The organism is Streptomyces sp. NPDC059010 (assembly GCF_042740355.1).
Classification (GTDB): domain Bacteria; phylum Actinomycetota; class Actinomycetes; order Streptomycetales; family Streptomycetaceae; genus Streptomyces.
Genome location: NZ_JBHYJA010000058.1, coordinates 1 through 57,121, shown reverse-complemented (window position 1 = coordinate 57,121; position 57,121 = coordinate 1). Strand labels below are relative to the sequence as shown.

The 57,121-nt window shown below is 69.4% G+C and carries 49 protein-coding genes and 2 pseudogenes; 38 read left to right on the top strand and 13 right to left on the bottom strand.

The window, feature by feature from the left end; translation table 11 throughout:
* Window positions 1-125: 125 nt before the first annotated feature.
* The 3 genes from ACFWYS_RS41065 to ACFWYS_RS41055 all read left to right on the top strand — a co-directional run bounded on the left by ACFWYS_RS41065 (window position 126) and on the right by ACFWYS_RS41055 (window position 4,529).
* Window positions 126-821, top strand: coding sequence for an HAD family hydrolase (locus ACFWYS_RS41065; protein WP_384781055.1), 696 nt, complete (start codon window positions 126-128; stop codon window positions 819-821).
* A 424-nt stretch (window positions 822-1,245) separates the two neighbouring features.
* Window positions 1,246-2,850: an ABC transporter substrate-binding protein gene (locus ACFWYS_RS41060; protein WP_384781052.1), complete on the top strand. Its 1,605-nt coding sequence runs from the start codon at window positions 1,246-1,248 to the stop codon at window positions 2,848-2,850.
* Between the two features lie 98 nt (window positions 2,851-2,948).
* Complete coding sequence (locus ACFWYS_RS41055; RefSeq protein WP_384781048.1) at window positions 2,949-4,529, top strand: ABC transporter substrate-binding protein; 1,581 nt, start codon at window positions 2,949-2,951, stop codon at window positions 4,527-4,529.
* Window positions 4,530-4,630: 101 nt separating this feature from the next.
* On the opposite strand, the gene ACFWYS_RS41050 is transcribed toward ACFWYS_RS41055, so the two are convergent.
* Both ACFWYS_RS41050 and ACFWYS_RS41045 read right to left on the bottom strand, forming a co-directional pair.
* Window positions 4,631-5,302 (bottom strand): response regulator transcription factor, encoded by a 672-nt coding sequence (locus tag ACFWYS_RS41050; RefSeq protein WP_030946450.1) that lies wholly within the window; start codon window positions 5,300-5,302, stop codon window positions 4,631-4,633.
* Window positions 5,303-5,379: 77 nt separating this feature from the next.
* Window positions 5,380-6,429, bottom strand: coding sequence for a RecB family exonuclease (locus ACFWYS_RS41045; protein WP_384781044.1), 1,050 nt, complete (start codon window positions 6,427-6,429; stop codon window positions 5,380-5,382).
* Between the two features lie 175 nt (window positions 6,430-6,604).
* Between ACFWYS_RS41045 and ACFWYS_RS41040 the strand changes: the two genes are divergently transcribed.
* From ACFWYS_RS41040 to ACFWYS_RS41030, 3 genes are all read left to right on the top strand, one after another.
* Complete coding sequence (locus ACFWYS_RS41040) at window positions 6,605-8,239, top strand: site-2 protease family protein (RefSeq protein ID WP_384781041.1); 1,635 nt, start codon at window positions 6,605-6,607, stop codon at window positions 8,237-8,239.
* Between the two features lie 50 nt (window positions 8,240-8,289).
* Window positions 8,290-9,192: a tRNA (adenine-N1)-methyltransferase gene (locus tag ACFWYS_RS41035; protein WP_272114801.1), complete on the top strand. Its 903-nt coding sequence runs from the start codon at window positions 8,290-8,292 to the stop codon at window positions 9,190-9,192.
* Window positions 9,193-9,452: 260 nt separating this feature from the next.
* Entirely contained in the window at window positions 9,453-10,031 is a 579-nt protein-coding gene (locus tag ACFWYS_RS41030) for a hypothetical protein (protein ID WP_384781038.1), read from the top strand.
* Between the two features lie 58 nt (window positions 10,032-10,089).
* Here ACFWYS_RS41030 and ACFWYS_RS41025 read toward each other — a convergent pair whose 3' ends face one another.
* Window positions 10,090-10,395: a ferredoxin gene (locus ACFWYS_RS41025; protein WP_384781035.1), complete on the bottom strand. Its 306-nt coding sequence runs from the start codon at window positions 10,393-10,395 to the stop codon at window positions 10,090-10,092.
* Window positions 10,396-10,640: 245 nt separating this feature from the next.
* On the opposite strand from ACFWYS_RS41025, the gene arc reads away from it, so the two are divergent.
* The 6 genes from arc to prcA all read left to right on the top strand — a co-directional run bounded on the left by arc (window position 10,641) and on the right by prcA (window position 16,841).
* Complete coding sequence (gene arc, locus ACFWYS_RS41020) at window positions 10,641-12,407, top strand: proteasome ATPase (protein ID WP_384781032.1); 1,767 nt, start codon at window positions 10,641-10,643, stop codon at window positions 12,405-12,407.
* A gap of 245 nt (window positions 12,408-12,652) precedes the next feature.
* On the top strand, window positions 12,653-14,164 hold the full coding sequence (gene dop, locus ACFWYS_RS41015; RefSeq protein WP_384781029.1) for a depupylase/deamidase Dop: 1,512 nt from the start codon (window positions 12,653-12,655) through the stop codon (window positions 14,162-14,164).
* A gap of 189 nt (window positions 14,165-14,353) precedes the next feature.
* Complete coding sequence (locus ACFWYS_RS41010; RefSeq protein ID WP_019757212.1) at window positions 14,354-14,572, top strand: ubiquitin-like protein Pup; 219 nt, start codon at window positions 14,354-14,356, stop codon at window positions 14,570-14,572.
* Between the two features lie 129 nt (window positions 14,573-14,701).
* Window positions 14,702-15,214 (top strand): endonuclease VII domain-containing protein, encoded by a 513-nt coding sequence (locus ACFWYS_RS41005; RefSeq protein WP_384781026.1) that lies wholly within the window; start codon window positions 14,702-14,704, stop codon window positions 15,212-15,214.
* Window positions 15,166-16,011, top strand: a complete 846-nt coding sequence (prcB, locus tag ACFWYS_RS41000; RefSeq protein WP_384781023.1) for a proteasome subunit beta — start codon at window positions 15,166-15,168, stop codon at window positions 16,009-16,011. The genes ACFWYS_RS41005 and prcB overlap by 49 nt, the downstream gene beginning before the upstream one ends.
* A 59-nt stretch (window positions 16,012-16,070) precedes the next feature.
* Window positions 16,071-16,841, top strand: coding sequence for a proteasome subunit alpha (gene prcA / locus ACFWYS_RS40995; protein ID WP_384781020.1), 771 nt, complete (start codon window positions 16,071-16,073; stop codon window positions 16,839-16,841).
* An 80-nt stretch (window positions 16,842-16,921) separates the two neighbouring features.
* Here prcA and ACFWYS_RS40990 read toward each other — a convergent pair whose 3' ends face one another.
* Window positions 16,922-17,938 carry a LacI family DNA-binding transcriptional regulator gene (locus tag ACFWYS_RS40990; RefSeq protein WP_384781017.1) on the bottom strand — a complete coding sequence of 339 codons (1,017 nt, stop codon included), beginning with the start codon at window positions 17,936-17,938 and terminating at the stop codon, window positions 16,922-16,924.
* Window positions 17,939-18,037: 99 nt separating this feature from the next.
* Here ACFWYS_RS40990 and ACFWYS_RS40985 point away from each other — a divergent pair, with 99 nt between their 5' ends.
* From ACFWYS_RS40985 to ACFWYS_RS40935, 11 genes are all read left to right on the top strand, one after another.
* On the top strand, window positions 18,038-19,297 hold the full coding sequence (locus ACFWYS_RS40985) for an MFS transporter (protein ID WP_384781013.1): 1,260 nt from the start codon (window positions 18,038-18,040) through the stop codon (window positions 19,295-19,297).
* Between the two features lie 9 nt (window positions 19,298-19,306).
* A complete protein-coding gene (gene pafA / locus ACFWYS_RS40980) occupies window positions 19,307-20,668 on the top strand; it encodes a Pup--protein ligase (protein WP_053192758.1) in 1,362 nt (453 codons plus the stop codon).
* Window positions 20,669-20,823: 155 nt separating this feature from the next.
* Window positions 20,824-21,825 (top strand): FKBP-type peptidyl-prolyl cis-trans isomerase, encoded by a 1,002-nt coding sequence (locus ACFWYS_RS40975; RefSeq protein WP_384781009.1) that lies wholly within the window; start codon window positions 20,824-20,826, stop codon window positions 21,823-21,825.
* 64 nt (window positions 21,826-21,889) lie between these two features.
* Window positions 21,890-22,261, top strand: a complete 372-nt coding sequence (locus tag ACFWYS_RS40970; RefSeq protein WP_384781006.1) for an FKBP-type peptidyl-prolyl cis-trans isomerase — start codon at window positions 21,890-21,892, stop codon at window positions 22,259-22,261.
* A 166-nt stretch (window positions 22,262-22,427) separates the two neighbouring features.
* Window positions 22,428-23,381 carry a helix-turn-helix transcriptional regulator gene (locus tag ACFWYS_RS40965; protein WP_384781003.1) on the top strand — a complete coding sequence of 318 codons (954 nt, stop codon included), beginning with the start codon at window positions 22,428-22,430 and terminating at the stop codon, window positions 23,379-23,381.
* A 19-nt stretch (window positions 23,382-23,400) separates the two neighbouring features.
* The gene (locus ACFWYS_RS40960; RefSeq protein ID WP_384781000.1) at window positions 23,401-24,429 is read left to right on the top strand and encodes a helix-turn-helix transcriptional regulator; all 1,029 of its coding nucleotides are present in this window, start codon (window positions 23,401-23,403) and stop codon (window positions 24,427-24,429) included.
* A 57-nt stretch (window positions 24,430-24,486) separates the two neighbouring features.
* Complete coding sequence (locus tag ACFWYS_RS40955) at window positions 24,487-24,780, top strand: hypothetical protein (RefSeq protein ID WP_384780997.1); 294 nt, start codon at window positions 24,487-24,489, stop codon at window positions 24,778-24,780.
* A 20-nt stretch (window positions 24,781-24,800) separates the two neighbouring features.
* On the top strand, window positions 24,801-24,995 hold the full coding sequence (locus tag ACFWYS_RS40950; RefSeq protein WP_384780994.1) for a hypothetical protein: 195 nt from the start codon (window positions 24,801-24,803) through the stop codon (window positions 24,993-24,995).
* A 258-nt stretch (window positions 24,996-25,253) separates the two neighbouring features.
* Window positions 25,254-25,541: a Sec-independent protein translocase subunit TatA gene (tatA, locus tag ACFWYS_RS40945; RefSeq protein WP_384780991.1), complete on the top strand. Its 288-nt coding sequence runs from the start codon at window positions 25,254-25,256 to the stop codon at window positions 25,539-25,541.
* A 46-nt stretch (window positions 25,542-25,587) separates the two neighbouring features.
* On the top strand, window positions 25,588-26,541 hold the full coding sequence (tatC, locus tag ACFWYS_RS40940; RefSeq protein WP_384780988.1) for a twin-arginine translocase subunit TatC: 954 nt from the start codon (window positions 25,588-25,590) through the stop codon (window positions 26,539-26,541).
* A gap of 129 nt (window positions 26,542-26,670) precedes the next feature.
* Entirely contained in the window at window positions 26,671-29,523 is a 2,853-nt protein-coding gene (locus ACFWYS_RS40935; protein WP_384780985.1) for a DEAD/DEAH box helicase, read from the top strand.
* Window positions 29,524-29,534: 11 nt separating this feature from the next.
* Here ACFWYS_RS40935 and helR read toward each other — a convergent pair whose 3' ends face one another.
* From helR to ACFWYS_RS40910, 5 genes and pseudogenes are all read right to left on the bottom strand, one after another.
* Window positions 29,535-31,718, bottom strand: a complete 2,184-nt coding sequence (helR, locus tag ACFWYS_RS40930; protein ID WP_384780982.1) for an RNA polymerase recycling motor ATPase HelR — start codon at window positions 31,716-31,718, stop codon at window positions 29,535-29,537.
* Window positions 31,715-32,971 carry a glycosyltransferase gene (locus ACFWYS_RS40925; RefSeq protein ID WP_384780979.1) on the bottom strand — a complete coding sequence of 419 codons (1,257 nt, stop codon included), beginning with the start codon at window positions 32,969-32,971 and terminating at the stop codon, window positions 31,715-31,717. The genes helR and ACFWYS_RS40925 overlap by 4 nt, the downstream gene beginning before the upstream one ends.
* Before the next feature lie 152 nt (window positions 32,972-33,123).
* A complete protein-coding gene (gene atzF, locus ACFWYS_RS40920) occupies window positions 33,124-34,788 on the bottom strand; it encodes an allophanate hydrolase (protein WP_384780976.1) in 1,665 nt (554 codons plus the stop codon).
* Between the two features lie 17 nt (window positions 34,789-34,805).
* Window positions 34,806-36,464, bottom strand: a pseudogene (locus ACFWYS_RS40915) (carboxyltransferase domain-containing protein); the annotation flags it as partial.
* Window positions 36,453-36,736: pseudogene (locus tag ACFWYS_RS40910) on the bottom strand (DUF1989 domain-containing protein); the annotation flags it as partial. The pseudogenes ACFWYS_RS40910 and ACFWYS_RS40915, both read right to left, overlap by 12 nt.
* 64 nt (window positions 36,737-36,800) lie before the next feature.
* On the opposite strand from ACFWYS_RS40910, the gene ACFWYS_RS40905 reads away from it, so the two are divergent.
* From ACFWYS_RS40905 to ACFWYS_RS40880, 6 genes are all read left to right on the top strand, one after another.
* The gene (locus ACFWYS_RS40905) at window positions 36,801-37,364 is read left to right on the top strand and encodes a TetR/AcrR family transcriptional regulator (RefSeq protein ID WP_384781073.1); all 564 of its coding nucleotides are present in this window, start codon (window positions 36,801-36,803) and stop codon (window positions 37,362-37,364) included.
* A gap of 298 nt (window positions 37,365-37,662) precedes the next feature.
* On the top strand, window positions 37,663-39,255 hold the full coding sequence (locus ACFWYS_RS40900) for a sensor histidine kinase (protein ID WP_384780973.1): 1,593 nt from the start codon (window positions 37,663-37,665) through the stop codon (window positions 39,253-39,255).
* Complete coding sequence (locus ACFWYS_RS40895; protein ID WP_030946521.1) at window positions 39,252-39,659, top strand: roadblock/LC7 domain-containing protein; 408 nt, start codon at window positions 39,252-39,254, stop codon at window positions 39,657-39,659. Before ACFWYS_RS40900 ends, ACFWYS_RS40895 begins: the two co-directional genes overlap by 4 nt.
* Entirely contained in the window at window positions 39,656-40,063 is a 408-nt protein-coding gene (locus tag ACFWYS_RS40890) for a DUF742 domain-containing protein (RefSeq protein WP_384780970.1), read from the top strand. Before ACFWYS_RS40895 ends, ACFWYS_RS40890 begins: the two co-directional genes overlap by 4 nt.
* Window positions 40,044-40,664: an ATP/GTP-binding protein gene (locus tag ACFWYS_RS40885; protein ID WP_272114773.1), complete on the top strand. Its 621-nt coding sequence runs from the start codon at window positions 40,044-40,046 to the stop codon at window positions 40,662-40,664. The genes ACFWYS_RS40890 and ACFWYS_RS40885 overlap by 20 nt, the downstream gene beginning before the upstream one ends.
* A 76-nt stretch (window positions 40,665-40,740) precedes the next feature.
* Window positions 40,741-42,210 (top strand): cytochrome P450, encoded by a 1,470-nt coding sequence (locus ACFWYS_RS40880; RefSeq protein ID WP_384780967.1) that lies wholly within the window; start codon window positions 40,741-40,743, stop codon window positions 42,208-42,210.
* Window positions 42,211-42,229: 19 nt separating this feature from the next.
* On the opposite strand, the gene ACFWYS_RS40875 is transcribed toward ACFWYS_RS40880, so the two are convergent.
* Complete coding sequence (locus ACFWYS_RS40875) at window positions 42,230-43,174, bottom strand: RluA family pseudouridine synthase (RefSeq protein WP_384780964.1); 945 nt, start codon at window positions 43,172-43,174, stop codon at window positions 42,230-42,232.
* Between the two features lie 963 nt (window positions 43,175-44,137).
* Here ACFWYS_RS40875 and uppS point away from each other — a divergent pair.
* The 4 genes from uppS to ACFWYS_RS40855 all read left to right on the top strand — a co-directional run bounded on the left by uppS (window position 44,138) and on the right by ACFWYS_RS40855 (window position 47,763).
* Window positions 44,138-45,019, top strand: coding sequence for a polyprenyl diphosphate synthase (gene uppS, locus ACFWYS_RS40870; protein ID WP_384780961.1), 882 nt, complete (start codon window positions 44,138-44,140; stop codon window positions 45,017-45,019).
* 19 nt (window positions 45,020-45,038) lie between these two features.
* Window positions 45,039-46,085, top strand: a complete 1,047-nt coding sequence (locus ACFWYS_RS40865) for a terpene synthase family protein (protein ID WP_384780958.1) — start codon at window positions 45,039-45,041, stop codon at window positions 46,083-46,085.
* The gene (locus ACFWYS_RS40860; RefSeq protein WP_384781070.1) at window positions 46,082-47,461 is read left to right on the top strand and encodes a cytochrome P450; all 1,380 of its coding nucleotides are present in this window, start codon (window positions 46,082-46,084) and stop codon (window positions 47,459-47,461) included. Before ACFWYS_RS40865 ends, ACFWYS_RS40860 begins: the two co-directional genes overlap by 4 nt.
* A 71-nt stretch (window positions 47,462-47,532) precedes the next feature.
* Window positions 47,533-47,763 carry a hypothetical protein gene (locus ACFWYS_RS40855; RefSeq protein ID WP_384780955.1) on the top strand — a complete coding sequence of 77 codons (231 nt, stop codon included), beginning with the start codon at window positions 47,533-47,535 and terminating at the stop codon, window positions 47,761-47,763.
* A gap of 125 nt (window positions 47,764-47,888) precedes the next feature.
* On the opposite strand, the gene ACFWYS_RS40850 is transcribed toward ACFWYS_RS40855, so the two are convergent.
* Window positions 47,889-48,734, bottom strand: a complete 846-nt coding sequence (locus ACFWYS_RS40850; RefSeq protein ID WP_384780952.1) for a siderophore-interacting protein — start codon at window positions 48,732-48,734, stop codon at window positions 47,889-47,891.
* Window positions 48,735-48,923: 189 nt separating this feature from the next.
* Window positions 48,924-49,853 carry a 5'-3' exonuclease H3TH domain-containing protein gene (locus ACFWYS_RS40845; RefSeq protein ID WP_384781067.1) on the bottom strand — a complete coding sequence of 310 codons (930 nt, stop codon included), beginning with the start codon at window positions 49,851-49,853 and terminating at the stop codon, window positions 48,924-48,926.
* A gap of 234 nt (window positions 49,854-50,087) precedes the next feature.
* On the opposite strand from ACFWYS_RS40845, the gene ACFWYS_RS40840 reads away from it, so the two are divergent.
* The 4 genes from ACFWYS_RS40840 to ACFWYS_RS40825 all read left to right on the top strand — a co-directional run bounded on the left by ACFWYS_RS40840 (window position 50,088) and on the right by ACFWYS_RS40825 (window position 54,864).
* Window positions 50,088-51,164 carry a glycine betaine/L-proline ABC transporter ATP-binding protein gene (locus tag ACFWYS_RS40840; RefSeq protein ID WP_384780950.1) on the top strand — a complete coding sequence of 359 codons (1,077 nt, stop codon included), beginning with the start codon at window positions 50,088-50,090 and terminating at the stop codon, window positions 51,162-51,164.
* Window positions 51,157-52,971 (top strand): ABC transporter permease/substrate binding protein, encoded by a 1,815-nt coding sequence (locus ACFWYS_RS40835; protein WP_384780947.1) that lies wholly within the window; start codon window positions 51,157-51,159, stop codon window positions 52,969-52,971. The genes ACFWYS_RS40840 and ACFWYS_RS40835 overlap by 8 nt, the downstream gene beginning before the upstream one ends.
* 604 nt (window positions 52,972-53,575) lie before the next feature.
* Window positions 53,576-54,145, top strand: coding sequence for a helix-turn-helix domain-containing protein (locus ACFWYS_RS40830; RefSeq protein WP_384780944.1), 570 nt, complete (start codon window positions 53,576-53,578; stop codon window positions 54,143-54,145).
* The gene (locus tag ACFWYS_RS40825; RefSeq protein WP_384780941.1) at window positions 54,145-54,864 is read left to right on the top strand and encodes a helical backbone metal receptor; all 720 of its coding nucleotides are present in this window, start codon (window positions 54,145-54,147) and stop codon (window positions 54,862-54,864) included. Before ACFWYS_RS40830 ends, ACFWYS_RS40825 begins: the two co-directional genes overlap by 1 nt.
* On the opposite strand, the gene ACFWYS_RS40820 is transcribed toward ACFWYS_RS40825, so the two are convergent.
* Window positions 54,776-55,969 carry a TDT family transporter gene (locus ACFWYS_RS40820; RefSeq protein ID WP_384781064.1) on the bottom strand — a complete coding sequence of 398 codons (1,194 nt, stop codon included), beginning with the start codon at window positions 55,967-55,969 and terminating at the stop codon, window positions 54,776-54,778. The genes ACFWYS_RS40825 and ACFWYS_RS40820 overlap by 89 nt on opposite strands.
* Window positions 55,970-56,153: 184 nt before the next feature.
* Between ACFWYS_RS40820 and ACFWYS_RS40815 the strand changes: the two genes are divergently transcribed.
* Complete coding sequence (locus tag ACFWYS_RS40815) at window positions 56,154-57,047, top strand: LysR family transcriptional regulator (RefSeq protein WP_384780938.1); 894 nt, start codon at window positions 56,154-56,156, stop codon at window positions 57,045-57,047.
* Window positions 57,048-57,121: the final 74 nt, after the last annotated feature.

Here is a 57,121-nt window from a genome sequence, read left to right as displayed (position 1 = left end):
GGGCCCCCGCCCCCCACATAAAACCGCACCCACGTGGGGGGGGGCGCCCTCCCCGGGGGGGCCCCCCCCCCGGGGGCCCCCCCCGCCCCCCCCCCCCGCGACCGCCCCTTCAAGGAGGTACGTGGATGACCAGCACGGTCCCCGCACCAGGAACCTGTACGGCCGAGGGCTCCGCCCTGCAAGCCGTGCTGCTCGACATGGACGGAACCCTGGTGGACACGGAGGGCTTCTGGTGGGACGTCGAGGTCGAGATCTTCGCGAGCCTCGGCCACACCCTCGACGACACCTGGCGCCATGTCGTGGTCGGCGGCCCCATGACCCGCAGCGCGGGATTCCTCATCGAGGCCACCGGCGCCGACATCGGCCTCGCCGAGCTCACGGTGCTGCTCAACCAGGGCTTCGAGGACCGCATCGACCGGACCCTGCCGCTGATGCCGGGAGCCGCCCGGCTGCTGGCCGAGCTCGCCGCGTACGAGATCCCGACGGCCCTGGTCTCCGCCTCCCACCGGCGCATCATCGACCGGGTGCTCACCTCGCTCGGCCCCCAGCACTTCGCGCTGACCGTCGCCGGTGACGAGGTGCCGCGCACCAAGCCCCACCCGGACCCGTATCTGCTGGCCGCGGCCGGCCTCGGCGCCGACCCGGCCAGATGCGCGGTCGTCGAGGACACCGCGACCGGCGTCGCCGCGGCCGAGGCCGCCGGCTGCCATGTGGTGGCCGTACCATCGGTGGCACCGATCACCCCGGCCGCCCGGCGCACCGTCGTGACCTCCCTGGAAGAGGTCGATCTGGCATTTCTGCGCGGACTCATGGCGGCGTGACAACGGAAATGCGCGCGGCGTTCACGCAGCGTGCAACATCGTTAAGCGCAGAAATTCCGCAACGAAATTCGAACGCCCGGGGCGGCCGAATTCCGGCACCTGCCAAGACTGTTCAGTTTGTGATGTTCACCACTCCAAATGGGTCCGACGGGCGTCCCGCACAAGCCGCCTCGCCCTCCGTGAAGGGCTTTCGGGGCGCCTTTGTGTCCCGATTGATGGAACGGTGCACGAATCCTTCCACCCTCGGGGATCCGGTCCGTCCGCACCCGATTCCGCTCCGTGAGGGGGCCTCAACTCCGGTGGCCGTGAACCGTCCTGCGGGCGCGGACTAATCTCGTCGCGAGAACATCGCACTTACCCCGTGATCCGCCGCGACACCCCTGCATGCCGGGTACACGGAGTCGACAGCTGGAGAAACCCGAGCATGAACCGCAAGACTTTGGTGCTGCCGGCCGTCATCGGCCTGCTCGCGCCGGTTCTCGCCGCCTGCGGCGGAACCGACAGCGGCAGCGACAACGGCGACGCGATCGTCGTCGGCACCACGGACGCGTTCACTGCCTCGAAAGACGCCCCCGCCCCGCTCGACCCGGCCTTCGCCTACGACGTCGGCACCTGGAACATCCTCCGCCAGACCGTGCAGACCCTGATGATCCAGCCCCGCGGCGAGGGCGACCCGGTGCCCGAGGCCGCCCAGAGCTGCGGCTTCACCGACAGCGGCAACGAACGCTACGCCTGCACCCTGCGCGAGGACCTCAAGTTCGCGAACGGCGACCCCGTCACCGCGGACGACGTGAAGTACTCCATCGACCGCGCCCGCTCCCTGAAGGCCGACAGCGGCGTCTTCGCGCTGCTGTCCACCATCGACACCGTCGAGACCCAGGGCGACCGCGAGGTCATCTTCCACCTCAAGACCGCCGACGCCACCTTCCCGTTCAAGCTGTCCACCCCGGTCGCCGGCATCGTCGACCCGGACATCTACGCCAAGGACAAGCTGCGCGACGGCTTCGAGGTCGACGGCTCCGGCCCGTACACCCTCCAGGCCGAGGTCGACAACGACGAGCTGGTCTCCGCCGTGTTCACCAAGAACCCCGACTACAAGGGGAGTCTGAAGGTGAGCAACGACAAGGTCGAGCTGCGCAACTTCACCGACGCCGACGCGATGGGCACCGCCCTCTCCGACGGCGACATCGACCTGATGACCCGCACCATGTCGCCCGAGCAGATCCAGAAGCTGTCGGCCGACTCCGACGACACCACCGACCTCGTCGACATGGCCGGCCTGGAAATCCGCTACCTGGCCTTCAACACCGACGACCCGGCCGTCAAGAGCAAGGCCGTCCGCCAGGCGATGGCCCAGGTCATCGACCGCGGCGAACTCGTCTCCAAGGTCTACGGCTCCCAGGCCGAACCGCTGTACTCGCTGGTCCCCGCCAGCATCACCGGCCACTCCAACTCGTTCTTCAACAAGTACGGCGACCCGGACGTCGGCAAGGCCAAGTCCCTACTGGAGAAGGCCGGCATCACCACCCCGGTGAAGCTGACCCTGCACTACACCACCGACCACTACGGCCCGGCCACCAAGAAGGAGTTCGAGCTGCTGCGCAAGCAGCTGAACGACAGCGGGCTGTTCGACGTCGACATCAAGGGCGCGCCCTGGGCGACCTTCCGGCCCGCCGAGCAGAAGGGCACCTACGAGGTCTACGGCATGGGCTGGTTCCCGGACTTCCCCGACGCCGACAACTACCTCGCGCCGTTCCTCGACAAGGACAACTTCCTCGGCTCGCCGTACGCCAACAGCACGATCCGGAACACCCTGATCCCGGAGTCCCGGCGCGCCGCCGACCGCCTCGCCGCGGCCGGCAGCCTGACGGAGATCCAGGACATCGTCGCCAACGACGTGCCGGTGATCCCGCTGTGGCAGGGCAAGCAGTACGTCGCCGCGGGGGACGACGTCACGGGTACGGCGTATGCGCTCAACTCCTCCTCGACCCTTCAGCTGTGGGAGCTCGGCCGTGGCGTGAGCGGCTGACGTCTCTCCGCCCGGCGCCCACGACCCACGGCGCCGGGCCAGGCCCGGGCACCAGGACGAGACCCGGGTTCCTCACAACGACGACAAGGCACTCGTACGTGAACATACGCACCCAGTGGCCGGTCCTGCCCGTCGTGGCAGGGCTGGCCTCCGGCCTGCTGACCGGCTGCGGAACCGAGACGGGCGACTCCGGGGGGACCGGCACCTCGGTGGTCATGGGGATGTCCGACGACATCCTGGCCACCGACCCCGCGTCCGGCTACGACCCCGGCTCCTGGCTGTTGTTCAACAACGTCTTCCAGTCGCTGCTCAGCTTCCCCAAGGGCGCCACCGAGCCGCAGCCGGAAGCCGCCGAGCAGTGCACCTTCGCCGACACCAGGGCCACGGTCTACAAGTGCACCCTCCGGGACGGCCTTAAGTTCAGCAACGGTGACGCGCTCACCTCGGCCGACGTCAAGTTCTCCTTCGACCGCATGCTGAAGATCAACGACCCCGACGGCCCCGCGGTCATGTTCCCCACCCTCGACAAGGTGGAGACCCCGGACGACAAGACGGTCGTCTTCCGCCTCAACACCCCCGACGCCACCTTCCCGAGCAAGATCGCCTCCGGCGCAGGCTCCATCGTGGACGAGGACCAGTACGACGCGAAGGGCCTGCGCAAGGACGGCGCCGCCGTCGGCTCCGGGCCCTACCAGCTCGACACCTTCGACGACGACGAGGCCGTGTTCTCCGTCAACGAGAACTACAAGGGCAACGCCCATGTGCAGAACTCCGGCGTCACGCTGAAGTTCTTCCACGGCGACCAGGACGCCCTGAAGAAGGCCCTGACCGACAACGACGTCGACATCGCCTACCGCGGCCTCACCTCGGGCGACATAGCCGGCATCGAGAAGTCCGGCGAGGACTCCGGTGTCGAGGTCGTCGAGGGCAGCAGCGCCGAGGTCCAGCACCTCGTCTTCAACATGGACGACCCGGTCGCCGGAAAGCTCGGCGTCCGCAAGGCCATGGCCTACCTGATCGACCGTGACGCCCTCATCAAGGACGTCTACCAGGGCACCGCCCAGCCGCTGTACTCGATCATCCCGGCGGGCATCGGCGGCCACAACACGGCGTTCTTCGACACCTACGGCGCCCGCCCCTCCAAGGCCAAGGCCACCGCCGCACTGCGGGACGAGGGCATCAACGGCAAGGTCAAGCTGACCCTGTGGTCCACCCCCTCGCGCTACGGCCCCGCCACCGACCAGGAGCTCAAGGCGATCGCCCAGCAGCTCAACGACAGCGGCCTGTTCGACGCCGACGTACAGTCCGTCGCGTTCGACCAGTACGAGAAGGACGTCGCCGCCGGCAAGTACGGCGTGTACGTGAAGGGCTGGATCCCGGACTACCCGGACGCCGACAACTTCACGTCCCCCTTCTTCGGCAAGGGCAACGTGCTGAGCAACAACTACCGCAACAACGCGATCACCGGCTCGCTCATCCCCCGCACCGCCGCCGAGAGCGACCGCTCCGCGACGGACGACGAGTTCGGCCAGCTCCAGGACATCGTCGCCAAGGAACTCCCCGTCCTGCCGGTCTGGCAGGCCAAGCAGTACGCCGTCGTCCGCGACGACGTGTACGGCCTGGAGTACTGCCTCGACGCCTCCACCGTCTTCCGCTTCTGGGAGCTCAACAAGGGCTGACGCACGGCCGTACCGCGCGTCCACACGCGCAGGGCGCCCCCTTCTCCGGAAGGGGGCGCCCTCTTCGCCGTAGCGCGGACTCCTGGCGCGGACGCCTGGCTCTACTGTGCGCCGGGACGCACCAGCCCGCTCTCGTACGCGTACACCGCGGCCTGCACCCGGTCACGCAGCCCCAGCTTGGTCAGCACGTGACCCACATGCGTCTTCACGGTGGTCTCGCTGACGAACAGATCCGCCGCGATCTCCGCGTTGGACAGGCCCCGCGCCACCAGCTTCAGCACCTCCACCTCGCGCTCGGTGAGCGTGTGCAGGGTGTCCGGGACCGGCTCGTCGCCGGACGGCAGATGCGTGGCGTACTTGTCGAGCAGCCGGCGCGTGATGCTCGGCGCGAGCATCGCCTCACCGGCGGCCACCACACGGATCGCCTGCACCAGCTCATTGGCCGGGGCGTCCTTCAGCAGGAAGCCACTGGCGCCCGCCTTCAGCGCCTCCACCACATACTCGTCGAGATCGAACGTGGTCAGCACCAGCACCTTCGCCGGGCCGTCCCGCCCGGGCCCGGTGATCTGCCGCGTCGCCTCGACCCCGTCCATCCGGGGCATACGGATATCCATCAGGACCACGTCGGGCTGCAGCGCCCGCACCTGGTCGAGGGCCTGGAGACCGTCACCGGCCTCGCCCACGACCGCGATGTCCTGCTCCGCCTCCAGAATCATCCGGAAGCCGGTACGCAGCAGCGGCTGGTCGTCGACCAGTAGGACACGGATGGCCACGTAAGTCTCCTTCGCTAGTCCGGCCCCATTCTGCCCTGTGCACCGCCACCGGACTCGCCCGCCCTGACCGGCAGCGACTACGCCTCTCTGGGGACGCCGCCCTCGACTGCCGCTGCGCCGCCGGCCGGACCCCCGGCCGACCCCGGGGCCGCCACCCTCACCGGCAACGGATACGGCGGGGGAGTGCCGCCGAATTCCGGGCAGTGCGCCTGATGATCGCACCAGCCGCACAGCTTCGTCGGCCGGGCACGCCAGTCGCCCGTCTCCGTCGCCAGCCGGATCGCCTCCCACAGCGCGAGCAGCTTGCGCTCCACCCGCTCCAGGTCCGCGAGGACAGGGTCGTACGTCCGCACGTCACCGCTGCCCAGATAGACCAGCTGGAGCCGGCGCGGGATCACCTTCTTCAGCCGCCACACCACGAGCGCGTAGAACTTCATCTGGAACAGCGCACCCTCGGCGTACTCGGGCCGGGGCGCCTTGCCCGTCTTGTAGTCGACGATCCGCACCTCACCCGTCGGCGCCACGTCGACCCGGTCGATGATGCCGCGCAACCGCAGCCCCGATTCCAGCTCCGCCTCGACGAACAGCTCCCGCTCGGCCGGCTCCAGCCGGGTCGGATCCTCCAGCCCGAACCAGCGCTCGACGAGCTGCTCCGCCTCCCCGAGCCACGTCGCCAGCCGCTCGCCCTCGGGATCGTCCGCGAACAGCTCCACGACCTCCGGCCTGCTCTCCCGCAGCCGCTCCCACTGACCGGGGACGAGGGACCTGGCACGCGGAGCGGTCCGCTCGGCGGCCGGGGCGTCGAAGAGCCGCTCCAGCACCGCATGCACCAGCGTGCCCTTCGTCGCCGCCGCACTCGGCTTCTCGGGCAGCCGGTCGATCACCCGGAACCGGTACAGCAGCGGGCACTGCATGAAGTCACTCGCACGCGAGGGCGACAGCGAGGCCGGCGCTATGGCCACCCGCGTGGCACCGTCGGCCGCCGTGGCCGTGGCCACGCCTGTTCCCACCTCGACCGGCGCCTCAGCGCCCTGCGCCCCCGCCGGGAACTCCTCCGCCACCGGACCCGTCCCCGGCGCGTCGTCACTGCCGCAGCCCGCCGCGGCACCCTCCGTGCTCGTCTCCATGACCACAGACCCTACGGCCCACCACTGACAGTGACCCAGCCGCCGCCGTCACGGCCGTGCCCACAGGGAAAACAGAGGGGGTGCCGGGGAGAAACGCGTCACCACGCCCGCATACCATCGACCAGAGACCCTTCCGCCCGGCTGGAGCGGAAGACGCTTCGAACGAGGGGACACCGTGGACGAGAGCGGCAGCGGGCAGCCGCGGTCCGGCAACGAGGAATCGGCCGAGCGCCACGCACCACCTACGACCCCGGCCACGGGCCCCGCACGCCCCGGCACGCCCCGGCGCGCCACGGGCACCGACGATCCCCCGACACCTCCGGCCGACGAACCGACCATGGTGGTACGGCGGTTGGACCTTCCCCCCGACGGCAGCGACGGAGCCGCGCCGCAGGGGGAGGGGCCCGAGGACCGGCCGACTCCGCGGCCCGAAGACGCTGCCGGTGCCGGTGCCGATGGCGATGGCGCTGCCGACGGGAGTACGACGGAGGACACCTCGCCCGAGTCCCCCCGCCCCGTCCCGACCACGAAGAGCACCCCCCAGGAAACCCCCCAGCACACCGACGGCCCCACCGCCGACCAGCCGCCCGGCCACACCGTCGACGCCCACCGCACGCTCGCCCACACGGGAACCAAAGGGCAGCCGCCCCGGACACCCGAGCCACGCGGCGGACTGCTCATGGGACGCCCCTTCGGAGTCCCCGTCTACGTCGCCCCCAGCTGGTTCCTCGTCGCCGCCCTCATCACCTGGGTCTTCGGCGGACAGCTCGACCGCGTGCTGCCCGAGCTCGGCGCCGCCCGCTACCTCGTCTCCCTCTTCTTCGCGGTCGCCTTCTACGCCTCCGTCCTCGTCCACGAACTGGCGCACACCGTCGCCGCCCTCCGCTTCAAGCTCCCGGTCCGCCGCATCCAGCTCCAGTTCTTCGGCGGCGTCTCCGAGATCGAGAAGGAGGCCGAGACACCCGGCCGCGAGTTCGTCCTCGCCTTCGTCGGCCCCCTGCTCTCCCTCGTCCTCGCCGGCGTCTTCTACGCCGCCATGCAGCCCGTCGAACCCGGCACCGTCCCCGGCGTCCTGCTGGCCGGCCTGATGATCTCCAACCTCATCGTCGCCGCCTTCAACCTGCTCCCCGGCCTGCCCCTCGACGGCGGCCGCATGCTCCGCGCCGTCGTCTGGAAAATCACCGGCAAACCGATGCACGGCACCATCGCCGCCGCCTGGGTCGGCCGCGCCCTCGCCGTCTCCGTCCTCGTCGGACTCCCGTGGCTCACCCAGTCCGGCGCCCTCGGCTCCGACGCCGTCGACAACGTCGGCATGGACACCGTCATGGACGCCCTGCTTGCCGCCATCCTCGCCGCGATCATCTGGACCGGCGCCGGCAACAGCCTGCGCATGGCCCGCCTGCGCGAACACCTCCCCGAACTGCGCGCCCGCACCCTCACCCGGCGTGCCGTACCCGTCGAGACCGACACCCCCCTCTCCGAGGCCCTGCGCCGCGCCAACACCGCCGGCGCCCGCGCCCTGGTCGTCGTCGACGCCGACGGCAACCCCCTCTCCCTCGTCCGCGAGGCCGCCATCGTCGGCGTACCCGAACACCGCCGTCCCTGGGTCGCCGTCAGCGGCCTCGCCCAGGAACTGACCGACGGCATGCGCGTCTCCGCCGAGCTCTCCGGAGAGGCACTCCTCGACGCCCTGCGGGCCACCCCGGCCACCGAGTACCTGGTGGTCGAGGAGACCGGCGAGATCTACGGCGTGCTGTCCGCGGCCGACGTGGAACGCGCCTTCGTGAAGGCCATGGCCCGCCCCTCCTAGCACCGGACACGGTGGTCGGCGGCCCCCGCAAACCCCGGTAGGCTGTTCACATGTCCGAACCGACCGGTGCCGCCCGCAGGCGCGGGCCCTTCAAGGTCGGGGACCAGGTTCAGCTGACCGACCCCAAGGGCCGCCACTACACGTTCACGCTCGAAGCCGGGAAGAACTTCCACACCCACAAGGGTTCCTTCCCGCACGACGAACTGATCGGTGCTCCCGAGGGCAGCGTTGTCCGCACCACCGGGAACGTCGCCTACCTCGCGCTGCGCCCCCTGCTCCCCGACTACGTCCTGTCCATGCCCCGCGGGGCAGCCGTCGTCTACCCGAAGGACGCGGGGCAGATCCTCGCCTTCGCCGACATCTTCCCCGGCGCCCGCGTCGTCGAGGCCGGCGTCGGCTCCGGCTCGCTCAGCAGCTTCCTGCTGCGCGCCATCGGCGACCAGGGCATGCTGCACTCCTACGAGCGCCGCGAGGACTTCGCCGACATCGCCAAGCAGAACGTGGAGCGCTACTTCGGCGGCCCCCACCCCGCCTGGCAGCTCACCGTCGGCGACCTCCAGGACAACCTGTCCGACACCGACGTCGACCGCGTCATCCTCGACATGCTCGCCCCCTGGGAATGCCTGGAGGCCGTCTCCAAGGCCCTCGTCCCCGGCGGCATCGTCTGCTGCTACGTCGCCACCACCACCCAGCTCGCCCGGACCGTCGAGTCCATCCGCGAGATCGGCTGCTTCAACGAGCCGACCGCCTGGGAGACGATGATCCGCAACTGGCACATCGAGGGCCTCGCAGTCCGCCCCGACCACCGGATGATCGGCCACACCGGCTTCCTGCTCACCGCCCGCCGCCTCGCCGACGGAGTCGAGCCGCCCATGCGCCGTCGCCGCCCCGCCAAGGGCGCCTACGGCGAGGACTACGAAGGCCCCAACGCCGACGGAGGCACCGGCCGCTGAGACGGCCCCGTGCCGCAACCAACGTACAAGCGCTGTGGTCGAGTTCCCGGAACCCCTCCGGAACTCGACCACAGCGTCTTTCCGTTGGCGTAAGGGCATACAAGCGACACCCGCGAGCCCCACACGCCCCCCGTGCACCCCCGACCGCCAGACATCCGGCACCGTAACTACACACCCCCGCCGTTCCCCCGCACTGTGACGTATGGCACCATGCTGGCCACCCCCCCCCACCGGCACAGCCCTCACAGGAGACGCTCCTAGTGCAGCAATCCGCCGTCCCGGAACTGGCACACACCCACACCCGACCGATCCACTGGCTCGCCACCGCCACAGCGGTCGCCGCAGTCGTGGCCCTCTCCTCGGTCCTGCAGCCCAACTCGGCGACAGCGGCCCAGACAGCCGGCCCGGACGCGAAGAAACCCACCACGGTCACCACACCCCCCGACCCGGCGCACGTCGACTTCCCGCTCGAATGCGGCCCCGTGAAGGCGGTCGTGGTCAAGAAGGCCACCGGAGACCTCGACGGCGACGGCAGCCCCGAAACCGTGGCCGTCGTGCACTGCGACTCCCCCATGGGCACCCCGCCCGACGGCGTCTACGTCCTCACCCAGGGCGCCGAGACGAACGCACCCCGCGTCGTCGCGACCCTCGTGAACCCCAAAGAGGGCATCACCGTCAGTGACATCGCCGTGCGTGACGAAGCCGTCGTCACCGACCTCCTCGGCTACTCCACCGAGGACGTGCCGCGCTGCTGCCCCGACGTGAAGAACAGCGCGAAGTGGCAGTGGAAAAATGGCGCGTTCGTCCGCTCGACACCCTCCGGTGCACACAGCGTCTGACCCACGCCACCCACCGTTGTGAGAAATCAGACAGTCGTAACAGCCCGTACAGGCAAGGTCACTCGGCGTCGGGGCCGAACACCTCGACCTTGTCCGAAACCCGACGCACATGGATACAGTCGCCCGGACACTCCTTCGCCGAGTCCACCACATCCGTGAGAAGCGGCAGCGGTACGGGCGTTGTGGCCCCCCTGGCCTGCAAAAGCTCGTCCTGCGCGCCCTTCACGTAGGCCAGACCGTCGATGTCCAGCTCGAACACCTCAGGGGCGTACTGGGCACAGATCCCGTCACCGGTACAGAGATCCTGATCGATCCAGACCTCCAGCGCCTCACCCTCGACCCCGGCCGCCTGCTCCACGCTCATCTCTCCTACCGCTTCCTGCCCCGAGCCGTACGGGAATCCGGCCAGCTCTGACGGGTGTTGAACGCTTTGACCCTACCTCTGCCTGGGTTCCAATCATGTGCGGTGGGTATTCCCCTGGCGTGAGGGAGAGCGCAAGGGTGAAGATCGGACACACCCCGACCGTCTTTGTGATCTAGGGGTTTCAATCGACACCCACCCAGGTAGGGTCTGGAAGCGTCCAGCTCCCCTTGGAGGAGGTGAGGACCGTGGCAGCCCACGACGACGACATGAACCGCGGCATCCGCCCGGGACGAGGGTCCGAGGACCCGGCCGGGCAGATCGCCTACCTTGAGCAGGAGATCGCCGTCCTGCGACGCAAGCTCGCCGACTCTCCGCGGCACACGAGGATTCTCGAAGAGCGGATCGTCGAGCTGCAGACAAACCTGGCCGGCGTATCCGCACAGAACGAGCGACTCGCGAACACGCTCCGTGAGGCCCGCGACCAGATCGTGGCCCTCAAGGAAGAAGTCGACCGGCTCGCACAGCCGCCGGCCGGCTTCGGTGTCTTCCTGCAAGCCAACGAGGACGGCACCGCCGACATCTTCACCGGAGGCCGCAAACTCCGCGTGAACGTCAGCCCGAGCGTCGAACTCGACGACCTCCGGCGCGGCCAGGAAGTAATGCTCAACGAAGCGCTCAACGTGGTCGAGGCCATGGAGTTCGAGAGCGTCGGCGACATCGTCACCCTCAAGGAGATCCTTGAGGACGGCGAGCGCGCCCTGGTCCTCGGGCACACCGACGAGGAACGGGTCGTACGGCTCGCCGAGCCGCTGCGCGGCGTGAACATCCGCCCCGGCGACGCCCTGCTGCTCGAACCCCGCTCCGGCTACGTCTACGAGATCGTCCCCAAGAGCGAGGTCGAGGAACTCGTCCTCGAAGAAGTCCCCGACATCGGCTACGAGCAGATCGGCGGCCTCGGCGGCCAGATCGAGGCCATCCGCGACGCGGTCGAGCTGCCCTACCTCTACCCGGACCTGTTCAAGGAGCACGAACTGCGCCCGCCCAAGGGCGTCCTGCTCTACGGGCCGCCCGGATGCGGCAAGACACTCATCGCCAAGGCCGTCGCCAACTCACTGGCCAAGAAGGTCGCCGAAGTGACCGGAGTGGCCGCCGGCAAGAGCTTCTTCCTCAACATCAAGGGCCCCGAGCTCCTCAACAAGTACGTCGGTGAGACCGAGCGGCAAATCCGCCTCGTCTTCCAGCGCGCACGTGAGAAGGCCAGCGAGGGCACCCCCGTCATCGTCTTCTTCGACGAGATGGAATCCCTCTTCCGCACCCGTGGCTCCGGCGTCAGCTCGGACGTGGAGAACACCATCGTCCCCCAGCTGCTCGCCGAGATCGACGGTGTCGAAGGCCTGCAGAACGTGGTCGTGATCGGCGCCTCCAACCGCGAGGACATGATCGACCCCGCCATCCTGCGCCCCGGCCGCCTGGACGTGAAGATCAAGATCGAACGTCCCGACGCCGAAGCCGCCAAGGACATCTTCGGCAAGTACCTCACAGAACGCCTCCCGCTGCACTCCGAAGACCTCGGCGAGCACGGCGGCAGCAAGACGACCACGGTCCAGAGCATGATCCAGACCGCCGTCGAGCAGATGTACGCCGAATCCGAGGAGAATCGCTTCCTGGAAGTCACCTACGCCAACGGCGACAAGGAAGTCCTCTACTTCAAGGACTTCAACTCCGGAGCCATGATCGAAAACATCGTGGGCCGCGCCAAGAAAATGGCGATCAAGGACTTCCTCGAACACAACCAGAAGGGCCTGCGCGTCTCCCACCTCCTCCAGGCATGCGTGGACGAGTTCAAGGAGAACGAAGACCTGCCCAACACCACCAACCCCGACGACTGGGCCCGGATCTCCGGAAAGAAGGGCGAGCGGATCGTCTACATCCGCACCCTCATCACCGGAAAGCAGGGCGCGGACACCGGACGCTCCATCGACACGGTGGCCAACACCGGTCAGTACCTGTAAACGACAGGGCGGCTGCGGGTGCCCTCACCGGGTATCCGCAGCCCACTGTTTTTCCGGCCACCACCGGACCACAAGGCGTGCAAGGCAATGACGCAAATGATCTCCCCACCAGCGCAAAGGCGTTCTAGGCTCTTCCGTACCGCCGAGTCGCGCAGTGCGGGGACGGGCACCGCACACGCAACCGAGCGCCAGCGGTACTTGTGCGGCGCCCATGACCGAGGGTGCCGCCGGGCAAGGAGGGCCGCATGACCGTACGGCGAGTAATGGGCATCGAGACGGAGTACGGCATCTCCGTCCCCGGGCACCCCAACGCCAATGCCATGCTCACCTCATCCCAGATCGTCAACGCCTACGCGGCGGCGATGCACCGGGCCCGCCGGGCCCGCTGGGACTTCGAGGAGGAGAACCCGCTGCGGGACGCGCGAGGCTTCGACCTCGCCCGCGAGGCCGCCGACGCCAGCCAGCTCACCGACGAGGACATCGGCCTGGCCAACGTCATCCTCACCAACGGCGCAAGGCTCTACGTCGACCACGCACACCCCGAATACAGCGCCCCCGAGGTCACCAACCCCCGCGACGCCGTCCTCTGGGACAAGGCCGGCGAACGCATCATGGCCGAGGCCGCCGAACGCGCAGCCCAGCTGCCCGGCGCCCAGCCCATCCACCTCTACAAGAACAACACCGACAACAAGGGCGCCTCCTACGGCACGCACGAGAACTACCTCATGAAGCGGGAAACCCCCTTCTCCGACATCGTGCGCCACCTCACCCCCTTCTTCATCTCCCGCCAGGTCTTCGCCGGAGCCGGCCGCGTCGGCATCGGCCAGGACGGCCACGAACACGGCTTCCAGCTCAGCCAGCGCGCCGACTACTTCGAAGTCGAGGTGGGGCTGGAGACCACCCTGAAACGCCCGATCATCAACACCCGCGACGAGCCCCACGCCGACGCCGAGAAGTACCGCCGCCTCCACGTGATCATCGGCGACGCCAACCTCTCGGAGATCTCCACCTACCTCAAGCTCGGCACCACAGCCCTCGTCCTGTCCATGATCGAAGACAGCTTCATCGCCGTCGACCTCGCCGTCGACCAGCCCGTACGCACCCTCCACCAGGTCTCGCACGACCCGTCCCTGCAGCGCCTGGTCACGCTGCGCAGCGGCCGCACACTCACCGCCGTCCAGCTCCAGATGGAGTACTACGAGCTGTCGCGCAAATACGTGGAGGAGCGCTTCGGCGCCGACGCCGACGAACAGACCAAGGACGTCCTGAGCCGGTGGGAGGACACCCTCAACCGCCTCGAAAGCGACCCGATGAGCCTCGCCGGCGAACTCGACTGGGTCGCCAAGCGAGAGCTCATGGAGGGCTACCGCCGCCGCGACGGCCTCGACTGGGACGCCGCCAAGCTCCACCTCCTCGACCTCCAGTACGCCGACGTACGCCCCGAGAAGGGCCTCTACAACCGCCTCGCGGCACGTGGGCGTATCAAGCGGCTCCTGGACGAGGAAGCCGTCGAGCGGGCCAAGGCGACACCGCCGGAGGACACGCGCGCGTACTTCCGCGGCCGCTGCCTGGAGCAGTACGCCGACGACGTCGCCGCCGCCTCCTGGGACTCGGTCATCTTCGACCTGCCCGGGCGGGACTCGCTGCAGCGCGTTCCAACCCTCGAACCGCTTCGCGGAACGCGAAATCACGTCAAGGAGCTCCTGGACCGCTGCCGCACGGCAGAAGACCTGGTCAGGGTCCTGTCAGGCGGCTGACCTGACACCCGGAAGGTACCGGCCGGACAGGGTGGAAAACCCGGCCGCCGGGAATCATCGAGGTGGTCCCCGTACGTTGGAGAAACTACGGGGCCGATGTCAGACCCGGCTTGTAGGGTCTGATCATCACCGATCGGCAGGAAAGCCGACCTGTCGACCATGTCGGGCGAACTGAGCGGGGTGAGGGATATGGCAACCAAGGACACTGGCGGCGGACAGCAGAAGGCCACGCGCTCTACTGAGGAGGTCGAGGAGCAGGCGGCGGAGACGCAGGCTTCCGAGGACCTCAAGGAGCGCCAGGAGAAGTTGTCGGATGACGTGGACTCTGTCCTCGACGAAATCGATGATGTGCTCGAGGAGAACGCAGAGGATTTCGTTCGCTCCTTCGTGCAAAAAGGTGGGCAGTAAGCCGCATTTTCCTTCGAATCGAAGGTTCGCGGCTAGCGGGGGTATTGAGTGCAAGAAGATCAAGGTGTGAAGCGCTGTCCGCGGTGCGAGGAGGACAAGCCTCGGACAGCCTTCGCAAGGAACAAGGCGATGCGTGATGGGCTGCAGGTCTACTGCCGGGAGTGCGCGTCGGCGTACCACCAGGCACGGCAGGTGGCCAAGGGGCGCAACGTGCGGCCGCGAGTGGACGTGCCCGCAGGCCACAAGTACTGCCGCACGTGCGGCAAGATCAAACCGCACAGTGAGTGGACGCGGAATCGCAGCGCTTCGGACGGCTTCGCGACGCTCTGCAAGTCGTGCAAGGCGATAAAGGGGCGGGCGGGCCATCTCAAGCGGCACTACGGCATCACCGAAGCCGAACGCGACGAGATGATCGCCTCTCAGATGGGGCTCTGCGTGATCTGTCTGAAGGCTCCAGCCGTCCATGTGGATCACTGCCACAAGACGGGTAGGGTCCGTGGCGTACTGTGCTTCAACTGCAATTCGGCCATCGGCAAGTTGGGAGACGATCCCGACGCCGTCCGCCGGGCCGCCGCTTACTTGGAAGGAATCGCGTGGAAGCCAACACTCGTAGCACCGGGCGTCTACCAGCTGCCTTCCTGACGCCTGGGTCGTCCTCGTTCATGGACTTTCTGTCGGAGCATCAGCCGGAGCTGCTGCCCGGGAAGCGTCAACTGCCGCCCACGCAGGGCGTGATCGAGGCGCCGCACGGCACCACGATCGTGGCGGTGACGTTCCCGGGGGGAGTCGTGCTGGCCGGTGACCGGCGGGCGACCATGGGGAATGTGATTGCCCAGCGGGACATCGAGAAGGTGTTTCCCGCCGACGAGTACTCCGCTGTCGGTATCGCCGGCACCGCCGGTCTCGCCGTCGAGATGGTCAAGCTCTTCCAGCTGGAGCTGGAGCACTTCGAGAAGGTCGAGGGTGCGCAGCTGTCGTTGGAGGGCAAGGCGAACCGGTTGTCGACCATGATCCGGTCCAACCTGGGCATGGCGATGCAGGGGCTTGCGGTCGTGCCGTTGTTCGCCGGGTATGACGTCGACCGGGAGAAGGGGCGGATCTTCTCGTACGACGTCACGGGTGGTCGTTCCGAGGAGCAGGGGTACGCCGCCACCGGCTCGGGTTCGATCTTCGCGCGTGGTGCGATGAAGAAGCTGTTCCGTGATGACCTGAGCGAGCCCGAGGCCACGACGTTGGTGGTGCAGGCCCTGTATGACGCGGCTGACGACGACTCGGCGACCGGTGGTCCCGATGTCGCCCGCCGGATCTACCCGATCGTCACGGTGATCACCGATGACGGTTTCCGTCGGCTCGGCGATGACGAGTCCTCCGAGATCGCCCGTTCGATCCTGGAGCGGCGTCTGCAGCAGCCCGACGGCCCGCGGGCCGCGCTGCTGTAGCGGCGGTTCGGTCTTACCAAGGTGATCCTGTGACTTCGACAGAAAGGGACGGATAACCGGTGTCGACGCCGTTCTATGTCTCACCCCAGCAGGCCATGGCCGACCGGGCGGAGTACGCCCGGAAGGGCATCGCCCGTGGTCGCAGCCTGGTCGTGCTGCAGTATGCCGATGGCATCGTGTTCGTCGGCGAGAACCCGTCCCGTGCGCTGCACAAGTTCAGCGAGATCTATGACCGGATCGGCTTCGCGGCGGCCGGTAAGTACAACGAGTACGAGAACCTGCGGATCGGCGGTGTGCGGTATGCCGATCTTCGTGGGTACACCTATGACCGTGATGACGTGACCGCGCGTGGTCTGGCGAATGTCTATGCACAGACGCTGGGCACGATCTTCTCCTCGGCGGCCGAGAAGCCGTATGAGGTGGAGTTGGTCGTGGCCGAGGTGGGTGTGACGCCGGAGGGTGACCAGATCTATCGGTTGCCGCATGACGGGTCGATCGTGGATGAGCACGGTTCGGTCGCTGTCGGTGGTAATGCCGAGCTGATCAGTAATTATCTGGATCAGCGTCATCAGGACGGTATGACTCTCGCGGAGGCTCTGAAGCTCGCTGTGCAGGCGTTGTCCCGTGAGTCGAACGGTTCGCAGCGGGAGATTCCCGCGGAGCGGCTTGAGGTCGCGGTGCTGGACCGTACGCGTCCGCAGTCGCGCAAGTTCAAGCGCATCGTCGGCCGTCAGCTGGATCGGCTGCTGGAGGCCGGTGGGGCGGCCACCGAGGCGGAGAGTGCCGAGAACGGCGAGAGCTCCGAGGATTCGGACAGTTCCGAGGAGTAGCCCCCAGGTCCAGTTTCAGTTCTCAGTCTGTGCCCCGGCCCGATCTTTCGGCCGGGGCACAGGGCTTTTGGTGGTGGCTCTCAGGGGGCGCTGGGCGGCGCTGTGGAGCCTCGTACGACGAGCTCGACGGGAATGTCACCCGCTTCCGGTGCACGGCCTTCCAGGACCGCCAGGAGGGCTTGCATGCCCCGTTCACCGAAGAGTTCGGCGTCGAGGCGGACGGTGGTGAGTTCGGGGTCGATGGCGGTGGCGAGGGCGAGGTCGTCGAGGCCGGTGACGGAGATGTCGTCGGGGATGCGCAGACCGAGGCGGCGTGCGGCTTTGTAGGCGCCGGCGGCGAGTTTGTCGTCGTCGCAGACGATGGCGGTGGGGCGGGGGCCCTTGGCGGACAGCGCGGTCATGGTGGCGGTGAGGGCGCCGTCGATGGAGATGGGGGCGCTGACCGTGAGGAGCGAGGTGCCGGGTACCGCGCCGATCCGTGCGGCCAGCTCACGCGCGCGTGCCTCGAAGGTCCAGGAGGCCACGTCGGCGGCGAGGTGGAGGATGCGGCGGTGGCCGAGGCTCAGCAGGTGTTCGGCGACCTGTCGTACGCCGTCGGCGATGTCCAGGTTGACGGTGGCGGCGCCGAGGCTGCCTTCGGGGTTGCTGTCGAGCATGACGAGGGGAAGCTGGTCGCCGCGGATGGCGGTGAGGGCGTCGGCGGCCATGGAGGAGGCGATGACGCCGTCGAGGGCGGCCTGGGCGGAGGCGAAGGGGTCGCGGGCGGGGCCGATGCCTTCGGGGGAGGGGTAGAGGACGACTCCGAAGCCGTGCTGGGCGGCGACGCGGGCGGCGCCGGTGTAGACGCCGGCGAAGAATTCGGTGGTCAGGGCGGGGACGACGAGGAGTACGGTGCGGGTGCGGCCGAGGCGGAGGTTGCGGGCGGCGAGGTTGGGCCGGTAGCCGAGTTCGCGGGCTGCCTGGCGTACGCGTTCGGCTGTGGCCTCGGAGACGCGGCCGCGCCATTTGTCGCCGAGGACGAGGGAGACCGCGGCCTGGGACACGCCCGCGGCTTGGGCGACGTCCCGGCTGGTGGGGCGTGTGCTGCCGTGTGCCACCGTCGGCGTACTCCTTCGTCTGGACTCGTGAACAGCGCACATGGTACGTATGACGGACGACGTTATACGTAAAACTTCAGCGGAGGGGCGGCGCGGCCGATGACCGGCGCATACGTGGAGATCCTCAGGGCGAGGCATGCCGCCCGGTTGCTCGTGGGCACGCTGGTGGGCCGGCTGCCGAACGCTGTCGCCGCGCTCGCCATCATGCTGTTCGTGCGGGCGGAGGGCGGTTCGTACAGCCTGGCCGGGGGGCTGGCGGCCGTGTACGGGGTCGCCAACGCCGTGGGGCAGCCGCTGCTGGGGCGGCTGGTGGACCTGTTGGGCCAGCCGAGGGTGCAGCTGCCCGCCGCGGTCGCCTCGGCGCTGGCGATGGCCGTGTTCGCGTTCGTGGGCATCGGCCCGCTGCCGCTCGCCTACGTGGCCGTCGCGGCCTCCGGGTTGTTCACGCCGCCTCTGGAGGGCGGCCTGCGGGCGCTGTGGTCGTCGGTGCTCCCCAAGGAGGACCAGGTGCACACGGCGTACGCCATGGACGCGGTGGCGCAGGAGGTCATGTTCACCGTCGGGCCCTTGCTGCTGACGCTGTGCACGTCACTGTGGTCGGCGCAGGCGGCACTGCTCGTGCTGAACGTCGTCGGGGTGCTGGGCGCGCTGTCGGTGGTCGTGTCGGCGCCTTCGCGCGCGTGGCGTTCGGCGCCGCGTGAGGCGCACTGGCTGGGGGCGCTGCGTTCGCCGGGGCTGGTGGCGCTGCTGGGCGCGTTCCTGTTCGTCGGTGTGGCGATGGGGTCGATCGCGGTCGCGGCGGTGTCGTACGCGGACGACAACGGCGGTGACGCGGTGTACGGCTGGCTGATGGCGGGGCTGGGGCTGGGCGCGCTGGTGGGTGGCACGGTGTACGGGGCGCGGCAGTGGGGCGGGGAGCCGGCGCGGCGACTGCGGGTGCTGGTGGCGCTTCTGGCGGTGTGTTACCTGCCGCTGATGCTGATGCCGGGGGTGGTGGCCATGACGTTGCTGAGTGTGCTGGCGGGTGTGTTTCTGGCGCCGTGCATCGCGTGTGCCTTCGTGCTGGTCGACCGGCACGCGCCGCGTGGGACGGTCACCGAGGCTTTCTCGTGGCTTGTGACGACGTTCACCGTGGGCGCGTCGGTCGGAACGGGTCTTGCGGGGCCGGTCGTCGAGGCGGGCGGTGCCCTGTGGGGGTTTGCCGTGCCGGGTGCCGCGGGGGCCGTGTCGTTGCTGGTCCTGCTGGGCACCGGACGGGTCCTCGCAGCTCCCGGCAGGGGTGCGGTCGTTGCGGCTTCATCGGAAAATGATCCAAACCGTGCTGTCGAACCCCGTTTCAGCTCAGGGGATCGGGCGTAATGTTCAGTCATGGACCGCCGCATTTTCGGGCTGGAGAACGAGTACGGCGTCACGTGCACGTTCAGGGGACAGCGCCGCCTGTCGCCTGACGAGGTGGCGCGGTACCTCTTCCGCCGTGTCGTGTCATGGGGCCGCAGCAGCAATGTCTTTCTGCGGAACGGCGCACGCCTCTATCTCGACGTGGGCTCACATCCGGAATACGCGACACCCGAATGTGACAACGTGACCGAACTGGTCACCCACGACAAAGCAGGCGAGCGCATTCTCGAAGGACTCCTGGTGGACGCCGAACGACGCCTGCACGAGGAGGGAATCGCGGGCGACGTCTACCTCTTCAAGAACAACACCGACTCGGCCGGCAACTCCTACGGCTGCCACGAGAACTATCTCGTGGCGCGGCACGGAGAGTTCTCCCGGCTGGCGGACATCCTCATTCCGTTCCTCGTCACGCGCCAGTTGCTGTGCGGGGCGGGCAAGGTTCTGCAGACCCCGCGCGGGGCCGTGTACTGCGTCAGCCAGCGCGCGGAGCACATCTGGGAGGGCGTCTCCTCGGCGACGACCCGCTCCCGGCCGATCATCAACACGCGTGACGAGCCGCACGCGGACGCCGAGCGCTACCGTCGCCTGCATGTCATCGTGGGCGACTCGAACATGTCCGAGACGACGATGCTGCTGAAGGTCGGCGCGACCGATCTGGTGCTGCGCATGATCGAGGCGGGCACGGTGATGCGGGATCTGACCCTGGAGAACCCGATCCGGGCGATCCGCGAGGTCAGCCATGACATCACGGGCCGGCGCAAGGTGCGTCTGGCCAGTGGCCGGGAGGCCTCGGCGCTGGAGGTGCAGCGCGAGTACTACGAGAAGGCCGTGGACTTCTGTGAGCGCCGCGGCATCCGTACGGGGACGGTCGAGCAGGTCCTGGAGCTGTGGGGCCGCACGCTGGACTCGATCGAGGCGGAGGACCTCGACCGGATCGGGACCGAGATCGACTGGGTGATGAAGTACAAGCTCATCGAGCGGTACCGGGCCAAGCACAACATGACCATGTCGCACCCGCGGGTCGCGCAGATAGATCTCGCCTACCACGACATCCACCGGCGTCGTGGCCTGTACTACCTGCTGGAGAAGAAGGGTCAAGCGGCGCGTATCTGCAACGACTTGAAGATCTTCGAGGGCAAGTCCGTTCCGCCGCAGACCACTCGGGCCCGGCTGCGCGGCGACTTCATCCGCAGGGCCCAGGAACAGCGCCGGGACTTCACCGTCGACTGGGTGCATCTGAAGCTCAATGACCAGGCTCAGCGCACGGTGTTGTGCAAGGACCCGTTCCGTTCGGTGGACGACCGGGTGGAGAAGCTGATCGCGGGTATGTGACGACCCGTATGTGATCGGCATAAGTGAGCGTCAGGTTCCGCAGGAATTGCCGGAACGCAACACGGGCGCCGTACGTTTCCCGTACGGCGCCCTTCTCACGCCGTAGAGTTGCGCGCACGCCATCCACAAGATCGACTGATTACGAGGCCCCCACCGTGCGCCGTCGCTCACTCCTCATTGCCGTACCCGCAGGAATGGTCACGCTCGCCGCATGCGGCGACGACAAGGACGATTCGAGCAAGGCGAGCGACAGCGCGTCGCCGTCGACTCCGCAGGAGTCGGCAGCGCCGTCGCCGAAGATCGTGGACGGTCCGCTGCCGGCGATCACCGCGGGCACGAAGTTCGACGAGAAGCCGACGGTCGCCAAGGGCAGCGGCGATCCGTCGAAGGACCTCGCGGTGAAGACGGTCATCGCGGGCAACGGCACGACGGTCGTGGAGAACGACTACATCCAGGCCAACTACCTCGGTCAGATCTGGGCCACGGCCAAGGTCTTCGACAACTCCTACGACCGTAAGACGCCCCTGCTCATCCAGCTGTCCCAGGGCCGGATCATCGACGGCTGGCGGTATGCGCTGACGGGCAAGAAGACCGGCAGCCGCGTCCAGATGGCGGTGCCTCCGACCTGGGGTTACGGCGAGCAGGGTGAGCCGCAGGCCGGGATCAAGGGCACCGACACGCTGGTGTTCGTGGTGGACATCCAGGAGACGTTCAACACGAAGAGCTCTGCCAAGGGCACCGAGGTCGCGCAGGACAACACCGACCTGCCCAAGGTCGGCACCAACACCGACGGCAAGGCGCCCTCCCTGGACATCCCCAAGTCGGACCCGCCCAAGAAGCTGGTGGCGAACTACGTCATCGAGGGCGACGGCGACGAGGTGAGCGCCGAGAACACCGTGCTCGTGCAGTACAAGGGCCTGCAGTGGGACACCGGCAAGGAGTTCGACTCGACGTACGCCAACAAGCAGCTCGTGTCGTTCCCGCTGCAGAAGGTCGTCAAGGGCTGGTCGCAGGGCCTGACCGGCAAGAAGGTCGGCAGCCGGGTCCTCATCGTCATTCCGCCGGACCTGGGCTACGGCGACAACCCGCCGCAGGGCAGCGGCATCGCCAAGGGCGCCACCCTGGTGTTCTCGGTGGACATCCTGGCGAAGATGTGACACCGCCCCGGGTGATGAAAGACTGAGAACGTTGCCTTTTCACAACAAGCATGGAGCAGAAGACGTGAGCATCGACAAGCCCGAGATCGACTTCCCGGGCGGCGAGCCCCCGGCGGACCTGGAGATCAAGGACATCTGGGAGGGCGACGGCGCGGTTGCGCAGGAGGGCCAGACCGTCACCGTCCACTACGTGGGCGTGGCCTTCAGCACGGGTGAGGAGTTCGACGCCAGCTGGAACCGCGGTACGCCGTTCCGCTTCCCGCTGGGCGGCGGCCGTGTCATCAAGGGCTGGGACCAGGGCGTGCAGGGCATGAAGGTCGGCGGCCGCCGTCAGCTGACCATCCCGGCGCACCTCGCCTACGGCAACCAGAGCCCGACCCCGGCGATCAAGCCCGGCGAGACGCTGATCTTCGTCGTCGACCTGCTCGGCGTCTGAATCGTCGCGCGTGATCGGCGTACGACCGGACCCGATCCGGCGTGCGACCGGTCCCGACTACCTGGGGCCCATGCCTGTCCGGGCGTGGGCCCTCGGCTTTTGCCGTGCCACTGCGGGGCGGTACGGTCATCCGTCGTAAGCACCATAGGGAAGGCGAAGGGCGTCGATGGCCATTGCCAAGGCCGAGCGGCTCATGAACCTGGCGCTGTGTCTGCTCGGGACGCGGCGGCCGTTGAGCAAGCGCGAGCTGCGTGAGTCCATCGAGGCCTATCTCGAAGCGGGCAGCGACGACTCCTTCAACCGGATGTTCGAGCGCGACAAGGACGATCTGCGCGAGCTCGGCCTGGTCATCGAGACGGTGGAGAACCTCGACGGCGAGGTCGGTTATCTGGCCCGCCGCGACAGCAACCGCCTCCCGCCGATCGCCCTGGACGCCGAGGAGGCCGCCGCCCTGGGGCTGGCCGCGAAGGTGTGGCAGCAGGCCCGGCTGGCGGGCGCGGCCAGCGGCGCCCTGCAGAAGCTGCGTGCGGCGGGGCTGCCCGAGGACGTCGACCCGTATGAGGCGCACGGTGCGCTGGAGCCCCGTATCCCGGTGCACGAGGTCGCGTTCGAGCCGCTGATGCTCGCCTGCCGCGACCGCCGTCCGGTCGTCTTCGACTACCGCAAGGCCACCGCCGCCCGCCCCGAGACCCGGCATGTGGAGCCGTGGGCGCTGGAGTGCTGGCGCGGCCACTGGTATCTGGCGGGCTGGGACCGCGACCGGGGCGCCGAGCGGGTCTTCCGGCTGTCCCGGATCACCGGCAAGGTGCGCTCGCGCGGCACCCGTTTCACGGCCCCGGTGCCCGATGTCGTCACCGTGCGGGAGACCGTGGCGAGCTGGGCGGGGGAGACCGCGGACCGTTCCGCGCTGATCCGGCTGCGTACGGACGCCGGATACCCCCTTCGGGCGAAGGCCACCTCGGTGCGGGAACTCGGGGACGGCTGGGACGAGTTGGAGATTCCGTACGGCCATGGGCTGGATGCCTGGCTGGTGGAGTTCGGGCCGGATGTGGTGGTCCTGGAGCCCGCGGAGCTGCGGGCCGACGTGGTGGACCGGCTGCGTGCCGTGGCCAAGGGCTGAGGGGGAGCGGGAAGACACAGTGGCAGGCAAACCGGTCAGGCCCGTCAACGCCATCGACCAGACCCGGCGGATGCTCTCCCTGGTGACGTATCTGAAGGAGCGTCCCGGTGCCCGCGTGGAGGACGTCGCGCGTGCCTTCGGGATCTCCGAGGACGAGCTGGTCTCCGACCTCGATGTGCTGCCCATGTGCGGCACCAGTTTCCGTGGCGGCGACCTCCTCGACATCGACACCGACGGCGAGCGCATCTGGTGGCACAACCCTGACGCCCTCGGGGCGGAAACGGCCGAGCCGCTGCGCATCGCCGCCGACGAGGCGACCGCGCTGCTGGTGGCCGCGCGGGCGGTGTCCACACTGCCCGGGCTGCGGGAGAGCGACCGGCAGGCACTGCTGCGGGCGACCGCGAAGGTGGAGGCCGCGGCGGGCGAGGCGGCCGGTGCCAGTTCCCGGCTGTCGGTGACGTTCGAGGCCGAGGGCGGTGTCTTCGCCGACGTCGACCGGGCGATCTCCGAGCGCCGGCGGCTGTGGATCCGCTACTACTCGCCGGCCCGCGACGAGGTCACCGAGCGTGAGATCGACCCCATCCGCCTGGTGAGCGTCGGTCACACCTATGTCGAGGCCTGGTGCCGGCGCTCCGAGGCGCGCCGCACCTTCCGGCTCGACCGGGTCGCCGAGATCAAGATCCTGGACGAGCCGGCCGCGCCGCCCGAGATCGAGCTGCGGGACCTGTCCGAGGGGCTGGTGCAGCCCGCCGCCGAGGACCCGGAGGTCGTCGTCGAGGTCGGTCCGGGCGGGCGCTGGGTCGCCGAGTACTACCCGCACGACAGCGCGGATGAGCTTGCCGACGGCGGGCTGCGTATCTCCCTGCGGACGCCCGACCCGGCGTCGCTGCGGCGCCTGGCGCTCCGGCTCGGCCGCGACGGCCGGATCGTGTCGCCGCCCGAGCTGGCCGACAGCGCCCGCCGGGCGGCCCGCGAGGCGCTGGCGGCGTACGACGGCATCGAGGCACAGGACGCTCACGGGGCGCACCCGGTGCGTGACGGACAGTAGGGTCAGGCAATTGGGCAGGCAGTCGGACCAGCAGTGCGACAGGCGGGAGCAAGGGCTTTGAGCGAGTCGGCGACGTCCGGGGTGCGTGAAGTGACGGTGGCGTCCGCGTTCGCGGGGATGAGAAGTGTCACCCCCGTGGTGTTCAAGGCCGGTTGCCCGGACTGCCGGGGCAGCTTCGAACTCGGCGCGAGCGCCCTCAGACTCGCCATCGGCGCGACCAGCCGGACGACCTTCTACTCCTTCACCTGCCCCGACTGCGGCACCTCCGTCCGCAAGCCGGCCGGGGAGCGGATCGTCGAGCTGCTGACCGGCGGCGGGGTCAGCACCCTGCGGCTGCACTCCACGCTGTAGGACGGTCTAGGCTCGGCGTCATGTTCTGGCCGATGTTCGCGGTAGCTGTGGGTTTCCTGGGTCTCGTCGTACTCGGCGTGCTCGCCGTGCGGGTCTTCCTGGAGGCGCAGCGCCTCGGCAGGCAGGTCTCGGACTCGGCCCGACGCATCAGTCGGGCGGCCGACGACCTGGAGCGGGCGACCGTCAGCGCGGCCCGGGCTGTGGACTCGCTGTAGTGCGCTCAAGGATTGGGTGTGAGTCCTTCGCCGTGTGCGTTTTGGGCCACTTCGCCCTGTCAACCTGCTGCCCCTGCCAGGTACGCTGCTGAACTGCGGCCCGAGAGCGAGGCGCGGGTCCGCGGACTGGGAGTATGCACAGGGATTGTCCTGCGTTCACCCCTGAGCGTTACGATCCCTGGCAGCACGGTGGTCGGATGAATGTCCGACCTGCCGGGTATTCGGACCATGTCGCCTCGGTGAAGAAGGTATACAGCTATGGGTAGGCTCGGCCCCACCGAGATCATTCTGATCCTCGTCGTCATCATCCTGCTGTTCGGCGCCAAGAAGCTCCCGGACATGGCCCGCTCCCTCGGCAAGTCGGCCCGCATCCTCAAGAGCGAGGCCAAGGCGATGAAGGACGAGGACAAGTCCGCCGCCCCGGCCGACCCGCCGAACAACACCGGCGACCAGCAGCCCCCGGCTCAGCGCACCATCCAGGCCGCCCCCGGCGACGTGACCAGCTCGCGCCCGGTCAACGAGCCGACGGACACCACCAAGCGCTGACGCAGGGCCGGACGCCTCCGGCCTCCGCACGAGATGAGGACGTGGGTTGCTCAAGTCTGCCCGCAAGAAGGAGAAGGATCCCGAGGGGCGGATGCCCCTCGCGGAGCACTTGCGCGAGCTCCGCAACCGGCTCGTCAAGAGCTTGCTCGCGATCCTTGTCACGACGATCGTCGCGGCCTTCTTCTACAAGGACATCATTCAGTTCTTCACGGATCCCATCCTCCGAGCGGTGGGATGCGAGTACAGCTTCGCGGAGCTGGCCAAGGACCCCAATACCACCCAGTGCGCCCGTATCGTGCAGAACGGCCTGCTGAGCCCGTTCACCCTGGCCCTCACGGTCGCCCTGTCGTCGGGTGTGGTGATGGCCACCCCGGTCTGGCTCTACCAGCTCTGGGGCTTCGTGGCGCCCGGCCTGCACCGCCACGAGAAGAAGTACAGCCTGGCCTTCGTGGGCGCGGGATTCCCGCTGTTCCTCATGGGCGCCTACTTCGCCTACTGGTCGCTGCCCAAGATGGCGTCGGTCATGCTCGAATTCTCGATCATCGGCAGCGACAACCAGTTGCCACTCGATGACCTCCTGCATCTGATCATGCGGATGATCGTCGTCTTCGGCCTCTCCTTCGAACTGCCGTTGCTGCTGGTGATGCTGAACTTCGGCGGTGTCCTGTCCGGCCAGAAGATCGCCGGCTGGTGGCGCGGGATGATCATGGGCATCACGGTGTTCGCGGCGGTCGCCACGCCCAGCACGGACCCGATCTCCATGCTGGCGCTCGCCGGCCCCATCTGGGTCCTGTACTTCGCCGCGGCCGGTATCGCCCTGCTCAACGACAAGCGCCGCGCCCGCCGCGCGGCCGAGGGTCCCGCCGACGACGAGGCCTCCGACCTGGACCTGACCCCCGAGGACATCGGCGAGGTCGAGACGGTCTCCGCGAGCCGTGCGCTGCCCGAGCAGGCGACATCGGAGCGGGACCGGGTCAACGGTTACGACGACGTCACCTGAGACGACCCCGAGCACATGTGACGGCGGCCCGGACGGCATGGTCCGGGCCGCCGTCGCGTGCGGGGCGGCCGTGTGCCGGACGGCCGTGAGCTGTGCGGATCCCCGGTTTGCGGGGAGGCGATCCGGATATTGATCGTCCTGTTGTCAGTGGGGCCCGGTACGCTCGAAAGCACGATGACAGAGGACCTCTCACCGGCCGAGCGGTACGCGGCAGCACGCAGGCGCGCTGTCGAGCAGGCCACCGCGCTCGCCTCCTTCCGCGAGATGTACGACTTCGGCCTCGACCCCTTCCAGATCGAGGCGTGCCAGGCGCTTGAGGCGGGCAAGGGCGTGCTGGTGGCGGCGCCCACCGGCTCAGGCAAGACGATCGTGGGCGAGTTCGCCGTCCACCTCGCCCTGATGCAGGGCAAGAAGTGCTTCTACACCACGCCCATCAAGGCGCTGTCGAACCAGAAGTACGCCGACCTGTGCCGCCGTTACGGCAACGGCATGGTCGGCCTGCTCACCGGCGACAACAGCGTCAACCCCGACGCCGCCGTGGTCGTGATGACCACCGAGGTGCTGCGGAACATGCTGTACGCCGGGTCGCAGACCCTCCTCGGCCTCGGCTATGTGGTCATGGACGAGGTGCACTACCTCTCCGACCGGTTCCGCGGCGCCGTATGGGAAGAGGTGATCATCCACCTTCCCGAGTCGGTCACCCTCGTCTCGCTGTCGGCGACCGTGTCCAACGCCGAGGAGTTCGGCGACTGGCTCGACACCGTCCGCGGTGACACCGAGGTGATCGTCTCCGAGCACCGGCCCGTGCCGCTGTTCCAGCACGTGCTCGCCGGGCGGCGGATGTACGACCTGTTCGAGGAGGGCGAGGGCCACAAGAAGGCCGTCAACCCCGACCTCACCCGGCTGGCCCGGATGGAGGCCCAGCGGCCGTCGTACCAGGACCGCAGACGCGGGCGCGCCATGCGCGAGGCCGACCGGGAGCGGGAGCGCAGACAGCGCTCCCGGGTGTGGACGCCGGGGCGTCCCGAGGTCATCGAGCGGCTCGACGCCGAGGGCCTGCTGCCCGCCATCACCTTCATCTTCAGCCGCGCCGCCTGCGAGGCCGCCGTACAGCAGTGCCTGTACGCGGGACTGCGGCTGAACGACGACGAGGCGCGGGAGAAGGTGCGTGCGCTCGTCGAGGAGCGCACCGCCTCCATCCCGACCGAGGATCTCCATGTCCTCGGCTACTACGAGTGGCTGGAGGGCCTGGAGCGCGGTATAGCCGCTCACCACGCGGGCATGCTGCCGACCTTCAAGGAGGTCGTCGAGGAACTGTTCGTGCGCGGCCTGGTGAAGGCCGTGTTCGCCACGGAGACGCTCGCGCTCGGCATCAACATGCCCGCGCGGTCGGTGGTGTTGGAGAAGCTCGTCAAGTGGAACGGCGAGCAGCACGCCGACATCACCCCGGGCGAGTACACCCAGCTGACGGGGCGTGCGGGGCGGCGTGGCATCGACGTCGAGGGTCATGCCGTGGTGCTGTGGCAGCGGGGGATGAGCCCGGAGCACCTCGCGGGGCTCGCCGGCACCCGGACCTATCCGCTGCGCTCCAGCTTCAAGCCGTCGTACAACATGGCGGTCAACCTCGTCGAGCAGTTCGGCCGGCACCGGTCGCGTGAGCTGCTGGAGACGTCCTTCGCGCAGTTCCAGGCCGACAAGTCGGTCGTCGGGATCTCGCGCCAGGTGCAGCGCAACGAGGAAGGGCTCAGCGGTTACAAGGAGTCCATGACCTGCCACCTCGGGGACTTCGAGGAGTACGCGCGGCTGCGCCGCGAACTCAAGGACCGCGAGAACGAGTTGGCCCGGGAGGGGGTGGCGCAGCGGCGCGCGGAGGCCGCGGTCGCGCTGGAGAAGCTGAAGCCGGGCGACGTCATCCATGTGCCGACCGGCAAGTACGCCGGTCTCGCCCTGGTGCTGGACCCCGGGCTGCCCGCCGGGCGGTCCAACGGTCACCGCGGCTTCGAGCACCACGACGGGCCGCGCCCGCTCGTCCTGACCGCCGAACGGCAGGTCAAGCGGCTGGCGTCCATCGACTTCCCGGTGCCCGTCGAGGCGTTGGAGCGGATGCGGATCCCGAAGTCCTTCAACCCGCGCTCCCCGCAGTCCCGTCGGGACCTCGCGTCCGCGCTGCGCACCAAGGCCGGGCACATTTCGCCGGACCGGCAGCGCAAGCGGCGCTCCCAGGCGGCCGACGACCGTGAGATCGAGCGGCTGCGCAAGGCCCTGCGCGCGCACCCCTGCCACGGCTGCAACGACCGTGAGGACCACGCCCGCTGGGCCGAGCGCTACCACCGGCTGCTGCGGGACACCTCGCAGCTGGAGCGCCGTATCGAAGGCCGCACGAACACCATCGCGCGGACCTTCGACCGCATCGTCGCGCTCCTGACCGAGCTGGACTATCTGCGCGGCGACGAGGTCACCGAGCACGGCAAGCGGCTCGCCCGCCTGTACGGCGAACTCGATCTGCTGGCCAGCGAATGCCTGCGGGAGCGGGTGTGGGAGGGCCTCGGCCCGGCCGAACTGGCCGCCTGTGTCTCGGCGTTGGTGTACGAGGCGCGGGTCGGGGACGATGCGATGGCTCCGAAGCTGCCGTCCGGCAAGGCCAAGGCCGCGCTCGGCGAGATGGTCCGGATCTGGGGGCGGCTGGATGCCCTGGAGGAGGATTTCCGGATCAACCAGACCGAGGGCGTCGGGCAGCGTGAGCCCGACCTCGGCTTTGCCTGGGCCGCGTATATGTGGGCCAGCGGCAAGGGGCTGGACGAGGTGCTCCGGGAGGCCGAGATGCCGGCCGGGGACTTCGTGCGGTGGTGCAAGCAGGTGATCGACGTGCTGGGGCAGATCTCGGCGGCTTCTCCCGTGGAGGGGTCGACTGTGGCGAAGAATGCGCGGAAGGCTGTGGAGGGGCTGCTGCGAGGGGTTGTCGCCTACTCGTCGGTGGGGTGAAAGGCATGAAGTCATCGGAGGATGATCAGTTGCTGCGTCGCTCGGGTCATCGCCACGTAGCGGTCCACCGCTCCCTCGATTCCCTCGCCGCACTTCTCCGGGGCCACCAGGACGACCAGGTCGAACTCCAGCCCCTTCGACAGCTCCGGAGTCAGTGACCGGACTCGTTCCGTCGGCTGGAAGCCGGGGTCGCCGATCACGCAGGCGACCCCCTCGGCATGAGTCGCCAGCCAGGCCGCCAGGATCGCGTCGCGGTCCGACACGGAACCGTGGACGACAGGGAGGCCACCGCTGCGGATCGACGTCGGCACGTTCGCGTCGGGCAGGGCTGCGCGGATGACCGGCTCGGCCTCGGTCATGATCTCTTCCGGTGTGCGGTAGTTGATGCTCAGGGAGGCCAGGTCGATCCGGTCGAGGCCGATCCGGTTCAGGCGTTCCTGCCAGGACTCGGTGAAGCCGTGCCTGGCCTGGGCGCGGTCGCCGACGATGGTGAAGCTCCGGGACGGGCAGCGCAGCAGCAGCATCTGCCATTCGGCGTCGGTGAGTTCCTGGGCCTCGTCCACGACGATGTGGGCGAACGGGCCGGCGAGCAGGTCCGGGTCGGTGGTGGTGAGTTCGGACTCGTCGACCAGGCTGACCTGGGCGTCCTGGCCCCGCAGCATCGTCACCAGGCCCTCGCCGTCGTCGGTGTCGGCGCCGGAGGAGGACGTCGCCTCGATGAGGTTGTCGACCACTCGGGTCATGCGCTCGCGCTGGGCGGCGAGGATGCTCGCGTGCCGGCGCCGGCGGCGGGCCTCCTCCGGGTCGCCGAGCCGTTGCCGGGCCGCGTCCAGGAGCGGCAGGTCGGACACCGTCCAGGCCTGAGGGTCGGCGCGCTGGAGCTTCTGGACGTCGTCGCGGTCCAGCCAGGGCGCGCACATTCGCAGGTACGCCGGCACCGACCACAGGTCCGAGACGAGGTCGGCCGCTTCGAGCAGGGGCCACGCGCGGTTGAAGGCCGTGAGCAGCTCCCTGTTCTGCCGCAGCGACCTCAGGACCAGCTCCGTCGAGACCTCGCCGTCGTCCCCCGAGGCGTCACCTCCGTGCTTGTCCACCAGGATCGTGAGCAGCTCCTCCCAGACCTGCTCGCGAGCCTCGTTGTGCGGCGTACCGGGTTCCGCCGCGTCGAACGCCGTGGCCCAGTCGCCGGCGCTCAGCCGGACGTCGGACCAGTGGGTCGTGACCGTCATGCCCTTGGCGGGCGGCTCCTCGTAGAAGCGGACGGCCTTGTCGATCGCCTTCACCAGCTCCGCGGACGACTTCAGACGGGCCACCTCGGGGTCGGCCTCGACCTCCGCCGTCGCTCCCTCGGCGACGAGGTCCCGCAGGATGCAGGTCTGCACGCCCTCCTCGCCGAGGCTGGGCAGGACATCGGAGACGTAGGCCAGGTAGGGCCGGTGCGGGCCGACGAACAGGACGCCGCCCCGACGGTGACCGAGACGGGGGTCGGCGTGCAGGAGGTAGGCGGAGCGGTGCAGGGCGACGACCGTCTTGCCCGTGCCGGGGCCGCCGTCCACGACGAGTGCGCCGCGTGATCCCGCGCGGATGATGGCGTCCTGGTCGGCCTGGATGGTGCCGAGCACATCGCGCATCCGGGGCGACCGGTTGCCGCCCAGACTGGCGATGAAGGCGGACTGGTCGTCCAGTGCGGCATGCCGTTCGAGTCCGTCCGGGGTGAACACCTCGTCCCAGTAGTCGCCGATCCGGCCGTCGCTCCAGCGGTACCTGCGGCGGCTCGCCAGCCCCATCGGGTTGGCGTGGGTGGCGCCGAAGAACGGCTCGGCCGCGGGGGAACGCCAGTCGACCAGCAGCCGGCGGCCCTCGCGGTCGGTGAGGCCGAGCCGTCCGATGTACACGGGCTCGGCGTCGTCCGCGCCGACCATGTGGCCCAGGCACAGGTCCAGGCCGAAGCGGCGCAGTGCGCGCAGACGCGCGGTCAGCCGGTGGACCTCGGTGTCCCGGTCCATGGCGTGCCGGCCCAGGCCGCCGGGCGCCCTGCGTGCGGCGTCGAGCAGATCGGACACCTCGGCGATCGACTGCTCCAGGCACTCCCCAAGCGCCGCGAAGTACCGCTCGTCGTCGGCGATCAGCGCCGGGTCGGCCTTGGCGGACAGGCGGTCGGGCAGGGCGAAGGCGCTGGTGGTCAGGGGGTTCACAGAGAGTGGCTCCGATCTGCGGTGGGGCGCGTTTCCCGGCCGATCAGTTCGAGCAGCAGCTTCGCCGCCGTCGCCGCGCCGTCGGTGCGCATCGCGGCGGCGACGGCGGCGGCTCGGGTACTGGTCTCGGGGGTCAGGGCCACCTTGAGGGCGGCCGACAGGGACTCGAAGGTCGGCGTCGGGCCGTCGTGTGCCGCGCCGATGCCCAGCTCGGCCACCCGGCCCGCCCAGTACGGCTGGTCCACCAGCTGGGGGACCACCACCTGAGGTGCCCCGGCCAGGGCGGCCGTCGTGGCCGTGCCCGCGCCGCCGTGGTGGACGACGGCGGCCACGCGGGGGAACAGCGCCTGGTGGCTGACGTCGCCGACGACGAAGCAGTCGTCCCGGTCGTCGATCAGCGCCAGGTCCGCCCAGCCGCGTCCGACGAGCACACGACGGCCCTGCGCGCGGACCGCCTCGACGGCCACCCGGGCGACATCCGTCGACTCCCGCATGGGCATGCTGCCGAAGCCGACGTACACCGGCGGCGCACCGGCCTCCAGGAACTCCACCAGTTCGGCCGGCAGCGGGCGCTCGTCCGGCAGGATCCAGGCGCCGGTCTGCACGACACCGAGGTCCGCCGGCTCCTGCCAAGGGCCCAGCACCGGGTCCGCCGCCAGCCACGGACGGTCGGTGAAGACATGGCTGATGACGTCGTCCACCGGCGGGCGGCCGACCGACTCCCGCAGAGCGTCGATCCCCGGGCCGTACAGGGTGTTGAAGCTCTGGGCGTTGAAGTCCCACAGCGCCCGGTTGTCGGTCACGTCCGCGGGGAGCGGACGGCCGGGCAGCGGGTGCGGGGCATGGTGCGGCGACGGCAGCATGGTCGGGAAGCAGGCGACGTACACGAAGGGGATGCCCAGATCGGCGGCCACCTCCCGCGCCCCCGCCACGGCCGGGACCAGGCCGGTCGCCACCACCGCGTCACATCCCTCGGCCGCCGCGGCGACCACCTCGTACTGCGCTGCGGCCAACGCCGCCGCCCGCCGCGGCAGCCCCTCCGGCGTCGGCGTCTTCGTCCCGGTCACCAGCGTGCGCACCGGGTCGGCGGCCGGGACCAGCTCCACCCCGACACGGGCCAGCAGCTTCGCGAACTCCTCGTCCGACGGCGCGCACACCCGCACCTCCACGCCGAGTTCCCGCAACCGCACCGCCAGCGCCGCCATCGGCTGGACGTCCCCGCGCGACCCGTACGTCGACAACAACACCCGCACTGTGTGACCCCCGCCTTCCGCGAATTCCGCCTACGGCCGGAGATTCTGCGGTACGACGGGGGCCTTGCCGCAAGCCCCCCAGTGCGCTATAAGTTGAGAGTGGCAAGGAGTGGGGTGACCTCCTTGCCCTTGTTGCTTTCCGGCCCCGTTCGTCAGCGGCCACCCGCGAGATACGCCCGCCAGCCCCCGTACGACGTGATGTCCTCGGCATCCGTGAGCGCCGCCGGCTCGCACAGGAACCCCGGGACATGGCTGCCGTCCGCCAGCTCCACCCGGCCCAGCGCCATCGGACGGGGCAGCTCGGCGAGGAGCCGCCCCAGCCCCTCGGCCGGCAGCCGCCACACCTCGGCCTCGATCGCGGCACCCCCTCCGCCGGCCCCGACATGGACCAGGCCCGGCTTGGGCGGCGTCGTGGACAGGGCGTGCAGGCGGTACACCGGCGCCGTGGCGGTCGTACGGTCCAACTGGGCGCCCAAAGCGCGGAGTTGGGGGTTGAGGGGCTGCTCCGAGAGGTGGGCGCCGACCACGGCGAGACGGACCTCGGGGCGGAGCAGGGCGGCGATCCGGGCCAGCCGTTCGTCCGTGAACGCGGGGCCGATCAGCATCACGCCGAAGGGCAGGCCGTTCACCTCACCGGCGGGGACGGCGACCGCGGCCTGGTCGAAGAGGTTGGTGGAGTTGGTGAAACGGCCCAGGCGGGCGTTGGCCCCCACCGGGTCGGCGGCCACCTCGGCGAGGGTGGGGTGGCCGGGCGTCGTCGGGAGCAACAGGGCGTCCGCGTCCGCGAGTTCGGCCTCTGCGCGGGCACGCAGCGCGGCCAGCCGGTCCTGGTCGGCGAAGAGCCGGTGGGCCGGGATGTCGCGGGCGCGGCTGATGATGCCGGCGACGGTGGGATCGAGGGTGTCGTCGCCCGCCGCCAGCGCCTTGTCGACAAAGCTCCCCACGGCCGTGTAGCGCTCGGCGACGAAGGCGCCCTCGTACAGCAGGGCGGCGGCCTCGGTGAAGGGGGTGAGGTCGACGGTGCGGATGTCGGCGCCGGCGGCGCGCAGCTGCCGTACCGCTGCCTGGTACGCCTCGGCCCAGCCCTGGTCCAGCTCGCCGAGCTGCCGCGCGGGCGGGACCGCGACGCGCCACGGTCCCGGTGTGCGCTGGGGGAGCAGGGGCAGGGCGCGGCCGGGCGGGGACGCCATGAACGACAGGGCCTGCTCGGCCTCCGGCAGCGTCCGCGCGAACACCGTGACGCAGTCGAGGGACGCGCAGGCCGGGACGACGCCCCGCGTCGGGACGAGACCGCGGGTCGGTTTGAGGCCGACGATGCCGTTGAAGGCGGCCGGGACCCGGCCCGAGCCGACGGTGTCGGTGCCGAGCGCGAAGTCGACGATGCCGAGCGCTGTCGCCGTGGCTGAGCCGGAACTGGAACCGCCGCTGATCCTGGACGGGTCGTGGGCGCCCCGGACGGCGCCGTAGGGGGAGCGGGTGCCGACCAGGCCCGTCGCGAACTGGTCCAGGTTCGTGGTGCCGAGCGCGATCGCCCCGGCCGCGCGGAGACGGGCGACGACCGGGGCGTCGGCCCCAGGGAAGTAGGCGTACGACGGGCAGCCCGCGGTCGTGGGCAGGCCCGCGACGTCGATGTTGCCCTTCGCCGCGAACAGGCGCCCGGTGAGGGGAAGCCGCTCTCCGGCGGACACCCGCTCGTCGATCAGCCGGGCCTCCGCCTCGACCTCCTCCCGCGGACGCAGGTCGATCCAGATCTCGGGGCGGTCCACGGCCTCGATGCGGGCGTAGGCGGCGCGGACGCGCAGGAGGGCGGTGGACATGCAGTGCTCCTTGACTGTCAGCTCACGGATCCGGCAGTGGAGTCGGTGGCCGGCGCGAGGACCACCAAGGGCGTCCCCGCCTCGACCTGATCGCCGGGCCCGACCAGGACCTCCACGACCACGCCGGTCATCGGCGCGTGCACCCCGGACTCCATCTTCATCGCCTCCAGGGCGAGCAGCGGCTGTCCGGCCGCCACGTCGTCACCCGGCCGGACGCTCAGCTGCCAGACGGACGCCGCGAACTCGGCCTCGACCAGCCGCCCGCCGGCCGGGACGGTCACCTCCAGCGCGGCCGCGACCGGTGCCGTCTCCGCCTCCGCCCGGGCGAACTCGCCGGCCGCCTCCCAAGCCTCCCGCTCCGCCGCGAAGGCGGCCCGCTGCCGAGACCGGAACCGCGCGATCGACCCGGCGTTCCGATCAAGGAAGGCCCGGTACCCGGCGAGCGAGAAGGTGCCCTCCTCGATGCGCGGCACGAACCGCCCGGACTTGATGTCCGCCCGCAGCTCCAGCAGCTCCTCGGCGTCCACCGGATACCACCTGATCCGGTCGAAGAACCACAGCAGCCAGGGCGACCCCGGCTCGAACGCCCCGCGCTGCTGCCACGCCGACCACACCTGGGTCGTACGGCCCACGAACTGGTAGCCGCCGGGGCCCTCCATGCCGTAGACGCACAAATAGGCGCCGCCGATACCGACCGAGTTCTCCGCGGTCCAGGTGCGCGCCGGGTTGTACTTCGTGGTCACCAGACGGTGCCGTGGGTCCAGCGGGGTCGCCACCGGGGCGCCCGGATAGACATCGCCCAGCCCCAGGACCAGGTACTCCGCGTCGAAGACCGTGCGGTACACGTCCTCGACCGAAGCGAGGCCGTTGACGCGGCGGATGAACTCGATGTTCCAGGGGCACCAGGGCGCGTCGTCGCGCACGCCGGCCATATGGCGGGCGATGGCCTCGCGGGTGGCCGGGTCGTCCCAGGAGAGGGGGAGGTGGATGGTGCGGGAGGGGACGACGAGCTCGTCGGTGGGCGGCAGGGATGCCACCATCTCCCGTACGTCGGCGAGGAGTTCGTGCTGGGGCAGCCTGCCCGGGTCCGTCTGGATCTGCAGGGAGCGGATGCCCGGAGTGAGGTCGGTGATCCCGTCCAGGTCCGTCTCGGCGACCGCCTCCATCAGCGCGTGGACGCGCATCCGCAGGGCCAGGTCCAGCTGCATCGGCCCGAACTCGATCAGCAGGTTGTCGTCCCCGCCGCGGCGGTAGGTCACATCGCCGTCCCGGGCCAGCACACCGCCGTCGGCGATCCGAGGGCGCGGCGATCCGTCGGCCCGCACGGGCAGGAACCGCACCCGGTCGCCCGGCCGCAGCTGCCCCAGCTTCCAGCGCTCCTTGCTGATCACCGTCGCCGGGCACACGAACCCGCCCAGCGACGGGCCGTCCGGGCCGAGCAGCACCGGCATGTCGCCGGTGTAGTCGACGGCGCCGACCGAGTACGGCGTGTCATGGATGTTGGACGGGTGCAGACCCGCCTCGCCGCCGTCGGCGCGCGCCCAGCGCGGTCTGGGGCCGACGAGCCGTATGCCGGTGCGCGCGGAGTTGAAGTGGACCTTCCAGCCGGCGGCGTAGAAGTCGCGGATGTCGTCCTCGGTGAAGAACTCCGGTGCGGCGTGCGGCCCTTCGACGGCCCCCTCCACGCCCTGGAAGAAGGACAGCGACGAGGCAGGTCCCGGGGCTCCAGACCGTTCTTCGCGGCGGCCACCTTGAACAGCTCGCGGCCCGCGGGGGAGGGGGACTGCGCGGTGCCGTCGCCGTAGCGCCCGGTGTTGCGTACGAGGGTGGAGGTGCCGCACAGCGCGTCGTGCCGGCCGGAGCTGTCGGCGACGACGGAGGCGAGGACGCGGCCCTGGTCGGACAGCAGCAGGCGGCCCTCGCCGAGGTAGGCGTTCCACTGCGGTACGTCAGGTGGGCCGGGAAGCCGACGGGTCGGCCGCCCGCGGGTCGCCCGGTGGCCCGACAGCGGGCTGGAGCCGCGTGCCGAACTCCTTGCGGCCGCCGCCGAGTTGTTCACCACCCGGGGCTACTCCGCCGCCACCACCCGCGCCGTCGCCGAACGCGCCCGCATGCGCCAGGCGTCGATGTACCACTACGTCTCCGGCAAGGATGAACTCCTCGCCGAACTCCTGGAGTCCACGGTCACGCCCTCGCTCGCGTACGCCCGTGAGCTCCTAGCCGACGACACGATCCCGGCCGAGGACCGGCTGCGGCAGCTGTGCCGCGCCGACGTGGAGCTGCTGTGCGCCGGACCGCACAACCTCGGCGGGCTGTACCTGCTGCCCGAGGTGCGCGCCGAACGCTTCGCCGGCTTCCATGCCGTGCGCGCCGAACTCAAGGATGCCTACCGCCAGTTGCTCGCCGCCACAGCCGCGGGCGGCGCGCTCGCGAAGGGCGAGCTGGATCTGCGTACCGACCTGGTCTTCGGGCTGATCGAAAGCGTCATCCTCGTCCACCGCTCCGATCCGGAGCGCCCGGTGTCGGTTTTCGCCGAAGCGACGGCGGACGCGGCACTGCGCATCGCGGGGATCTGAACGTTTTCACCCATCACGGTGAGTGCCTTTCGCACACCCGAACGCCGTAACGCACCGTGTTCGAATGTATGCCAAGCGTATAAATGGAGCCGAGAGTACTACCGCCGTGCACCCCATTTCAGGTGCTTGCTGAATATGACACGGCGATGATCCGGTCGGACTAAGCTCGCCCGCAGCGCACCGAGTTGAGGCGTATTCGTGCGCTTGTTCCCAAACATGCAGAAGATTCCGACATACCCATGAAGTACCCCGCTGCAAGCTCCGCCTACACCCACCCGATTCATTTCAGAGGGCCCACATGGTGAGCGTTCAATCCCCGACCCGTCGCCGTGAACTTCCGTACGCGCGCGTCCTGTTGCTGCCCGCCATAGTGATGGCCGCGGCAACCGGAGCCGCCGTCGCCGTAGTGACGGAGCCGGCTCGGACGGCCGTCGGCGTGTGCGGTGCCGTGGCCTTGCTGCTGGTGCTGGCATCCGCGGCCGAAGCAGCACGCCGCGGCCGCGTTTTGCGGGACCTGCGGGCCGAGCACGCCCGTCACACCGCGTATCTGGAACGGCGCGTCGTCGCCCACGACGAGGAGACGGCCCGGCTCGCCACGGAGATCACCCCCGCCGCGATCCACCGGCTGCGCTGCGGCGCTTCACCCTATGAGGTGATGCGCGACCTCGGCGAGATCGACCCGTCGTACACCCGGCTCTCCCGGGTGCAGCTCGGGTTGGTGGAGTCGATGCTCGACATCGTCGACCACGAGGAGGCCCTGCGCGACTCCGCCCAGCGCTCCTTCGTCAACATCGCCCGCCGGGTCCAGTCGATCGTTCACCAACAGGCCGTGGAACTGAGGGAGATGGAGGAGGACCACGGCCGTAACCCCGAGGTCTTCGACGACCTCCTGCGCATCGACCACGGCACCATGCTGATCGGCCGCCTCGCCGACTCCATCTCGGTGCTCGGCGGCGGTCGCCCGGGACGGCAGTGGCCCGAGCCCGTCCCGCTGTACAGCGTGCTGCGCGGCGCCATGTCCCGGATCCTGGAGTACCGCCGGATCAGCCTGGACTCCATCGCCAAGGTCAACATCGCCGGCGTCTCCGTCGAGCCGATCATCCACGCCGCGGCCGAACTCCTCGACAACGCCACCCGCTACTCGCCGCCCCAGACCAAGGTGCACGTCACCGCCACCGAGGTGCAGACCGGCGTGGCGATCGAGATCGAGGACGCCGGCGTCAGCCTCAGCGAGGAAGCCCGCGCCAGGGTCGAGGGCATGCTCGAACAGGCCAAGCAGGGCACCGACCTCCAGGACCTCGGCGAGTCCCCGCGCCTTGGCCTGGCCGTCGTCGGCCGGCTGTGCACCGCCTACAACATGCAGGTCTCACTGCGGTCCTCCGCGTACGGCGGTGTCCGTGCCGTCCTCGTGGTGCCGCGCGACATGATGACCACCGACCCCGCGCCCGGGCTCGCCCATGGCATCGGTGCCGGGTCGGCGCCCAAGGCCGACGACCCCGACGCGCTCGAAGGTCCCAAGCGCGCCCCCAAGAAGCGGCGTCCCACCAGCCCGAAGATCACCGCCGCGGTCTCCCTGGAGGACGACGTCCCCGTCGTCACCGAATGGACCGCCAACGGGCTGCCGCAGCGTCGCAGCCGGGTCAAGACGCCGCTCAGCAAGCGGCTCGCCGAGCAGGCGGCCATCGAGCAGGCCGAACGCGAGGGCCGGCCCACCATCTGGTCGACGCGCAAGGCCGAGCCCGAGCCCGAGCCGGCGGAGGACGAGCCCGTACCCGGAGCCTGGGTCGAGGCGTTCTGGAACGGGCTCAAGGACAAGCCCGACCCGCTCACTCTCCAACCGCGAACCCAACCGGCCCGCCCCGAGGCCGATGACGAGGGGGACCTCAAGTGATCCAGCAGCGCGCCAACTTCGACTGGATGCTCAAGGAGCTCCACGACGGCGTACCGGGCATCCAGATGATCGTGGTGCTCTCCGCCGACGGACTGCGCATCGCCCGGTACGGCGGCGATCCGGACACCGCCGACCGTGTCGCCGCGGCCTGCGCCGGCCTGCAGAGCCTGGCGAGCGCCGTCGCCTCGGAGATCCCGAAGAGCGACGGCAAGATGAAGATGGTCCTGATCGAGATCAACGGCGGCTACTTCTATCTGATGGCCGCCGGCGCCAACGCCTATCTCGCCGTGCTCTCCGACACGTTCGCCGAGCCCGGCCGGATGAGCAACCGCATGTCCGACCTCGTCGCCCGCATCGGCGCCCACCTCACCAGTCCGCCCCGCCGCAACGGGCAGACCGTATGACTCCTCCGCAACGCCAGCGGCGATTCCTGAGTAAACAACTGCCCCCGCCACCGCCCGCCGCCAAGCCCGGGGATCAGAAGCACCCGGAACGGCTCTTCGTGGTGGCCGGCCCGGACGGCGGTGAGCGCGACGGCGACCTCGACCTCGTCACGTTAATCGTGGCGCGCGCCGACCCCCCGCCTGCCTCCAGCCCGGAGCAGTCGGCGCTGCTCCGGCTCTGTACCACCCCTCTGTCCGTGGTCGAGCTCTCGGCCTATCTCAACCTGCCGTTCAGCATGATGACGGTCCTGCTCACCGACATGCTGACGGCCGGACTGGTGACGGCGCGCGCCCCGATCGTGCGCCAGGCCGTCGCCGACCGTTCACTTCTCGAAGCGGTGATGCATGGACTTCAAAGGCTCTGAGATCATCCCCGGTCCACGGACCGAGGACCAGCTGCCGCACACGGCCGAGGCCGCGGTCAAGATCGTGATCGTGGGCGGCTTCGGTGTCGGCAAGACGACCATGGTCGGCTCGGTCAGTGAGATCAGGCCACTGACCACCGAAGAGACCATGACGCAGGCCGGCATCGGCGTCGACGACAACTTCGGCTCGGACACCAAGACGGCCACCACCGTCGCGATGGACTTCGGCCGCATCAGCATCACCGAGCAGCTCGTGCTGTACCTCTTCGGCACCCCCGGTCAGGAACGCTTCTGGTTTCTGTGGAACGGGCTGTTCGAGGGTGCGCTGGGCGCGGTCGTGCTGGTCGACACCCGCCGCCTGGAGGTCAGCTTCGACGTCATAGGGCGGCTGGAGGAGTGCGGCGTGCCCTTCGTGGTGGCCGTCAACACCTTCCCGGACGCGCCTCGTTACGCCCTCTCCGAACTCCGTACGGCACTCGATCTGCCCGAGGAGATCCCCATCGTGGAAGTCGACTGTCGCCGCCGGGCCTCCAGCCGCGACGTCCTGATGACCCTGATGCACTTCCTGCACGCGCTGGCGACGTCGAAGGCTCCGGCGTGAGCCATGTACCGACCGAGCCGTACCCCCTCACCTTCTTCCTGCACACCGGAACCACTTCAGCTTCGGAGCGACCATCGTGACGCCTGAATCTCTCTTCCCGACCGGCACGGGTGAGCCCATGGCCACCCCGCCCCCCGGCTGCCCCGCGCACGGCATCGGCACCGGCGGACTGCGCCGGCTGTACGGCCCCGACGCGGAGGACCTGCAGGCCGTGTACGAGAAGCTCCGTGCCGAGCACGGCGCCGTGGCTCCCGCGCTGCTGCACGAGGACGTGCCGGTCTGGGTGGTGCTCGGCCACGCCGAGAACCTGCACACGGTGCGTACTCCCTCGCAGTTCTCCCGTGACACCCGGTTGTGGACCGCCCTGCAGGACGGCACGGTCAAGCCCGATCACCCGCTGATGCCGATCATCGCCTGGCAGCCCATCTGCTGCCACGCCGAGGGCGACGAGCACTTGCGGCTGCGCGGCGCGGTCACCGGCGCCATGTCTACCATCGACCACCGGGGCATCCGCCGCTACATCAACCGCGCGACCCAGGAACTCGTCAACAGGTTCTGCGAGGAGGGCAGGGCCGATCTGGTCAGCCAGTTCGCCGAGCATCTGCCGATGGCGGTGATGTGCGAGGTCCTGGGCATGCCGGACGAGTACAACGACCGGATCGTGCAGGCCGCCCGCGACATGCTCAAGGGCACCGAGACCGCCATCGCCAGCAACGCGTACATCATGGACGTCCTGATGCGGCTCACCGTCAGCCGCCGGGCCGAACTCAAGGACGACTTCACCAGCCATCTGATCAACCACCCGGCGCGGCTCACCGACGAGGAGGTCGGCCAGCACCTGCGGGTCGTCCTGATCGGCGCGTACGAGACCACTGCCAACCTGCTCGCCAACGTGCTGCGGGTGGTACTCACCGACCCGCGGTTCCGCGCCCAGCTCAAGGGCGGCGAGATGACGGTGCCGGAGGCGGTCGAGCAGTCCCTGTGGGACGAGCCGCCGTTCAGCACCATCTTTCCCTACGTCGCCAAGCAGGAGACCGAACTGGGCGGCCAGCGCATCCGTAAGGGCGACGGCCTCGTCTTCGCCATCGCGCCGGGCAATGTGGACCCGCGAGTCCGCCCGGACCTCAAGGCCAATATGCAGGGCAACCGCTCGCACCTCGCCTTCAGCGGTGGCCCGCACGAGTGCCCGGGCCAGGACATCGGCCGCGCCATCGCCGAGGTCGGCGTGGACGCGCTGCTGACCCGCCTCCCGGATGCCCAACTCGCCTGCGCGGAGGACGAGCTGCGCTGGCGGTCGTCCATCATGAACCGGCACCTGGTGGAACTGCCGGTCAAGTTCGCGCCCAAGCCCCAGCAGGACGTCAAGCAGCGCCCCTCCATCAACCCCGCGACGCAGCAGCAACGTACGACCAACTGGCAGGCCAGCGTGCCGCAGCCACAGCCCACAGTCGCGCAGCCCGCTGCTCCGACGCCGGCGGCGATGCCCGTACCGGCCCGTCGGCCGGGCGTGTTCCGGCGCATCCTGCGCTGGTGGCGCGGCGACTGAGCCGACCGGGGCGCCGAGGCTACTCGGCCCACTCCTCGTACGACGACCAGGCCTGCAGCACACGCGGGCTGACGAACCGGTGCTCGCGCCCCGTGACCGGATCGGTGAACTCCAGGACCCGCGCCAGCAGTTGGAGCGGGCGCCGGAAGTCACCGTCCGCCACGGGGCCGGTCACCACGGGATAAAGGGGATCGCCGAGGATCGGCACCCCCAAGGTGCTCATGTGCACCCGGAGCTGGTGCGTCTGCCCGGTGTGCGGCCTCAGCCGATAGCGAGCCAGTCCGTCGCCACGGCGTTCCAGCAACTCCACGTCGCTGACGGCATTGGGCTCGCCCTCGACCTCGCGCGCCGCCATGACCCCACGCTCCTTGACGATCCGGCTGCGCACGGTGCGCGGCAGGTCCAGTGCGGGCTCGTACGGGGCCACCGCCTCGTACTCCTTCGCCACCCGCCTGCCGCTGAACAACGACTGGTAGGCGCCGCGCTCCTCGGGCCGCACGGTGAACATGACCAGTCCCGCTGTCAGCCGGTCCAGCCGGTGCGCCGCGCCCAGCGTCGGAATGCCCAACTGCCGCCGCAGCCGCGCCAGGGCCGTTTCTGCCACATGACTACCGCGCGGGGTGGTGGCCAGAAAATGCGGCTTGTCGGCCACCACCAGATGCTCGTCCCGGTACAGGACGTCGACCTCGAACGGCACCTGCTCCTCGTCGGCCAGCTCCCGATGGAACCACACGTACATACCCGGCACGTATGCCGTGCCCCGCGATACCGGACGCCCGGCGGCGTCCACGATCCGCCCCGCATCGAGCATCGCGTCGATCACCCCGGCCCCGGCCGCGAGTCGCGCCACGAGATGATCCCGCACGGTCGCCCAGGCGTTCCCGGCCGGCAACCGCACACGCACGGGATCCACCCCTTCGCGCTGCGGCAGGGGAGAGGGCGGGGGCGGGGTTCGGCGGCTCATCACGGTCAAGGGTACGAGGGGAGGCCTCCTCCGGATCGAGCCCGCCTTGCGCCGGCATGAGGTTCGCCTCTCCGCCCGGCGCAGGTTCATCACCTCTGCGCGCCGGGTCAGTGCTCCAGGCTCCGGCGCACGAGCATATTGAGCGGTGTGGCGGTAAAGAGACCGTTCAATGTGCTTGCGTGATCGCTTTTGCGCCCCAATGCGCCCCCACTCGATCACTTGTCGTGCGTGGGGGGCCTACGTCTACTGGGAGTAGTCCGCGCAGCTCCATGGCCTTGCAAGCACCGTCTTACTGATGACGTGGACCCTCGTGGGAGCCGCCATGGTCACCGTTCAGCTGTCAGTCTGCCCGTTCGACGCGTTCTTCATCCACCAGGGTGAGCCCGGATCCTGCACGTGGCGGCGCTCAAGAGCGTTCAAGAGTCGATTAAGGGTGCCCACTTCCGGTGCGGACTCAACTGCGATGTGATTGAAGGGCGTAAGGCCGAAGGCAGTGCGTCCTGTTCGCGCCATCACGGAAGGGAAAGCAATGCCTCCGCTTGTCCTGCCGCCGCCGACCGGGACGCGGGCTTCTCGCCGTGAGAGCAGGCAACCTGACCGAACCGCATCCGCCTTAGCAACTCCGGCGCCATAGACCTGGAGGACCTGGTGCTCGCCATGATCCCGACCTATCCGGAGCCCACACACCCGACCGTAAGCCCGTACACCGAGAAGATCGAGGAGCACGTCCGCTCACTCGGGCAAAGTCTCGGGCTGACAGAGACCCAGGGCGGCCGGGAGCGGCTGGAGGCAGGCCCTGCGTGGTGTGCAACAACTTCCGTACCGGCGGGGCGGATTCGGCCCTCGTATGGGCCTACTCGCTCGCAGCACATCAACCGCTACCGCCCCTTGCCTTTCCCGTAGAGCCCGCTGGATTCGTATCGGCCGTGCATGCCCTGGTCCCAGGCGATAAGGAAGTGCCCGATGAAACCTCTTCCGCGCGACCACCCCAACACCACAGATCTGGCCGATCCGTCCGGTCCGGCCGCGGCGCGGGAAGCACTCCCCCGGTCTGCGGACAACCCCCACACCTCAGGTCAGTCGCAACAAAGGGGCGACCGCCGCGCCCTCAAGCCCTTCTCGGACGAGGACACACCATGCGGCGCGCAGAGTTCTCTCGACCTGAGCAGGGGGCCACGTCACGTCGCCTTCATCGTGGACGGAAACCGTCGTTGGGCACGCGCCCATGGCCATCCCGTTGAACAAGGCCACCGCGAGGGCGCGGACAACGTCTGCCGGGCCGTTCACTGGTGTGAGGCCATGGGCATAGAGACCACTACATGGTGGCTGCTCTCGACGGACAACCTCAGTCGCTCTGCAGCCGAGCTCCACAAACTCCTGGACATCATCTCCGAACTGACCCACCGTCTGGCGGCATCCGGACACTGGAGAATGCGTCACCTCGGAGATCCTCGGCTGCTCCCCAATTCAGTGGCAACGGCGCTGGGCGAGGCGGAGACCACCACGCGTCACAATCAGGGCCCTCAGATCAACTTCGCGGTCGGCTACAGCGGCAGGGAGGACATCCTCGCCGCTGCGCGCCGCATCGCCCACCAAGCGGTCAAGTCCACGAGCTTCTCTGTGTCTGAAAGGTCGTTCGCCCAGGCCCTTTCCACCGGCGGGTTACCCGATCCGGACCTGGTGATCCGCACCTCCGGCGAACAGCGACTGTCCGGGTTCATGCTCTGGCAGGCAGCTCTCTCCGAACTCTATTTCTGCCCTGTCCTGTGGCCGGACTTCACCGAGTCTGATCTCCACCGCGCCCTGGCCTTCTACGCCAACCGCCAGCGACGTTTCGGAAAGTAAAGCAGGAAGGAAGTGCAACATGTCGCAGGGGCCTCTCCTATTCCCTAACCTCAAGACGACGAACGACATCGCCGGCTCATACCGTCCCCTGAAACCCTGGCTGCTCTCCCACCTGGTAAAGGGGCGCGAAACATACCCTGCTCATCCACAGACCGACCAACTGGAGTCCTCAATTCTCGCCTGGGCAACAGACCTTGGAATGAGCGAAGACCACATCAAGGTAATGATCCAGGCAACCCCCGGGCATCTAGTGGGGTTGTTCGCCCCCCAAGCCCCCTGGAATGTGCTGCTCCCGCTGACCAAGCTGCAGGTCATCCTGTTCTGGCTGAACACCTTCGACCTCGGCAGCGATCAGCCCGTCAGTGATCTGGTACAGCCCGTGAGAGAAGCCCTGGAGAGGGGGCATGCACCGGCTGACGGGCCGGACATTCTAAAGCCGATGGCCAGTCTCCGCTCCGACATCGTCGCGGCGGGAGGAGCCGGTCTGATACCCGGCTTCACGGACTTGATGCTGGGATTCCTGCGCGAGTACAAGGCTCGACAAGCGTGGGAAAACGGGGAACCGCTGCCGAGCCTGGACCGGTACTTGAGGCACAGGACTCTCACGGCGGGGATCGTTATGGGCATGTGGATCCAGAGACTTCAACCGGGCCTCATCGGGCCGGACGAAAAGCTTCCGGAACCGCTGCTTCAGCTCATGAAACAGGGCAGCCTCTTAGTCGGCATCGACAATGACCTGCACAGTTGTCACGTGGCCGCCGAAGAAGGGGAGAGGCTGAGCCTCATCGGCGTCATCTGCCAGGAATACGGAATCCCCGTGGACATGGCCTTCTCCTGTGCGCTCACCCTCAACGCGTCACTGCGCTACGAGAACGCCAACACTGCTGCCGCAATCTGTGCGGATACCTCCCTGACCGACACGGCCAGAAAGCACGCCCAGACAATCTTCTACTGGGTCGACTCCGTCTACACATGGTCATTGGAGACGCCCCGCTACGGGTTGCAGAGCGCCGATTCCCAAGGAATCGCAACTCGCGCCCATCTGAACGAGGAGGAGCGGATATGACGAGCTTGCGTTCGATCCCCGTCGCCCCCAAGGCGCTGCCTCTCGTCGGTCATCTGATTCCGCTGCTGCGAAACCCGCTGGAGTTCCTCAACTCTCTGCCTGCCCACGGGGAGCTCGTCCGCATCCAGCTGGGGCCCTTCACGATGGTGGTCATCTGTGATCCAGAACTGACCCGGCAGGCCTTGATCGATGACCGCGTCTTCGACAAAGGTGGCCCAATCTTCGACCGTGTGCGGGAAGTCGTGGGTAATGACGGGCTGGCCAGCTGTCCGTACAGCGCGCATCGGCGGCTGCGCCGGCTGGCCCAGCCCGCCTTCCACCCGACACGGTTCCCCGACTACACGAAGGCCATGAGCACCTGCATCGAGGAGGTGGCCGGTTCATGGCGTGCCGGGCAGATCCTGGACGTGCCCACCGAGATGATGACCATCACGTCCAAGGTCACGGCCTCCACCCTGTTCTCCGGTGCGTTGCCTTCAGGAGAACTCGGCCCGGTCCTCAACGACGTGAAGACCTTCTTCGACGGCTTCTACCAGCGCATGTTCATGATCTCCCCGCTGGATCGGCTCCCCACCTCGGGCAACCGCTCCCACGTGCGCGCGTGCACCCGCCTACGCGACGCCTTCGACCAGATCATCGCCCAGCACCGCACCGAGGGCGTCGACCACGGTGACTTGCTCTCGGCCCTGATCGTGGCCCACGACCCCGACGATGACAGCCCCGGCATGACCGACGCGGAAATCAGCGACACGATCGTCACTTTCTTCCTCGCCGGTACAGAGACCACTGCCGCCGCCCTGGCCTGGGCACTGGACCTGCTGGCCCGGCATCCCCAGATCGAGCAGCGGCTGCACGCTGAGGTCGATACCGTCCTGGACGGAGCCAGAGCCACCCACACCGACCTGCCACGCCTGGAACTGACTCAACGCATCATCACCGAAACCCTCCGGCTCCGGCCGCCAGGCTGGATCTTCACTCGCACCGTCACCGCCGACACCCGCCTGGGCGGGTACCTGCTGCCCGCCGGGAGCAGCGTGGTCTACAGCCCGTACCTCATCCACCACCGGCCAGACCTCTACGACAACCCCGAGTCCTTCGACCCCGACCGCTGGGATCCCCAGCGCCCTCAGCCACCCCGCCATGCTCTCCTCCCCTTCGCCGTCGGCGCCCGCAAGTGCATCGGCGACACCTTCGGCATGACGGAGGCGACCCTTGCCCTTGCGACCATCACCGCCCGATGGCGCCTGGAACACGTGCCCGGCCAACAGGTCCGACCCGCCCTGGGATTGGCATTGAGGCCCCGCAGGCTACAGATGCAGGCAACGCCTCGCACCGACGCTCAGGTATCCCACCAACTGCCAACCGCCCGTCCCTGACCCAGACGGGCAGGGTCGACACAAAGCTGACGCGAGCCGCTGATTCTCACTTCGGTGTCGGTGTCAACGTCGTGCTCGCGGCGAGTGACGTCAACACGGTCGAGAAGATCACTGAAAATGTTCGGCTGTTCTGGCCCTGGATCACACGGTCCGGGGCCAGTCTGGTGGGTATGCAGGATGAGCGGGCCGGGGGGCCGGTCGGGCCCGATGTGTGGGAAACCTGCCGGGAGTTGATCCCGGATCGGAGTGTGTTCGCGTTCCTGGACGAGCACCGGGAGGCGCTGTTCCCGGCGGGGATGTAGATCTTCAGCAGACGTCTAGCGTTCGGTGTGAGCGGCCGAGCGCACTCAGCGGCTGAGCGCCCGGAGCGGCCGAGCACACTGAAGGGCGGCACCCTCGCAAGTGTCGCCCCCCCTCGCAACAGGCGCTACGCCGCCGGAGCGGCGCCCTCCTGCTCCGCCTCGATCCGTGCGTTCCAGTCCCGCTTGGAGGCCTGCCAGCCGTCCTCGTTGTGGCCGAGGCGCCAGTAGCCGGAGATCGACAGATCCTCCCGGGGGACGCCGCGCTCGACCCGCAGCAGGTGGCGCAGTTCCTTCACGAAGTGCGCCTCGCCGTGTACGAACGCCTGCATCCGGCCCGCCGGGAAGTCCAGTGAGCGAACGGCCTCGATCAAGGCATCGCCGACGCGACGGGAGCCGCGGTGCAGCCAGATCACCTCCACATCGGAGTCGATCTTCTGCTCCTCCTCGGGGCCGGAGACCTCCACGAAGGCGTACGCCGTGGCACCGGCGGGCAGCGACTCCAGGGTGCGGGCGATCGCGGGCAACGCGCTCTCGTCACCGACGAGCAGATGCCAGTCGGCGTCCGGATCGGGCGCGTAGGCACCGCCGGGGCCCATGAACCGGACGATGTCGCCCGGCTGGGTGCGCATCGCCCAGGGGCCGGCCAGGCCCTCGTCGCCATGGAGTACGAAATCGAGCGTCAGCTCACGGTGCTCGGGATCCCAGGCCCGCACCGTGTACGTCCGCGTCACCGGCCACTGCTCGCGCGGCAACTCCTCGCGGATGCGCTCCAGATCGAAGGGCTCCGGGTAGCTCACGCCGCCGGGGGAGAAGAGGATCTTCACATAGTGGTCGGTGCAGGTGTCCGCCATGAACTCGGCGAGCCCCTCACCGCCCAGCACCACACGCTGCATGTGCGGAGTCAGCCGTTGGGTACGGATGACCTGCGCGGAGTGGGGCTTCCGCGGCTTGCGGGCAGAGCGTAGTGCCATCACTGGCCTCCCTCGTTCCAAAGCTTAGGTTTACCTAAGTTAGCATCTCCCTCCGCTGAATGCCGCTACGACCCGTTCATGAAAGGGGGCATTTCGCGCACACAGGGAACGAATTCCCCGCGCCAGGGACCCCATGCGCTCACTCGGGGCGCACTTCACGCCCCTTCTGTCCGCGCGCCCCCGGCGCCGTCACGCCCCCAGCGTCACCAGCAGCCGCTGCAGCGAACCGCCCAGCCCCCAGCGCAGCGCCAGTTCGTCCAGGCCCGCCGGATCCCTCGGCGTGTGCGGCAGCGCGGTGTCGACGTCCGGCAGCGGTACGTCGTCCGCGACCCGCACCACCTTCGGCGCGACGGCGACATACGGCCGCGACTCGTCCAGTCGCTTGCGCTGCGAGGGCGTCAGCTTCGCCTTCGGGTCGTCCACCGCCGCCATGATCCCGGCCAGGTCGCCGAACTCGGCCAGCAGCTTCGCGGCCGTTTTCTCGCCGATCCCGGGCACACCCGGCAGGCCGTCGCTCGGGTCACCGCGCAGCAGCGCCAGATCCGCGTACCCACGGCCGTCGACGCCGTACTTCTCGCGCAGCCAGGCCTCGTCGGTGAGCTGGAGGGTGCCCACGCCCTTGAGCGGATAGAGCACCCGCACCCCGCGCTTGTCGTCCACCAGCTGGTAGAGGTCGCGGTCGCCGGTGATGATGTCGACCGGGCCCTCGGCCCGCCCGGTGAACGTGCCGATCACGTCGTCCGCCTCGTACCCCTCGACGCCCACGCGCGCGATGCCGAGCGCGTCCAGAACGGCCTCGATGACCGGCACCTGCGGCGACAGCGTGTCCGGCACCTCCTCCTCGTCCGGCCCCACCGCGCGCTCCTCGGCGACGCGGTGCGCCTTGTAGGAGGGGATCAGATCGACCCGCCACTGGGGCCGCCAGTCGGCGTCCATGCAGGCCACCAGCGCGTCCGGGCGGTGGTCCTTGACCAGGCGGTCGATGAAGTCGAGGAGTCCGCGCACGGCGTTCACCGGCGTGCCGTCCGGGGCCTTCACGGAGTCCGGGACGCCGAAATAGGCGCGGAAGTACAGCGAGGCGGTGTCGAGAAGCATCAGTCGTCCGGTCACGCCACGCATCATGCCGTACGGCACTGACACGGCCCACGCATCCGGCGCTGCGGCGCGATCGGCCGCTCCGCGGAGTACTCCGCTGCGCAACAGGTTGCGTCGTGAGCCATTTCTGTGGCCTGGACCACTTGTGCGTTTGTGCCCGGAGGAGCCGGGCAGGCGCGCGGTCGGAGTGACGTCGCTTGCATGTTCAACTGCCGCGCCCGTCGCTCCCTTCATCTGCCGTCGAGACAAGAGGTTCCCGTGTCATCCAGGCTTGAGGCCGAACATCTCCACAAGGTGTTCGGCAGACGACCGGACGAGGCCGTAGCGCGGCTCCGTGCAGGAGCCGACCGCGAGGAGCTGCGCGCCGACGGCATCACCGCCGCCGTGATCGACGCCTCCTTCACCGTGGAGCCGGGCCAGATCTTCGTCGTCATGGGCCTGTCGGGATCCGGCAAGTCCACGCTGCTGCGCATGCTCAACGGGCTCCTGGAGCCGACCGCGGGTCACGTCCGCTTCGACGGCCAGGACCTGACCGCGATCGGCGACCGCGAGCTGCGTGAGGTCCGCGCCAAGAAGATCAGCATGGTGTTCCAGCACTTCGCGCTGTTCCCGCACCGCAGCGTCCTGGAGAACGCCGCCTACGGCCTCGCCGTCCAGGGCGTGCCCCGCGCCGAGCGCGAGAAGCGCGCCGCCGAGGCCCTTGAGCTGTGCGGTCTGGGCGGCTGGGAGAAGTCCTGGCCCGACGAGCTGTCCGGCGGTATGCAGCAGCGCGTGGGCCTCGCCCGCGCCCTCGCCACCGACGCCGACCTGCTCCTGATGGACGAGTCCTTCAGCGCGCTCGACCCGCTGATCCGCCGTGACATGCAGGACCAGCTGCTGGAACTGCAGCGCACCCTGAAGAAGACGATCGTCTTCATCACCCACGACCTCAACGAGGCCATGCGCCTCGGCGACCGCATCGCCGTCATGCGCGACGGCCGGATCGTCCAGACCGGTTCGGCGGAGGACATCCTGCTGCGCCCGGCCAACGACTACGTCGCCTCCTTCATCCAGGACGTCGACCGCTCCCGGGTGCTCACCGCGGGCGCCCTCATGGACACCGGGGTCACCAGGGACGACCCGCTCTGCGCCTGCGAGACCGCGACCCCAGAGACCCCGTTCACCGAACTGTGCGCCATCAGCGCCCGGCTGTCGCACCGCGTCCTGGTCGTGGACGACGCGAACAAGGTCGTCGGAGCCGTTGAGCGGCAGCGGCTGGTCGGCTTCCTCGGCGACGAGAGCGCCGAACCCGCGCCCTGCGACAACCCGGACGGGAAGGTGATCGCCCGTGCCTAGGCTGCATCTCGGTGACTGGGTCGACTCCGGTGTGGACTGGCTCGTCGCCCACATGGGCTGGCTCTTCGACGCGATCAAGGCGGTCGTGGAGGGCATGTACGACGGCGTCAACGCCGTCCTCACCGCCCCCGAACCCATGCTCCTCGCGGGCATGCTCGCCGTGCTGGCCTGGTGGCTGCGCGGCCTGACCGGCGGCCTCCTCGCCTTCGCCGGGTTCGCGCTGATCGACTCGCTGGACCTGTGGGACCAGGCCATGTCGACGCTGGCCCTCGTCCTGGTCGCCACCGTGATCGCCCTGGTGATCTCGGTCCCGCTGGGCATCTGGGCGGCCCGCTCCAAGACGGTCAGCGCTGCCCTGCGGCCCGTCCTGGACCTGCTCCAGACGATGCCGTCGATGGTGCTGCTGATCCCGGCCATCCTCTTCTTCGGCCTGGGCATCGCCGCCGGCGTCATCGCCACCCTGATCTTCGCGCTCGCCCCCGGCGTCCGGATGACCGAGCTCGGCATCCGGCAGGTCGACGGCGAACTGGTCGAGGCCGCCGAGGCGTTCGGCACCACCCCGCGCGACAAGCTGCTGCGCATCCAGCTGCCGCTGGCCCTGCCGACCATCATGGCCGGCATCAACCAGGTGATCATGCTGAGCCTGTCCATGGTCGTCATCGCCGGCATGGTCGGCACCGGCGGCCTCGGCGGCGCGGTCAACGAGGCCATCGGCCGGCTCGACATCGGCTTCGGCTTCGAGGCGGGCGTCGGCATCGTCGTCCTCGCCATCTACCTGGACCGCATCACCGGCGCACTCGGCGAGCAGATCTCCCCGCTCGGCCGCCGTGCCGCGGCCAAGGTCCGCGCCGCGGGCGGCACCAAGGTCTGGAACCTCCGCCCGCGCCCCGTCGTCGCGGTCGCCGGCGTGGCCGTCCTGGCCCTCGTCGCGGGCGGCCTGGGCGTCTTCGGCCCCTCCTCCGGCACCGCCGAGGCCTCCGCCACGAACGTCGGCAAGGGCAAGGAGATCAAGATCGGGTACATCCCGTGGGACGAGGGCATCGCCTCGACGTACCTCTGGAAGGAGCTGCTGGAGCGCCGCGGCTTCGAGGTCACCACCACGCAGTACACCGCGGGCCCGCTCTACACCGGCGTCGCCACCGGCCAGATCGACTTCCAGACGGACTCCTGGCTGCCCACCACCCACGCCGAGTACTGGGAGAAGTACGGGAACCAGCTGGAGGACCTGGGCTCCTGGTACGGCCCCACCTCGCTGGAGCTCACCGTCCCCTCGTACATGAAGGACGTGAACTCCCTGGCGGACCTGAAGAACAGGTCCTCCGAGTTCAAGGGCAAGATCATCGGCATCGAGCCGAGCGCCGGGATGATGGGTCTGCTCAAGGACAAGGTCCTCAAGGAGTACGGCCTGGACGGCACGTACGAGGTCGTGGACGGCTCGACGCCCGCCATGCTGGCCGAGCTCAAGCGCGCGTACGCCAAGAAGGAGCCGGTCGTCGTCACCCTCTGGTCGCCGCACTGGGCCTACAGCGACTACGACCTGAAGAAGCTCAAGGACCCCAAGGGCGCCTGGGGCAAGGGCGACGGCGTGCACACGCTCGCCCGCAAGGGCTTCGCCTCGGACAACCCCGAGGTCGGCAAGTGGCTGAAGGACTTCTCCATGACCGAGCAGCAGCTCACCGGTCTGGAGTCGCAGATCACCAAGGCCGGCAAGGGCAAGGAGCAGGACGCCGTCCGCACCTGGCTGAAGCAGAACCCCGGCCTGCTGGACAAGTGGGCGCCGGTCGCCGGGGCGGAGCACAAGAGCTAGCAGCAGCACAAGAGCCAGGCGGTCGGGTGACCTGACGGCCCCGGACCGCCGCCCCGAGGGGTGGGTCGCGTCGTACGTTTTCCCCTCACGTACGGCCCGGCCCACCCCTCGCTGCATGCCCGCATAGTCACACGGCATGCCTACGAGCAGGATTCGGCCAACCACGCAGCGCTATCCCACCACCTGAGCCCGGCCACGCCAACTCCCCCCGCCGGCCACCGACTTCACGACCGGGCGCGCGACCCCGATCACCCCTGTGACCAGGCCCGCAACCCGGACGGGACGAGGAAACGCCAGGGAACACCTGGGACCACCGGGGAACACGGGGGACCGCCGACGCCTTGAACAGTAGGGCGGCTCTCGTGCGCTGAGCGGGAGTCAGAGGCGGCGCGGGGGCGCCCCGTAGGTCCGGGGAGCCGATCCGCCGACACGCACCGCTGGCGCGAACCGATGGGTCGTACTCCCCCCGATGTGCCGTCGATGTGACGGGCGCATGAAACGGTTTGCCGAACATGCGTAGGGTGCAAGGAACTCAACAGAAGGAATGCGCCGGGCGGCGGGCGCGAGGACAGTGGACCGACGAGCGTAGGAGGGAGCCGGAGCGATGGGCGACCACAAAGAACAGCCTCTCCGAGTGGGCGCGGCCGTGCGGCGGCGACGCCGGGCCCTGGAGCTCACCCTCGCCGTCGTGGCCGAGCGCAGCGGCCTGTCCGTCCCCTTCCTCAGCCAGGTGGAGAACGACCGGGCCCGCCCCAGCAGAAGCTCCCTCGAAAAGGTCGCCGACGCTTTGCGTACGACCGCCGTCGAACTCCTCGCCGCGGCCGACCCGGCGTGCAGCGTCGACGTCGTCCGGGCCGAAGGGAATGAGTTGGGACCCGAACCGCGAGTGCGTTCGCTGGTGCGCGGTCACCATCAGATGCACGCCTCGGAGTTCACCGGCGACCATGACGCGGGCCGTGAATTCCAGTACCGCAACGACCAGTTGATGTACGTCGCCGACGGCGCCGTGGAGATCGAGGCGGAGGGCCGCGCCTACCGCCTGGGCCGCGGCGACACCCTGTACCTCACCGGCGGGGTCCGCCACCGCTGGCGGGCGACCGTGCCGGACACGCGCGTGGTCGTCGTCGCGGTGGCGGAGCACATCGAGGCCGTCCGGGACCGGCCGGGGCGTTGATGCGCGTCGTCTCCCTGGTGCCGTCCCTGACGGAGGCCGTGGCGGTGTCGGCCCCGGCTGTCCTCGTCGGCGCCACGGACTGGTGCAGCCACCCGGCCGACCTGGACGTCACCCGCATCGGCGGCACCAAGAACCCGAAGGTCGAGAGGATCCTCGCCCTCGCCCCCGACCTGGTGATCGCGAACGAGGAGGAGAACCGCGAGCCCGACCTCGCCGCCCTGCGCGCGGCCGGTATCGAGGTTCTGGTGACGGAGGTACGGGACGTACCGCAGGCCTTCCGCGAGCTGGACCGCGTGCTGGACGCCTGCGGGGCGACGGCCCGCCCGCGCTGGCTGGACGAGGCGGAGCAGACCTGGTCCTCGCTGCCGCCCCCGGATCGCCGTACGACGGCCGTGGTCCCGATCTGGCGGCGCCCCTGGATGGTGCTGGGCCGCGACACCTTCGCGGGCGACGTCCTGGCCCGCCTCGGCGTGGACCACCTCTACGCGACGCACGAGGACCGCTACCCGCGCGTCCCCCTGGACGAACTGCGGGCGGCGGCCCCGGACGTCGTGGTCCTGCCCGACGAGCCGTACCGCTTCACGGCCGACGACGGCCCGGAGGCGTTTCCCGGCGTGCCCTGCGCGCTGGTCAGCGGACGGCACCTGACGTGGTACGGCCCGTCACTGGCCGAGGCGCCGCGGGCGCTGGCGCGGGCCCTGCGAGCAGCTCACCGCTGACCAGCCCGCGGGCGGTGTGGACGGCCGCGGCGGCCCAGGCCACGACGAGCACGGCATACAGCCCGACGGCGAGCCATTCGTACACGACGAGCCCGGTGTGCCGGGCCAGCGCCGCGGCACCGGTGACGCATGTGCCGACCGGGAAGGTGAACGCCCACCAGGTCATCGCGAACCCCATCCCGTGCCGCCGGGCCCGCAGCACATGGGCGGTGGCCAGCCCGAACCACAGCAGCGCGAACCCCATGACGGGCACGCCGTAGAGCACGGCGAGAACACCGAAGCCACCGCTGTACGGCGCCGGGACCACACCCGGGGCGACGTCCGCGAACATGCCCACGGCGGTGGTGGACTGCCCGAGCGGACCCAGGACCAGGAACAGGGACGGGGTGAGCAGGAGCGGCAGCGGCCCGCCGGTGATCAGCCGCGCGAAGACCAGCGGCAGCATCAGCAGGGTGGCCAGCAGACTGAGCCCGAACATCGCGAGACAGGCGAGCAGCAGCGTCTCCCGCGCCTGCCCCGGCGGCAGATGCGGCACCAGCAGCGGCCCGAGCGCGGCCGACACCATCGGCGCGACGAGGGGCAGCAGCCATATGGGCGTGGCCTGCGACGGCTCGATGCGATGGCGTACGGCCATGAGGTACGGCACGGCGACGGCGGCCGCCAGCCCGACGGCCGTACCGGCACCGAACAGCACGGCGTCGAGCGCGACCGCCGCCCCGGTCCCGATCCAGTCCCGGCCGACGGTCATGGCACCGCCGCCGACGGCCAGCAGGGCCATGGACAGGCAGCCGTAGAAGGGCACCACGGCCGGGTCGAGGAGGTGGGCGCGGGCCTGGTCGCGGTGGTGCGTCCAGTGCAGGGCGCGGGCGGCGAGCAGGGTGAGGAGCAGGGCGAGGGAGAGTGCCCAGACGGACGCGCAGGCGGTGCGCAGACCGGGGACGTGGAGGGGGAGCGCGGCTCCGGCGGTGGCCACGGCGGCGGTGCCCATGACGGCGGCGTACCAGTTGGGGCCGAGGTGCCGGAGGGATGCGAGGTGGGGGAGGGTGCGCGGGGGACGAGTGAGTCTCGCGGGCTCCGAGTGACTGTGGTGTTCGGATTGACGGATGGGCCCGAGGCGACGGTTGGATCCGGGGTGACGGAACGCTCCGAGGCGACGGATGGGTCCGAGGTGACGGACGGCGGTGACCATGTGCTCAGGGTCGCTTCGGCGGTCCACTCCCACCAGGGAGTTCGCCTCTATGGCGACATAAACTGGGTTTATGACAGAGGCGGCGGAGGGGCAGTTTCGCATGGGATCCGTGGCGCACCGGGTCCCGGATCTCGGCGCGTTGGAGCTGCTGCTGGCGGTGGCGAGGCTCGGCAGTCTCGGTGGGGCGGCGCGTGAGCTGGGGATCACTCAGCCGGCGGCGAGCAGCCGGATCCGGTCGATGGAACGGCTGCTCGGGGTGGCGTTGGTGGACCGGTCACCCAGGGGCTCGCGGCTCACGGACGCCGGGGCGCTGGTGACGGACTGGGCGCGGCGCATCGTGGAGGCGGCGGAGGCGTTCGACGCGGGGGCACAGGCCTTGCGGGACCGGCGGGACTCGCGGCTGCGGGTGGCGGCGAGCATGACGATCGCCGAGTATCTGCTGCCGGGGTGGCTGCTCGCCCTGCGGGCCCAGCGGCCGGACACGGCGGTGTCGTTGCTCGCGGGGAACTCGGCGGCGGTGGCGGAGCGGTTGCTGGCGGACGAGGCGGATCTGGGGTTCGTGGAAGGGCTGACGGCCCCCACCGGGCTGGACTCCGTGGTCATCGCCCACGACAACCTGATCGTGGTGACGGCGCCGGGGCATGCCTGGTCGCGTCGGCGGCGGGCGCTGGCGGGGTCGGAGCTGGCGGCCACGCCGTTGATCCTTCGGGAGAAGGGGTCGGGGACGCGGCAAGTGCTGGATGCGGCGTTGGGTGGGCTGGCCCGGCCGCTGATCGAGCTGTCGTCGACGACGGCGGTGAAGGCGGCGGCGGTGAGTGGGGCCGGGCCGGCGGTGCTGAGTGAGCTGGCGGTGGGGGAGGAGCTGTCGATGCGGCGCCTGGTGAGCATCCCGCTGGCCGACGTCTCCCTGGCACGGGACCTCCGCGCGGTCTGGCCGACGGGGCACCGGCCGGTGGGCCCGGCCCGTGACCTGCTGTCGCTGACCCGGGGCTAGCTTCCCTCGCCCCCGCCGCCCCTACCCGTCCCATCCCCCAGGGGCTGCCGCCCCTTCGACCCCGCTCCCAGGGG

Bases quoted from the DNA above. Each gene is read 5' to 3' on its own strand.
- ACFWYS_RS41065 (WP_384781055.1), top strand. From the start codon at position 126: ATGACCAGCACGGTCCCCGCACCAGGAACCTGTACGGCCGAGGGCTCC.
- ACFWYS_RS41060 (WP_384781052.1), top strand. From the start codon at position 1,246: ATGAACCGCAAGACTTTGGTGCTGCCGGCCGTCATCGGCCTGCTCGCG.
- ACFWYS_RS41045 (WP_384781044.1), bottom strand. From the start codon at position 6,429: ATGGAGACGAGCACGGAGGGTGCCGCGGCGGGCTGCGGCAGTGACGAC.
- ACFWYS_RS41035 (WP_272114801.1), top strand. From the start codon at position 8,290: ATGTCCGAACCGACCGGTGCCGCCCGCAGGCGCGGGCCCTTCAAGGTC.
- ACFWYS_RS41025 (WP_384781035.1), bottom strand. From the start codon at position 10,395: ATGAGCGTGGAGCAGGCGGCCGGGGTCGAGGGTGAGGCGCTGGAGGTC.
- dop (WP_384781029.1), top strand. From the start codon at position 12,653: ATGACCGTACGGCGAGTAATGGGCATCGAGACGGAGTACGGCATCTCC.
- ACFWYS_RS41010 (WP_019757212.1), top strand. From the start codon at position 14,354: ATGGCAACCAAGGACACTGGCGGCGGACAGCAGAAGGCCACGCGCTCT.
- ACFWYS_RS41005 (WP_384781026.1), top strand. From the start codon at position 14,702: ATGCGTGATGGGCTGCAGGTCTACTGCCGGGAGTGCGCGTCGGCGTAC.
- ACFWYS_RS40985 (WP_384781013.1), top strand. From the start codon at position 18,038: ATGACCGGCGCATACGTGGAGATCCTCAGGGCGAGGCATGCCGCCCGG.
- pafA (WP_053192758.1), top strand. From the start codon at position 19,307: ATGGACCGCCGCATTTTCGGGCTGGAGAACGAGTACGGCGTCACGTGC.
- ACFWYS_RS40965 (WP_384781003.1), top strand. From the start codon at position 22,428: ATGGCCATTGCCAAGGCCGAGCGGCTCATGAACCTGGCGCTGTGTCTG.
- ACFWYS_RS40950 (WP_384780994.1), top strand. From the start codon at position 24,801: ATGTTCTGGCCGATGTTCGCGGTAGCTGTGGGTTTCCTGGGTCTCGTC.
- tatA (WP_384780991.1), top strand. From the start codon at position 25,254: ATGGGTAGGCTCGGCCCCACCGAGATCATTCTGATCCTCGTCGTCATC.
- atzF (WP_384780976.1), bottom strand. From the start codon at position 34,788: ATGTCCACCGCCCTCCTGCGCGTCCGCGCCGCCTACGCCCGCATCGAG.
- ACFWYS_RS40900 (WP_384780973.1), top strand. From the start codon at position 37,663: ATGGTGAGCGTTCAATCCCCGACCCGTCGCCGTGAACTTCCGTACGCG.
- ACFWYS_RS40890 (WP_384780970.1), top strand. From the start codon at position 39,656: ATGACTCCTCCGCAACGCCAGCGGCGATTCCTGAGTAAACAACTGCCC.
- ACFWYS_RS40885 (WP_272114773.1), top strand. From the start codon at position 40,044: ATGGACTTCAAAGGCTCTGAGATCATCCCCGGTCCACGGACCGAGGAC.
- ACFWYS_RS40875 (WP_384780964.1), bottom strand. From the start codon at position 43,174: ATGAGCCGCCGAACCCCGCCCCCGCCCTCTCCCCTGCCGCAGCGCGAA.
- uppS (WP_384780961.1), top strand. From the start codon at position 44,138: ATGAAACCTCTTCCGCGCGACCACCCCAACACCACAGATCTGGCCGAT.
- ACFWYS_RS40865 (WP_384780958.1), top strand. From the start codon at position 45,039: ATGTCGCAGGGGCCTCTCCTATTCCCTAACCTCAAGACGACGAACGAC.
- ACFWYS_RS40860 (WP_384781070.1), top strand. From the start codon at position 46,082: ATGACGAGCTTGCGTTCGATCCCCGTCGCCCCCAAGGCGCTGCCTCTC.
- ACFWYS_RS40850 (WP_384780952.1), bottom strand. From the start codon at position 48,734: ATGGCACTACGCTCTGCCCGCAAGCCGCGGAAGCCCCACTCCGCGCAG.
- ACFWYS_RS40845 (WP_384781067.1), bottom strand. From the start codon at position 49,853: ATGCGTGGCGTGACCGGACGACTGATGCTTCTCGACACCGCCTCGCTG.
- ACFWYS_RS40830 (WP_384780944.1), top strand. From the start codon at position 53,576: ATGGGCGACCACAAAGAACAGCCTCTCCGAGTGGGCGCGGCCGTGCGG.
- ACFWYS_RS40825 (WP_384780941.1), top strand. From the start codon at position 54,145: ATGCGCGTCGTCTCCCTGGTGCCGTCCCTGACGGAGGCCGTGGCGGTG.
- ACFWYS_RS40815 (WP_384780938.1), top strand. From the start codon at position 56,154: ATGGGATCCGTGGCGCACCGGGTCCCGGATCTCGGCGCGTTGGAGCTG.